We start from the raw sequence: 53,812 nt of genomic DNA on the forward strand, positions 1-53,812 counted from the left end.
TTGCGTTTTTCCAAGCTCAGGCTGACCGGCTTTAAAAGTTTTGTAGACCCGACCGATCTGGTTATCTCGGATGGTCTAACTGGCGTTGTCGGTCCAAATGGCTGTGGGAAATCGAACTTGCTGGAAGCGCTGCGTTGGGTGATGGGGGAGAACCGTCCCAAATCAATGCGTGGCGGCGGTATGGAAGACGTTATCTTCGCTGGCGCAAATTCCCGTGGCGCCCGAAACTTTGCCGAAGTCAGTTTGCAGATTGATAACACGGAACGCTTAGCTCCTTCGGGGTTCAACGAAAGTGACAATCTAGAGATTGTCCGTCGTATCACCCGCGATGTTGGCAGTGCCTATAAAGCTAATACCAAGGATGTTCGGGCCCGCGATGTTCAGATGCTGTTTGCGGATGCCTCGACCGGGGCGCATAGTCCTGCGCTGGTCAGTCAGGGGCAGATTGCAGTTTTGATCAGTGCCAAACCCAAGGCAAGGCGTCGGATCCTGGAGGAGGCGGCAGGGATCTCGGGTTTGTATCAGCGCCGTCATGAGGCTGAGCTGAAGCTGAAAGGCACTGAGGCGAATTTACTGCGGGTTGATGATGTGATTGAGCAGCTGGCCGCGCAGCTGGCGCAACTGGCGCGTCAGGCGCGCCAAGCTCAGAGATATCGCACAATCGGAGAGCAGTTGCGGCGGGCCGAAGGCATGCTGCTGTACCGCCGTTGGCGTGAGGCTGACGATGCACGTTTGGCCGCCGAAGAGGTAGAGCGTTTGCGCGTCAGTGAAGCCGCCAAGGGGGAGGCGATGTCGCGTCTTTCGTCCGAACAGCGCGGCAAGGCAGAGGAACAGCTACCACCACTGCGCGAGGAAGAGGCGGTGGCGGCCGCGATCCTGCAGCGGTTGGTTGTGCAACGCGATGCATTGGGCGCGCAAGAAGCGCAGGCCCGACAGGCGATTGAGACCCTGACCAACAGAGTTTTGCAGCTGGGCCGTGATATCGACCGAGAAAGCGGTTTGAACCGGGATGCTGGTGAAACCATTGAGCAGCTTGAGTGGGAAGCTCGGGAGTTGTCAAAAGCGGGTGACGGTCACGATGAACGGCTAAGCGAGGCCGCCGATCTGTCCCGTGATGCGGCTGGCATCTTGCAGGGACACGAAGACCATCTTGCACAGTTGACTGAAGATGTCGCGCGACTGGCTGCGCGGCATCAATCCGCACAGCGCTTGGTCGAAGATCACAACCGTACACTGACGCGGGCCATGGGGGAGGGCGATCAGGCACGTAATGCTGTGAACGAGGCAAAAGTGGCTCTAACACAGGCGGAAACGGTGTTTGAGAGTGCCATTGAGGCCGAAGAAGAAACTCGGGAGGCAGCAGAGCTCGCCGAAGAAGCACTGGCTGTTGCGGATGAGATGCGCAACGAAACGCAGGCCCGCGAGTCCGATGCCAGGGCAGGGCGGTCAGAGGCCGAAGGGGAGTTGGGTGCGCTACGGGCTGAGGTCACGGCATTGGCCAAGCTGGTTGAACGCGACACTGCTGAGGGTGGTCAGGTCCTGGACGAGTTGCAGGTCGAACCCGGGTATGAAAAGGCACTGGGTGCGGCCTTGGCAGACGACCTGCGGGTGCCGAGGGTTGCGGCGGACGGGCCATCGGGCTGGGTGGATTTGCCGGCTTATGAGCGTGACGTTCCGATGCCAGAAGGGGCAATGCCTTTGGCGCGACATGTTTCCGGACCTGACGCACTGGGTCGGCGGATAGCACAGATTGGATTGGTGGACGGTGATACCGGGCCACGGCTGCAGGGACAGTTGCAGCCCGGACAACGGTTGGTGTCACTGGAAGGCGACCTGTGGCGGTGGGATGGATTCCGGGCCTGGGCTGAGGATGCCCCAAGCGCAGCGGCATTGCGGTTGGAGCAATTGAACCGGCTGGAGGCGCTGAAGCAAGAGATGGAACGCGTTGGTGCCCGGGCCGAGGGCGCGCGAGCGGCACATGAGGTGTTGATGCGCAAGCTGGAGCAGGTGACCCAGGCTGACCAGGATGCCCGCCAGGCCCGCCGCGCGGCTGACCAGCGGGTCGCAGATAGTGCAAGGCTGCTTAGCCGCGCAGAGGCCAACCGAAATCTGGCTGAAGGTAAGTTGGAAACCCTGGGGATCGCAGTCACGCGCCACGATGAGGATGCCACCACCGCGCAGGCACAATTGTCGGAGGCCGAGACAGCCTTGGCTGCGCTGGGTGATCTGGAAACCGCGCGGAGTGGTGTTGAGGATATCAAACAATCGGTTGAAGCGGCGCGCGTCACCATGCTGTCGCATCGCTCAACCCATGATGAGCTGCGCCGAGAGGGTGAAGCGCGCACCAAACGGGCGCAACAGGTGACCAAAGAGGTCAGCGGCTGGAAACATCGGTTGGACAGTGCAGAACGGCGAATTACAGAATTGGCCGAACGTCGAGAGGCCTCTCAGGAAGAGCTGGAAGAGGCCAACGCGGTCCCGTTTGAAATTGCCGAAACGCGTGAAGAGTTGAACGAGTCGATTGAAGAAGCAGAGGTCCGTAAAAGCGACGCGAGCGACGCTCTGATCGCTGCAGAGGCTGTGTTGCGCGAGGCGGTGCACACGGAACGTGAGGCGGAGAGGCTGGCGTCAGAAGCGCGCGAGGCCCGTGCCCGTGCAGAGGCCCTGTGTGAGGCCGCCCGTGAAACTGTTGCCCACGCGAGTGAGCGCATTGCTGAAGACCAACAACTGACCCCCCATCAATTGTTGAACCAGCTGGAAGCCGACCCCGAGACGATGCCAGAAGCCGAAGTTCTGGAAGTTGAGGTAAACCGCCACAAACGCCAGCGTGATGCACTGGGTGCGGTCAACCTGCGTGCCGAAGAAGATGCCCGCGACGTTGAGGAGGAGCATAACACGCTGGTCAGCGAAAAATCGGATCTGGAAGAGGCGGTAAAGACTCTACGCAACGGGATTGCCAGCCTAAACCGCGAAGGTCGCGAACGGCTGCTGACCGCGTTTGAGCAAGTCAACGGTAGCTTCTCATCGCTGTTCAGGCACCTGTTTGGTGGGGGGGAGGCCAGTCTGGTGATGGTCGAAAGTGACGATCCGCTGGACGCAGGACTAGAGATCATGTGTCAGCCCCCAGGCAAGAAATTGTCGACCCTGTCACTGCTGTCTGGTGGCGAGCAGACTCTCACGGCACTGGCGCTGATCTTTGCTGTGTTTCTGGCCAACCCGGCGCCTATCTGCGTGCTGGACGAAGTTGATGCGCCATTGGATGACGCCAACGTCACGCGGTTCTGTGATCTGCTGGATGAAATGTGTCGCCAGACCGACACCCGGTTTTTGATCATCACCCACCACGCGGTAACAATGGCCCGTATGGACCGGTTGTTTGGTGTCACGATGCAGGAACAAGGCGTCAGCCAGCTGGTCTCGGTTGATTTGAAAAAGGCCGAGGCTATGGTGGCCTGAGCTGTATCGGCTCTTGTGATGCTGGCGCCAGTTATTTTAATGTGAATGTCTAAAGAAAAAAGGGAATACCAATGAATTTTATTGCCAAGATCGCGGCCGCAGCCGTTTTATCGCTGCCGTCAATGGCATCAGCACAGATGTTGGTGGCGTCAGATCCTGACAGCCTGGTGCAGTTTTTTGTTGAAGAAGGCGCAGACGTTGAAAGCACAGTGGACAACACTGGCGATCCGATGCTGGAAGTTGATTACTACGGTACCGACTTCACATTGTACTTTTACGGATGCACCAACAATTCCGATTGCAAATCGATCCAGTTCTTTTCGGGGTACCAAACTGAAGGCAGCGTACGCAAAGCCAAGATCAACGAGTGGAACGCCAATAACCGTTTTGCCCGTGGTTATATCTCCGAAGGTGGATCGGCCCGGATTGAGCATGATCTCTACTTGGGAAACACCGGTGTGACTGCGGATGATTTTGCGGCATTGACCAGCAAATGGTCGAAAGCCCAGGGTGACTTTGAAGAGTTCATCGACTGGTGATCAATGTGAGCGGGGGGTAGGCCCCCGCCGCACTTACGTTCTAAAGCTTGCCTAGGAGTGCTGGAGTTGGCCAAGCGTCAGCAGGCAGCCCAAGACGGAGCTGTTCTGCTTGCACAGCAATGCGTGTTTTAGAGCCTAATATTCCGTCAACTTTCCCCACATCATGTCCGCGCGCCTGCAGCTTTTGTTGAAGCTGTTTCATTTGTTTGCCACTGAGTCCCTGATCTGCGTTGCCCGCGTTATAGATATTGGCACCTTCCAGTCGGGTGGCGAAATAGGCCGCTGTCAGCACGTAGGTGAAGCTCTGGTTCCATTCGAAATAGACGTCGAAGTTTGGGTAGGCCAAAAAGGCTGGTCCTTTGTGCCCTTGGGGCAATAACAAAGAGGCCTGCATCGACCCACTGGCAAGAGATCCTGAACGGGGTTTGACGCCCATATCGGCCCAATTAGAGACTGAATATTTCTGTGATGGTCCCGTTTTCGATAGGTCTAGCCCGTTGGGAATCGTCACTTCCTGCAGCCAGGGCTGGCCCGGCTGCCAGCCTAGGTTTGACAGCATTTTTGCGCCTGACATCAGCGCATCCTGAGGCGATGTTTTCAGGCTGACCTTGCCATCGCCGTCTCCGTCTACACCGTTTTCGAGAATGTCGCGTGGCAACATCTGCACCATGCCAATCTCACCTGCCCAGGCACCAGTGGTGCGTTTGGGATCGAAGTTGCCCGTTTCGTATAGTTCAAGCGCGGCAAAGATCTGCGGACGGAACAACTCGGGACGCCGACAGTCATGGGCTAGCGTTACCAGCGAGTTCAGGGTGTTAAAGTCGCCCTGAAAGGACCCGTAATCCGTTTCAAAGGCCCAGAATGCCAGCAGCACGCCGCGGTTGATGCCATAGGTGGCCTCGATACGATCAAATGTGGCGTCGTGTTTCTTGGCCATAGAACGCCCGCGATCAACACGGTTCTGCGAGATCAAATGACGGGTGAATTCAATAAAGGGTTTCTGAAACACGCCCTGAGCACGGTCGGCCCGCAGTACCTTGGGATCGTGCTTCACACTGTTAAAGAATGCCTTGGTGGTGGCACTGCTGTGGCCCGCTGCAACGGCCTCTTTTTTCAGGTCTTTGACAAACCCGGAAAAACTGCCGCCACATTGTGCAAAGGCTGTGGCGGGTAAAAGGCTGGCAACAAGGGCAAGGGGTAATAAACGCATGATAGGGCAATCCACAATGAAACTGATGGCCCTTGTTAGCTAGAACATAAGGGCAAGGGCAACCGTCATGGCCAGTGCAAGCCCCCAAACCTGCCAGAGTTTGCCGGTGCAGGCATCGATATCATGTGACCCAATACCCTTTTGCGCTGTGCCATTGACCCAGGGGAAGTCCTGCATCTGCCCATCGTAAGAACGCGGACCAGCCAGCGCCAAACCCAGAGCGCGGGACATGGCTGCTTCGGGCCAACCTGCATTGGGGGAGCGGTGCCGACCGGCGTCGGTCACGATGGGTTGCCAATTGCGCAACTGGCCACTGCTGAGGGCGATCAGCAGACATGTCAGGCGGGCGGGGATCAGGTTGAGCAGATCATCCAGCCGCGCGGCAGCCTTGCCGAACTCTTCGTAGCGGTCGTTGCGATAGCCAATCATGCTGTCGGCGGTGTTGACCATCTTGTAGACCAGCAACCCCGGCAGCCCGGCAATCAGAAACCAAAATGCGGGGGCGATGACACCGTCCGAGAAATTTTCAGCACCACTTTCGATGGCAGAGCGCGCCACCTGAGGGCCCGTCATACCAGCGGTATCACGACTGACAATCATTGCTACAGCGGTGCGGCCACCGTCTAGGGACTGACGCAGGCCCGTCGCAACAGCCCCTACGTGTTCCACCAAGGATCGCTGAGCAATCAGAATGGCGGCAATAATGATCTCAACAATGGGGCCAAACTGCGAAAGCATAGAACCCAGGGCGAGGGCCAGTGTGAGCAGTATCAAAACCAACACAGCGCCTTTCACACGACGATGACGGCCCATATTTAGGCTCTGATCAAGGGCTTTTACCAGTTTTCCCATCAAAACTGCTGGGTGAGGCACACGCGACCAAAGCCACTTTGGCTCACCAAACACCGCATCCAGCAACAGGGCTGCGACAAGCAGGGTTGCGGTATTCACAACGCGGCCTCAATCCGGTCCCAGCCATCTGCTGGTGGCAGGCCAAGACGTAGGAAGGTTTTCGAATAGGGGAAGATGCGGCTAAGGATATGAGCGCGACCAAGCTTTGTATGCCAGGCGGTGGCATCATCCACCTCGTAGAGCCGGAACAAGGATGTGCCGCCGACCAGATGGCCACCACGGGCCAAGACCAGCGCATCCAGCCGAGCGCTATCCTTTGCCAGCCGGGCGCGGGTTGCAGTGGCCCAGTTCTGATCCTGTAAGGCCTGGGCGCCAATTTCCAAGGCGGGTCCCGAGACGGCCCAGGGGCCCTGCCAAGTCGACAGGCGAGAGATCAGATCAGGGTGACCAATTGCAAATCCTAGTCGCAAACCGGCCAATCCCCAAAACTTGCCAAAGCTTTTCAGCACCACAACGCCCGGGCGATCCGCTAGCGATATTAGGCTCTGTTCCGGGCAAATATCGCAAAAGCTCTCGTCGATGACTGTCAGTGGCGCGGTGGTATCTTGCTCTGTCCAGAGCCGACCATCGGGATTGTTGGGGTGGACCAACACCCGAGCCTGGGCCGGACCTTGGTCCGCAACCTGCCATCCATGAGCGCGAAACCCGGCCGCATGTTCGTTATAGGTCGGAGGGGTGATCTGAACGGTCTGTGGCGCTGCCAGCGCTGGCACTGTTGCGATCAGGGCGGATGCTCCGGGGGCGGGAAGGATTGCTGCGGTTTTGGGAACCTTCCAGAAAGATCGCGCTGATTCGATCAGTTTCTGGTTGGCGTTGTGATCTGGCAGGCAGGCCCAAACCTCGGGTTGCAAAGCGGCTATGGGGAAAATTTCGGGATTGATCCCCGTAGATAAATCCAGCCAGTCGGAACGGCTACCGCCGAACTGCGCCATAGCAGCATCTAACCCCCCGCCGTGATCGCGTTGTGAGGAGGATATTTCATTGAGAGTGAGGGGCATTCAGCACCTATTGAATAAGGATGTAGGTCCAGACATCACAAGAATGGCTAGATGCATATGAAGTAAGACTATTGTGTAAGCAACAGTGCTTGGTGATACGCGAGAAATTTGCTAAGGAGTTTCGGGAAATTCAGTGGCGTTGGGGAGTGGCACCGTTTTTGTAAGAGTGCCCGGTTTGTGTATGAATGTTTTGATTGTTGAAAGCAGCCCAGACTTGGGGTTGCTCTGGAAGAAGCATCTGGAAAGACAAGGGGCCGAGGTTGCTTTGGTAGACAGCCAGGAGGCAGCTATTCTAGCCCTTTATGCTGGTGGTTTTGATATCATTGTGCTGGATCTGGTCATCGAAGAAGGTAGTGCTTTGGCCATTGCGGATTTTGCCAGCTACCGCCGCCCGGATGCGAAGGTGATTTTTGTCACCAACACCAGTTTCTTTTCGGATGGCTCCATATTTGCCCATAGTCCCAACGCATGTGCCTATGTGCAAAGTGAGACGCCGCCAGAAGATCTGGCGGCGATGGTCGAGCATTATGCGGCCATGCGATAGCTCGCAGGCCGTATACTAGCCTCTCCCGTGTGGTGCGTACCAATCCAGAACAGGATTGGTGGGAATGATCCGGGACGGATTGATACTGTCGTGACTGTAGTGGTAGTGGCGGACAATGTGCTGCATACCCACCGTCTCTGCTACGCCGGGCCATTGGTATAGCTCGCGGGTATAGGCCCAGAGGTTGGGGTAATCGATCAAACGTTTCCGGTTACATTTGAAATGCAGGTGATAGACGGAATCGAACCGTACCAAGGTGGTGAACAGCCGCCAGTCTGCCTCGGTCACTTTTTCCCCCAGCAGATACCGATGTTGCGATAGAAGATCCTCTAGCCACTCTAACGTGTCAAAAAGCGGCTCTATTGCGGCGTTATAGGCCTCTTGTGTGGTGGCAAACCCACATTTGTAAACGCCGTTATTCAGGCTGCTGTAGATCCGTGCATTCACCGCCTCGATGGGTTCGCGCATTTCCTGTGGCCAATAGTCATCGGTATTGCCGGTCAGGTCATTAAAGGCCGAGTTGAACATACGGATGATTTCAGAGCTTTCGTTCGACACAATAGTCTTGCGCTGTTTGTCCCACAGGATTGGAACGGTGACGCGGCCGGTGAAATCTGGGACGGCTTGGGTGTAGATCTGATGGGCGTGGGTCAGACCGAACAGATCGTCACCGGTCGCGCCGTGTTCGTCTTTTTCAAACGTCCAGCCTTCGTCCAACATATCAGGGTGGACCACCGAAACACTGATGTGATCCTGCAGTGATTTGAGTGCGCGAAAAATCAGGGTTCGGTGGGCCCAGGGGCAGGCCAGAGAGACATATAGGTGGTACCGGCCGCTTTCGGCTTTGAACCCATCCTGGCCGGATATGCCGGCGCTGCCGTCTGCGGTGATCCAATTGCGGAACTTTGCGTCGGCACGTTTGAATGCTCCGCCAGTGGAATCTGTATCATACCATTGGTCGTGCCATTTTCCGTCAATCAACAGGCCCATTTGGCTGCTCCTAAAAAGTTTCTGTAGCAAAGATAGGGCGTATTTTTCGGCACGCCTATTGGCAGCCACGCGCAACTCCTCTGCGCCGGTGCACAGGCGCTGTTGCATTGTTGCGCCAGCTTTTAGATTCGGATCTGACAAGAGGTATTTCAAAAAAAGTTCACTTGATTTTATCTTTTGTAGAGGCACCCTTAGAGTCAGCAAAGCAGAGGTTAGCCAGATGTCGACATACCTACCTAAAGAAGTTCAGGATGGATTGGATGCGGCGCGATTGGCCGCTTTAAAAAAGTCGAGCCGCCTACGGGTTTTGGTCGATGATGAGGTCTATCGGGTGTTACGCATGTGGAAGGACGGATTTGCCGTCGAAGAGGGAATCACGCCCAAACTGCGCGGGCTTGTTGATCTTTATGACGGTACAAATCACCTGTATCAGTGCCTGATTATCGCCGCCGAGGCCGAGGCGGGTGAGATGTGTTATGAGTTCAAGCGCTCGACCGTCGCGGCGGATAAGGCACCGCTGGATTTCTACCGTGCGCCAGATGCGCCGGTGGCGCTGTTGGCAAGCGACGCGATGTAGTCAAATCGCTGTCCTGCACAAAAAAGGCCCCAAGCGAGGGGCCTTTTCTATTTGTGGGATATTCTGCGAATTATTGCAGATCCGAAAACGCGTGGCGCATACGCTCGCAGGCTTCGACCACACGGCTACGTTGGGTGGCCAGATTGAAGCGTTGGAAGGTTTCGCCACCCGTGCCAAAGCTGGGGCCTTGGGACACTGCGATCTTGGCGACGTCGCGGATGCGGGCTGCAACTTCGTCGTGGGTCATGCCGGTGCCGGAAAAATCGACCCAAGCCAGATAAGTGGATTGCAGCGGCAGCGATTTCAGGCCGGGAATGGCATTTATGGCCTGATCAAAGATCTGCCGGTTGCCTTCGAGATGGGCAAGCTGCGCATCCACCCATTTCGCACCTTCCGGAGAATATGCGGCTGTGATCATGTTGATTGCCAGGCTGCCGGCACCATAGTCCAGCGTATTCAAGCGGTGCTTCATCGCGGCGCGCAGGGTATCATCGGGAATGATCATGTTGCCTGTGCGCTGGCCTGCAATGTTGAACGTTTTGGAGGATGCGGTGAGGGTGACGGTGCGGTCGCGGGCCTCGGGCGCAGCTATATCCATCGGCACGAATGTGCTGCCGGCGTAAACCAGATCGTGGTGGATTTCGTCAGCAACCAGAATCAGATCATTGCGTTTTGCAAACTCGGCGACCGAGCGCAGTTCTTCGGGCGTCCAGACACGGCCCGAAGGGTTCTGCGGCGAACACCACAGCAGTAGTTTTTCACTGCCTGTCAAACGGCTTTGCGCATCGTCGAGGTCCAGAAAATAGGTATCACCCTCACGTTTGAGAGGACACTCTGTCAGCTTACGTCCGGTCTTGGCAATTTTGTGCGCAAACTCATGGTAGACGGGTGTAAATGTCACCACGCCATCATCTGGTTCGCTCCAGACATCCAGTGACAAGGCGATGGCGTTGCCCAGTCCTTGTGAGGTGAGGATCCAATCCTGCTCTATCTCCCAGTTGTGACGAGTCTTCATCCACCATTGAACGGCGGCCAGATAGTCAGGGTGATCCCAGGAATAGCCAAAGACCCCATGATCGGCGGCTTTGCGAATGGCATCGATGACGCAGGGGGCAGTCGCATAGTCAGAATCGGCGGTCCACATTGCCAAGCCGTCTTTGGGGGAAACATCGTATAGGGTTTCCATCTTGTCCCATTTGGAACTGTTGGTGCCACGGCGGTCAATAGGGTCGTCAAAACTCATCCGGAATCTCCTCATGTTTGGGCTTGAAGCTACTGTGAAATGCGGGACGTGCAAGGGGGGCGTTGCGGTGGCTGGGGCAATGGCCTAAATCGGGGGCATGAAACGTAACATTCTGATCCATCCCGACCCTCGCCTGAAGAAGGTTTGTGCCCCAGTGACTGATATCACTGATGATCTGCGCAAGCTGGCTGATGACATGCTGGAAACCATGTATGACGCGCCGGGCATTGGCCTAGCAGCGCCGCAGATTGGTATTATGGACCGGATAATCGCGCTGGACTGTGTCAAAGAAGAGGGTGAAACGCCGCGTCCACTGGTGATGTTCAACCCGGTTATCGTGGCTTCGTCGGATGAAACCAATGTGTACGAGGAAGGCTGCCTGTCGATCCCCGAGCAATACGGTGAGGTGACCCGGCCCAAGGTGGTAGATGTTGAATGGATGGACCGCGATGGCAATGCGCAGCGCGAGACGTTCGATGATCTGTGGGCGACCTGTGTGCAGCACGAGATAGATCACCTTCAGGGCAAGCTGTTCATTGACTATCTAAAGCCGCTGCGCCGTCAGATGATCACCCGGAAAATGCAAAAGCTGAAACGTGAGCTGGCCCGCAAGTGAGCGTATTGCCGATTCTGATCTGGCCGGACGCCCGCCTGTTGCAGCGCTGTGAGACTGTGCAGGGTGAGGATCTGGATGATCTGATCGCTGACATGTTCGAGACCATGTATGTAGCGCAGGGGCGTGGGCTGGCCGCACCGCAAATCGGCGTGATGAAGCGGCTGTTTGTGATGGACTGCACCTGGAAAGAAGGCACGAAGTCCCCCATGGCGATGATCAACCCGACAATCATGGCCGCCGAACGGATTCCGGTTGTTTTGGAAGAGGGTTGTTTGTCGATCCCTGGTATTCTGGTGCCTGTTGAGCGCCCCAAGGCCGTAACAGTTCAGTGGACTGCGCCCGAGGGGGATATCCACATGGCCGACTTTGACGGATTCGAAGCTCGCTGCATTCAGCATGAGTTTGATCACCTGAATGGCATGGTAACATTTGACCATTTGACGGCGACAGAGCGCACCAAGGCCGAGACCGACTTTCTGGAGAGACACACATGACAACCCGTACCTGCCTGCCGTGGCCAGACAAGCGCCTGCGCACCATCGCGGAAGAGGTGACTGAAATTACTGATGAGATCCGCGCGATTTGGGTGGACATGGTGGATACCATGGAAGCGATGCCTGGGGTCGGGCTGGGAGCGCCTCAAATCGGCGTGATGCTGCGGCTGGCGGTGGTTGATGGGTCACGCGAGCGGGGCAAGGCGGTGAAGATGGCCAATCCCGAGGTGTTGCATGCTTCGATTGAATTGCGTGAGCATGACGAGGCCAGTCCCAACCTGCCGGGGGTGTCAGCCAAGATCAAACGCCCGCGTGCGGTGACGGTCCGATTTATGGATGAAACCGGGCAGATAAATCGGCGCGATTTTGTCGGTGTCGAGGCAACCAGCGTGCAGCATCAAATCGATCATCTGAACGGCAAGATGTATTTTGATCATCTGAGCAAGGTCAAACGTGACATGTTGTTGCGTAAAGCCAAGAAACTGAACGGCTGAGTGCTGGCAAAGCATGGTGCGTGCCAGCACGCACCCTACACAAGGGGCAAAACGATGCGCGTCATATTCATGGGTACGCCCGATTTTTCGGTTCCTGTGCTGGAGGCTCTGGTGGATGCTGGGCACGAGGTTGCAGCCGTCTATTGCCAGCCGCCGCGCCCGGCGGGACGGGGCAAGAAGGACCGGCCAACGCCTGTGCATGCCCGCGCGGTTGAGCTGGGGCTAGAGGTACGTCATCCAGTATCCTTGAAAACGTCCGAGGCGCAGGAAGAGTTTGCCGCGTTGAAGGCCGATATCGCGGTGGTGGTGGCCTACGGGCTGATCCTGCCGCAAGTCATTCTGGATGCGCCGACCAAGGGGTGCCTGAATATTCACGCCAGCTTGTTGCCGCGTTGGCGTGGGGCGGCGCCTATTCACCGGGCGATCATGGCGGGGGACGCCGAAACCGGGATTTGCATCATGCAGATGGAGGCCGGGTTGGACACTGGGCCCGTGCTGCTGCGTGAAGGCACAGCCATTGGCGAAGAGGAAACCACCGCGCAGCTGCATGACCGGTTGTCAGAGATGGGGGCGTCGTTGATTGTGACTGCGCTACGGCATCTCGATGGGCTCTCTCCGGATGTGCAGCCTGACGAGGGCGTCACCTATGCCAGTAAGATCGACAAGGCTGAGGCGCGCATCGACTGGAACCGTCCTGCGGTTGAAGTGGATCGGCAGATCCGCGGGCTGTCACCATTTCCCGGTGCCTGGAGTGAGCTGAACGGTCAACGGGTCAAGGTGCTGGCCTCAAAACTGGCCGAAGGGCAGGGTGAACCCGGTGAAGTGTTGGCAGAAAACCTCACCATTGCCTGTGGTTCGGGGGCTGTTGAACTGCTGCGCTTGCAACGGGCGGGCAAGGGCGCGCAGGATCGCGAGATATTCCTGCGCGGTTTCCCAATGAAGCCGGGCGATAGTTTTTAAGCGGAGAGCCTGCATGTATTTGACCTTGATGGGCACCGTGGTGATTGCTGGGATCGTCGGCTATGTTGCTGAACGATCTGGGTTCACCAGCAACGGGTATATACCGTCGATCATCATCTGCGTTGGCGGCGCGTTCCTGTTTTATTTCGTGCGACTGATGTTTGGCATTGGTTTTCATGCGGCAGGCTGGAATGCCATTGTGTCGTCTATTGGGGCGCTGATTATCGTGCCCTTTCACTGGAAGAGGTGACGAAGATGCCCATTATTGCCCTGATTATCATCGGAGCCGCTGCCGGATTTCTGGCAACGCGGTTGATGCGGATTGACGCAAGTATTGTGACCACTGTGGCGATCGGCATGGCTGGTGCACTGATTGGCGGTTTGGTTCTGCGGTTTCTGTTGACGGTTATGGGGATAATGGCCGGGTTTGTTGGTGCGGTGCTGGGGGCGCTGTTGCTGATCTGGCTGTGGCAGACCTATCTTCAGAAATAGCAACTTAGGGCGCACTCGACCTATCGGCCGGGCAAAAGATGGACGCTTTAGATTTTTCCTAGTTGCGGGGCGGGCGGCTTTTGTAGACGGGCAGGTGCCATCCGAACAGGATCGATCCAGCCCGGAGCGCCCAGCAAACAATGGCACACGCGAGCAGGGCGGTGAGGTCGTGAAGGCCATGATCCTCGGCGATGCCGAGGGATTCGATACTCACAGCGGTCATGGCGCCTGCCATGGCGCAAGTCATATAGAGTTCGCCCTGTTTCAAAACCAAGGGAACCTCGTTGCAAACCACATCACGCATCAACCCGCCGAGCGATCCGGTGGCCATGCCCATCAGCACTACAATGACCGGTGATTTGTCCAGTGCAAGGGCTGCGCCGGTTCCGGCGGAAACAGCAATGGCGAGGGCAAAGCTGTCCAGCCAAATTAGTAGTGTCTGGCGGCTTTCAACACGGTGAGCCGTAAAAAAGACCAGAACCGCGGCACCCGAGGCCAATAAGATGTAGGTTGGTTCGCCGACCCAGAAAATGGGGTGCCGGTCCAACAGCAGATCCCGGATGGTGCCGCCGCCGACAGCCGTTAAGCAGGCGACAAAGGCAAAGCCGACGATATCCAGCTGGGCGCGACTGGCCACCAGTGCCCCTGTCAGGGCAAAGACCAGAACTGAGGCGTAATCCAAAAGGGTCAGGAAACTCATACGTTGACCCTAGCCACTGTCACGACCTGGATTTCTTGGGTTTGAATGGCTCCATGCCAGCGCGGGCCAGCTCATCCGCGCGTTCGTTTTCTTCGTGACCGGCGTGACCCTTGATCCACTTCCATGTCACCTGATGGCGTACCTGCGCCTCGTCAATGCGTTGCCACAGGTCGACGTTTTTAACGGGCTTTCTGGCCGAGGTTTTCCAGCCGTTCTTTTTCCAGCCAAAAATCCACTGGGTGACGCCATTTTTTACGTAGGCAGAGTCGGTTACCACGGTCAGGGTCGAGGGGCGGCTGAGGCTTTCCAGCGCGTTGATCGCCGCCAGAAGTTCCATCCGGTTGTTGGTGGTGTCGGACTCGCCGCCTTTCAGCTCCCGCTCTTTGACAATCTTGCCGTCATCATCAAGGGCGCGCAACAGCACGCCCCAGCCACCGGGACCGGGATTACCGGAGCAAGCTCCGTCGGTATATGCATATAGTTCAGACATGTGCGGTCATTACTACGAAGGTATCGTCACTGCCAGCCAATCCTTTGCCATTCCCAACGCGGGAGCGGGTAACCTTGAAACCGGCCTCGGTAAGGAGTGTGCGCAACTCATCCTCGCCGTAATAGGCATAAAAGCGACCAAGGTGATCGCGGTTTTCACCGGAGCCAATTTTCATACCGATAGAAAAGGTGCCGCCGGGGCGCAAAGCACGGTGGATGCGTTTTAAATGGCGCGGAAAATCAGCGCGAGACGCGTGCAACAGGCTGAAGTTGGCCCATACACCATCATATTGATTTTCGGCATCCAAGTCCTCGAAGGTGGCGAGTTTTGCATCTAATCCGTAATTGGCCTTGGCGAGGTCTACCATTTCAGGAGAGGCGTCAGTGGCTTCTACGGTCAGGCCTTCGTCGCGGAGGCGGGCGGCCCATTGACCGGGGCCACATCCAAGGTCAAGGACATGACCGCCATTGGGAACACCAGACAGAAAGGCGGACAGGTCTGCATCCTGATCCGCATTTTTGGTCTGAGCGAAGCGGTCTGCATATTCGTCTGCCGCTTCGGCATAGACCGCCATAGTTTCCTGATCGGTCATGTATACTCCAGTTAAAGAGGGTCTCAGGCGCGTTCAACGGCAAGGCGTGCGGCCAGACCGGCAAAGATGGCGGCAAAGCCTCGGTTCAGCCACGCCAGCACCCGTTCTGACCCGAGCACATAGTCGCGGGCGGTGGCGGCGAAAAGACCGTAGAGCACGAAGATCACAAACGTCAGCCCCATGAAGACCGAACCTAGCAGGGTCATCTCCAGAGTGGCGGATGCGGGGTTTCCACTGAGAAAGGGCGGCAGCAGGGCCAGAAAGAAGATCGACAGTTTGGGGTTCAGGATATTGATCAGAGCGCCGCGCTGGGCGATTTTCAGGCCGGGTTGGGTGGTGGTTTTTGATGTGATCGCCAATGCACCACCGGATTTCATAGCCTGCCAGGCAAGATAGAGCAGGTACAGCACGCCTGCAATTTTGACGATCTGAAACATCAGGGCTGAACTGTGCAAGACGGCTGCAAGACCAAGAGTGGCAGCGGCCAGATGCGGAAGGATACCAACCGTACAGCCCAATGCGGCCCAGAATGCGGCCTGGCGCCCCTGACCCAACCCGAGTGCAAGCGTGTAAATCACGCCGGTTCCGGGGGCGAGTACAACAACAAAAGCGGTTAGTAGGAAATGTAGGGAAATCATCAAGCGGCTCCGGGTATCAGTAATGGGTGAGCCAAGGCCTAGCACGGCGTTGGCGTTCTGTCACAGGCTTGAAAATGGTTGGGGCTGAACCTAGGCTGGCTGGCGCAACACGCGGGGGACCTTGAATTCGATATCCTCGACAGCTGTTTCCACCACTTCGACTGTCACGTTATAGCGGCTGCGGAAAGCATCGATAACTTCGTTTACCAGCAATTCCGGGGCTGATGCGCCGGCGGTGATGGCGACACTGCGGATACCCTCGAGGGCGCGCCAGTCGATATTAGTGGCACGTTGCACCAGCTGCGCGTATTTGCAGCCAGCCTTGGCGCCAACCTCGACCAGACGGCGCGAGTTCGAGGAATTGGGCGCGCCAACAACCAGCAGGGCGTCGCTCTTGGGGGCTACCGACTTTACCGCGTGCTGGCGGTTGGTGGTGGCATAACAGATGTCTTCTTTGTGGGGGCCAATGATGGCTGGAAACCGGTCGTGTAAGGCGGCCACGATGTCCTTGGTGTCGTCGACCGACAGTGTGGTCTGGGTGACATAGGCCAATTGGGCCGGATCGCGTACGGCAACTGTGGCCACGTCTTCGACGGTTTCCACCAAGAGCACTTCACCGCTGGGCAGTTGCCCCATGGTTCCAATGGTTTCGGGGTGGCCCTTGTGACCGATCATGATCATTTGCAAACCGGCATCTGCGTGGCGCTGGGCTTCGATGTGAACCTTGGAAACCAACGGGCAGGTGGCATCGACATAGACCATCTGACGGCGGCTGGCTTCGGCGGGAACCGACTTGGGTACGCCATGAGCCGAAAAGATCACAGGCCGGTCATCTGGGCAGTCTTCCAGCTCTTCGACAAATACCGCGCCTTTTTCACGCAGCCCATCAACAACAAATTTGTTGTGAACGATTTCGTGACGCACATAGACGGGCGCCCCCCATTTCTGGATCGCCATTTCAACGATCTTGATCGCACGGTCGACCCCGGCGCAGAAACCGCGCGGTGCGGCCAGATACAAAGTTAGTGGGGGCATTGTCATTGGCGTCTCCTTGCTGTGCAGAGGTAAGGCTTTCGTGCGCTCAGGTCCATAGGGGCTGGTGCTCACGGTGATGTGACTAGAGCTTCCTGTGGGGGAAGGCTGCAGAGGAGGTGAAAAAGTGACCGGAGGATCGTCGATGAAGTTTTTTGGGAGCAGTGTGGCCCTAGGTGTGGCCGTGCTGGGAGCAGTGCTGTGGAGCCAGGGCACCGTGGGCAATGCTGCGGGGGTGTTTCCGTATCAAGATGATGCGGCCGTAGCGCGGGGAGAGGTGATTTATCAGGACAATTGCGCCAGTTGCCATGGTGATCAGTTGCAGGGAGAGGCCAATTGGCGCGAACGAGATGAAGAGGGATACCTGCCGGCCCCTCCACACAACGCCAGTGGTCACACATGGCACCATGCGGACCAGCAGCTGCTAACCATAACCAGAAAAGGCACAGCGGCACTGGTTGGTAATGGGTATCGCAGCCGGATGGAAGGGTACGAGGATGTGTTGAGCGAGGCGGATCTGCTGGCGGTTTTTGCCTACATCAAGAGCACCTGGCCTGCTGAGGTTATCGCCCGTCACAATGAGATCAATAAGCAGGTGGAAAACTGAGTTTTAGCGGCGTCAATAAGGTGCACAGAGTGGCATCCATTCAGCGTCGTCTGCCTGCCCAAACAAAAAACAAGCGCCGGATTAATGCCCGGCGCCTGTTGAAATCTTAAATCGGGTCAATAGGCCCGTGTCATTTGCCTGCAAAGGCCACGTTGCGCGCTTCATCCGGGACTTCACGCGGCGGGCGACCAATTACATCTTTGAGCTCTTCGAGTTCAATGAAGTTGTCGGCCTGGCGGCGCAAGTCGTCCGAAATCATTGGTGGCTGGCTACGGATAGTCGAGACAACTGATACGCGGACACCCTGTCGCTGCAAGCTGGCAACCAGCGGCCGGAAATCCCCATCCCCGGAAAACAGCACAATGTGATCCACGCGCGGCGCCAGTTCCATAGCGTCCACAGCGAGTTCGATATCCATGTTGCCCTTAACCTTACGGCGGCCCATGCTATCGGTGTATTCCTTGGCGGGTTTTGTCACCATGGTAAAGCCATTGTAGTGGAGCCAGTCCACCAGAGGCCGAATGGGCGAGTATTCATCGTTCTCAAGCAGCGCCGTATAGTAGAACGCACGCAGCATTTTGCCGCGGCGCATGAATTCCTGACGCAATAACTTATAGTCGATATCAAATCCCAGCGCCTTGGCAGCAGCATAAAGATTTGAACCATCGATGAACAGCGCAAGCCGTTCGTCCTTATAAAACATAATATGTCCTTCCGGTATATTCTGCCCGCGCGGTGTGTTCCGTGAGTGAATGCTAAAATTGCGCGAAACAGGTAGATCTAATGTAAGTTATTTGTCATGTCCTGCAAGTGTATCAAATATATGAAATGGGGTCAAAAATGACCGAATTCCGGTCAAATGCGCTTATTGCTTTAGGGGGGAACCTTCCAACCTGCGCTGGAATGCCGCATCAGACATTGGTCGCAGCTGTTTGCGCGCTTTCAAAGTACGACCTGAGGTTGCGAGCGGTGTCACGATTCTTTCACACGCCGTGTTTTCCGGCGGGGGCGGGGCCTGATTATGTCAACGCAGTGATAGAGATCAGCAGTGATCTGTCCGCCGAAGGATTGCTAACCGTATTGCATGAGGTGGAGGCGCAATTCGCACGCGTGCGGGAACAGCGTTGGGGCATGCGAACGCTGGATTTGGATCTTATTGCGTTTTCTGGCCAGATTATGCCGGACCGTGAAACCTATGCACGGTGGCTGGAACTGCCGTTAGCCGAGCAGATGCGTGAATCTCCTGATCAGCTGATATTGCCGCACCCAAGGCTCCAGGACAGGGGCTTTGTGCTCGTCCCCCTGTGCGACATCGCCCCGGATTGGGTGCATCCGGTACTTGGTCTGTCAGCGCGTGAAATGCTCGCGGGCCTACCCAACGAGGCAGTTGTAGAGGTGCAGCCACTCTGATGTGGCAAAAGAGACGTATTCAACGCTTGTCAAGACAAAGATTCGGGCTTACACACCACCGTTCTGGATCCTTACTCATTTGGAGAGTCGCTGATGGCCCGCGTAACGGTTGAAGACTGTGTTGATAAAGTTCCCAACCGCTTTGAGCTGGTGATGCTGGCAGCCCACCGCGCCCGCGAGATCGCGGCAGGTGCGCCGATCACTGTTGAGCGTGACAATGACAAAAATCCTGTCGTGTCGCTGCGTGAAATCGCAGATGAAACACAAAGCGCTGATTCGCTGCGTGAACGTCTGATCGAGAGCAACCAGACCCAGATCGAAGTCGATGAGCCCGAAGAAGATTCGATGGCTCTGTTGATGGGCGGCGAGGCTGATAAGCCTGCTGACGATGACATGTCCGAAGAAAAACTTCTTCGTGCGCTGATGGAAGCCCAAGGACAGGGCTGAGCCGCACATTTAACTGAGGCTGCGGACCGGAAATGATATCACCTGAAGATCTGATTGCGCTGGTCCGCAACTACAATCCCAAGACCAACGAAGAGCGGCTCGCCGAAGCATATGCCTATGGCGAAGAGATGCACACGGGGCAATTCCGGCATTCGGGCGAACCTTATTTCACCCATCCAGTTGCCGTTGCTGCAATCCTGACCGAACAGCGCCTGGATGATGCCACCATCATCACCGCGCTGCTGCATGACACCATCGAAGATACCAAGGCCAACTACGAAGAGGTCTCGGAGCGGTTTGGAAACGAAGTTGCTGAGCTGGTCGATGGTGTGACCAAGCTGACCAATCTGCAGCTGTCCAGCCGGGAAACCAAACAGGCTGAGAATTTTCGCAAGCTGTTCATGGCGATGTCCAAGGATTTGCGGGTTATCTTGGTCAAGCTGGCAGACCGCTTGCACAACATGCGTACGATCAAGGCGATGCGTCCGGACAAGCAGGCCCAAAAAGCCCGCGAGACCATGGATATCTATGCGCCCTTGGCCGGTCGCATGGGGATGCAGTGGATGCGCGAAGAGCTGGAGGATCTGGCGTTTCGCGTTCTGAATCCTGAAGGCCGCCAGTCGATCATCCGTCGCTTTATCACGCTGCAGCGCGAAACCGGGGATGTGATTCACCGGATCACCGGAGATATGCGTAGCGAATTGGAAAAAGCTGGCATTGAGGCCGAAGTGTTTGGTCGCGCTAAGAAGCCCTATTCAATCTGGCGCAAGATGCAGGAAAAGGATCAGGGGTTTTCGCGGCTGTCCGATATCTATGGGTTCCGCATTATTACAGCCACTGAAGAAGACAGCTATCGCACGCTGGGGGCTATCCACCAGCGCTGGCGGGCGGTGCCGGGACGGTTCAAAGATTATATCAGCCAGCCCAAATCCAACGGCTACCGGTCAATCCACACCACAGTGTCGGGGCGCGACGGCAAGCGGGTTGAGGTGCAGATCCGCACCCGGCAGATGCACGACGTTGCGGAAACCGGCGTGGCGGCACATTGGTCATACCGCGACGGTGTGCGCACACAAAACCCGTTTGCGGTAGATCCGGCCAAGTGGATTGCCTCACTCACCGAACAGTTCGACGCTGAAGAAGACCACGACGAGTTCCTCGAAGCGGTCAAGCTGGAGATGTATTCGGATCAGGTGTTCTGCTTTACGCCCAAGGGGGATGTGATCAAGCTGCCCAAAGGGGCGACGCCGATTGACTACGCCTATGCGATCCACACCCGTATCGGCCATGCCTGTGTCGGGGCCAAAGTGGATGCGATTCGGGTGCCGTTGTGGACACGGTTGCGCAATGGTCAGTCGGTAGACATCATCACCGCCGAAGGACAAACGCCGCAGATCAGCTGGTTGGAGATTGCCACAACAGGTAAAGCCCGCACGGCCATCCGCCGTGCCCTGCGCGACGCGGACCGTGAGCGGTTTGTGAAGCTTGGGCGCGAACTTGCGCGATCAGCGTTTGAGCATGTTGGCCGCAAATCCACTGACAAGGCGCTGGAAACGGCTGCGCGTGCGTTGCGATTGGGGAATGCGCATGAGTTGTTGGCGCGCCTTGGGTCAGCCGAAATAACCGGGCACGATGTTGTGCAAGCAGTTTATCCGGATCTGATTCCGGACAGAAGCGATGAAATCTCTCCGCGTCGTGCGGTGATCGGCCTTGAACCCGGGCAAAGTTTTGAACGTGCGACCTGTTGTCAGCCGTTACCAGGTGAACGCATCATTGGGATTACCTACCGTGGTCGCGGTGTTGTGGTCCACGCTGCGGATTGTGACCATCTGAGCAATTATGAAGACCAGCCAGAGCGCTGGGTCGACGTCCATTGGCACGATGGGACACACCCTGCGGTGTACGGCGTCACCCTGGGACTGACCATTGGCAATGATGCTGGGGTGCTGGGACGAATTTGCACATTGATTGGTGAGAAAAAGGCCAATATTTCAGACCTTGAATTTGTAGATCGGAAACCAGACTTTTACCGTCTGGTGATAAACGTCGAATTGCGGGATGTAGAGCAGCTGCACTCGTTGATATTAATGCTGGAAGCTGAAAGTGATGTTGCAGCCGTTGAGCGCATCCGCGATCAAGTGGTGACGCATAGCGCCAGGCTGTAAGGCAGCAGAAGATGTGGCCTTACATTGGCCGAAATTAGGAAGGACGCAATCGTTGGTATTCAGGCGCCGGGACCGACGTTCGCCGTTACGTGCGATTGTGGATTTCATCTGGCCGCGTGGCGGCTGGGGGCGGGCGTTTCTGTATGTAAAACACCGGGTGCGCCGTTTGCCTGATTCGCCTGAGCGGATTGCCCGAGGCATTGCTGCCGGGGTATTCACCTCGTTTACCCCGTTCTATGGATTGCATTTTATTGTCGCAGCCCTGGTTGCGCGGTTGTTCAACGGCAACATCCTCGCCGCTCTTAGCGGTACCTTCTTTGGCAACCCACTGACCTATGTACCTATTGGGGTCGCGTCGTTGCAAACTGGCCATTGGTTGTTGGGCACCGAGTTCGACACGGAAGTGGACCACTCGCTGATTGGCAAGTTTTTTGGTGTCAGCAAAGATGTCTGGGATAACCTGCTGGCGTTGATTTCAGACCGCGAGGCAGACTGGCATGGGTTGCAGCTGTTCTATAACGAGGTGTTCCTGCCCTATATGATTGGCAGCGTGATTCCGGGCGTGATTGCCGCGGTGATTTGCTACTATCTCAGCGTACCACTGATCCGTGTTTATCAGCAGCGTCGTCGTTCAAAAATCAAAGCAAAGTTCCAAGCGATCAAGGCCCGTGCGCATCTAAAAAGTGATGCCTCTGTGCCCGCTAGCATGGCCAAAGCCCCGCTGCGCAAGGCGCAGTAAAATTTAGCAGTTTGCTCTTTTAGCTCTGATGTCTAATGTCGGAGAAAATGGGCTTATTAGGACTTGCAATTATGGCTGAAACTTCTTTGCGACTGGGTCTCAACATCGATCATGTTGCAACGCTGCGCAACGCACGCGGTGGTACGAATCCTGATCCCGTGCGGGCTGCGAAGCTTGCAGAAGAAGCTGGTGTCGACGGCATCACTGCGCACCTGCGTGAAGATCGCCGCCATATGGTTGATGCAGACATTGAAAACCTGATGCAGACACTTACGGTGCCTTTGAATTTTGAAATGGCTGCCACGGATGAGATGCAGAAGATTGCGCTGCGCCATAAGCCCCACGCGGTCTGCATCGTTCCTGAAAAGCGCGAAGAACGCACCACCGAGGGCGGGTTGGAAGTGGCGCGTGAGCAGAACAAGTTGAGCGACTTTATCGCGCCGTTGCGCGAGGCCGGTAGCCGGATATCGCTTTTTGTTGCCGCTGATATGAAGCAGGTCGAAGCCGCGCACCGGGTTGGTGCTGATATCATCGAATTGCACGTAGGGGCTTACTGCGATGCCCATGCCGAAGGTGATTTCAAACTACGTGACGCCGAGTTTGAGAGCCTGCGTGACATGTCTACCTACGCGCATTCCCTTGGGCTGGAGGTGCATGCTGGCCACGGGCTGACTTATGACTGCGTTAAGCCGATTGCGGCCTTTCCCGAGGTGCGAGAGTTGAACATTGGTCACTTCCTGATTGGTGAGGCGGTGTTTCGTGGTTTGACCCCTGCGGTTCAGGAAATGCGCCGCCTGATGGATGAGGCGCGGCAGTGATCTTGCTCAGCTAGCAGAGACTAACATTTGGTATCACGTATATCCCGCAGCTTTGGCGGTCGTCAGCTCATACACGTCTCTTCTGAATGCGCTGACTGGAGCGATGTACTTAGGAATATGTAGATGAAGAAAATTAGCTTACTTCGCTATTCAATGTGGCTCTTCGGCTGGCGGATGCTTTTGCCAGTTGTATTTATTGCGATTATGATGGCCATAAACGTGGATCTGTCCTCTTCGGTAACGTCCATTCTACCGACGATGATGGCTGCGATGTTCATGGGGCAACGATTTGCAAGAGATAGTGGGCAGACTGTTCCGGCCAATGATGTTCGTCGTTTTGCACTCAGGGCCACTCTGATTGGTGTCGTAGTCGAGGTTGTTGCATCGGCATTCTGGGGAGTACTGTTGGTCGGGCCTGAGTTTTTTCATGTTATCGCCTCTGTGTACTTGGGGGGCAGCATGGTTCCGATGATCGGTATTACCGTCTTCTTGGTTGCTGTTATGTACTTTGGGAATAGGTTCTTTGTTTCTATGGGAGCAAAAAACGAACTGAAAGCTGCTGCTAAACGTGCGCAGGCGCAACGGTAAACGGATTACATGATCCTTGGTATCGGAACAGATCTAGCAAACATTGAACGGATCCAGCGGACGCTGGACCGGTTTGGTGACCGATTTAAGAATCGGGTGTTCACCACTATTGAGCAACAAAAAGCCGAGCGCCGCATGGATGTGGCGGGAACCTACGCAAAACGCTGGGCCGCCAAAGAGGCCTGTTCCAAAGCACTGGGCACTGGCCTGCGTATGGGAATTGCCTGGAAGGACATGGCGGTCAGCAATCTGCGAACAGGGCAGCCGGTGATGCATGTTACTGGCTGGGCTGCCAAGCGGTTGCAGGAGATGACACCGCCGGGTCACGAGGCTGTGATCCATGTGACTTTGACCGACGATCACCCCTGGGCACAGGCTTTTGTGGTGATTGAAGCGCGGGCGATTGCCAGTACCATAGCTGAATAGGCCAGCCATGCTTGACTTACCCCGTGTCGGGCCGCATGTAGCCTCGGACCTTTTTCAGAACCGGAGAGCCTGATGGCGACCAAAGCCCAAGCCGGAAATTCGATCATTGAGACGATCAAAACCATTGTTTATGCGCTGTTGATCGCCGGTGTTTTCCGCACCCTGTTTTTCCAGCCGTTCTGGATCCCATCAGGGTCGATGAAGGAAACCCTGTTGATCGGGGATTTTCTGTTCGTCAACAAGATGGCCTATGGCTATTCCTACGCCTCTTGCCCAAGTGTAAAACTCGGTGTTGTTGGTATTGATATCGATGCGGAAGATATCTGTGGGTTCATGGATGGTGACAACACCCGCTTGTTTGGCGGCACGCCCGAGCGCGGAGACGTGGCAGTGTTTCGCCACCCAGTAAACAATACCGACTTTATCAAACGGCTGATTGGCCTGCCCGGCGACAAAATTCAGGTCAAAGATGGCGTGTTGTTCATCAACGATCAGGCTGTTGCCCTAAAGGACGCTGGCGATTTTGAGGAAGTGATGGAGCGTCAAGGACCGCAGGGCCGCTTCCCAAGATGTGAAAACAATTCGGCAGTGGGCGAAGGCGGGATCTGCAAAAAGTCGCGCCAGATCGCAACTCTGCCAAATGGTGTTGAGCACGCGATTATCAACATCGGCGATCAGTCGACGGATCACACGGGTGTTTATCTGGTTCCCGAAGGGCACTATTTCTTTATGGGTGACAACCGTGACAACTCTACCGACAGCCGGGTTCCGCAGAATGCAGGCGGTGTAGGTTTTGTCCCTTATGAAAACCTGATCGGCCGAGCAGACCGCATTATGTTCTCATCTGCCGGACGGTCTATGTTGTTCTTCTGGACTTGGCGCAGTGATCGTTTCTTCAAGGGGATCACGTGAAACTGTCCAAAGAAATGCGCGCTTTCCAGGAGCGGATCGGACATCAGTTTGCCCGGCCTGAACTGCTGGTGCGCGCGCTGACCCACGCCTCAATTTCCTCCCCCACACGCAGCGACAATCAGCGGCTTGAATTTCTGGGTGACCGGGTGCTGGGGCTGGTGATGGCAACGGCATTGCTGGAAGACGACAAATCCGCATCCGAGGGCCAGCTGGCGCCGCGTTTCAATGCGATGGTGCGCAAAGAGGCCTGCGCGGATGTGGCGCGCGAAATCGAACTTGGCGAAGTGTTGAAGCTGGGCCGATCCGAAATGATGTCGGGTGGACGGCGCAAACTGGCGTTGTTGGGCGACGCGATGGAAGCGGTGATTGCCGCTGTCTACAAAGACGCCGGGTTTGAAGCGGCACAGGCGATGATCCTGCGGTTGTGGGCCAGCCGAATTAATGATGTTGAGGTAGACGCACGCGACTCCAAGACGTCCCTACAGGAGCTGGTACAGGCAAAAGGCCAAAAACCACCCTCATATGTGTTAGTATCCCGCACCGGACCAGATCATCAGCCGGTGTTTACAATTTCAGTCCGGTTGGATGACGGCGCCGAGGCGCAGGCCACCGCAGGATCAAAACGACAGGCCGAACAGGCTGCAGCCACAGCGCTGCTAAGCAAACTGGAGCAAAAACAATGACAACTCGTGCCGGATTCGTGGCCCTGATCGGTGAACCGAACGCGGGCAAGTCGACGCTGCTAAACCGTATGGTCGGGGCCAAGGTCTCGATTGTGACCCACAAGGTGCAGACCACCCGTGCCCGTATTCGTGGTGTGGCGATGGATGGCCAGAACCAGATCGTGTTTGTAGACACTCCGGGCCTGTTTGCGCCACGCCGCCGGCTGGACCGCGCGATGGTTGCGGCTGCCTGGGGTGGCGCTGCGGATGCCGATGTGATTGTGCTGATGGTTGAAGCCCACCGGGGTATCACCGAGGGCGTTGAGAAGATTTTGGAAGGTCTGGCCGAGATTGGCGAGGGTCGCACCGTGACACTGGCCATCAACAAGATCGACAAGGTTCCAACCGAAAAGTTGCTGGGGCTGTCGCAGGATTTGAACGAACGTTACGGCTTTGCTGAAACCTTTATGATTTCGGCCGAACGTGGACATGGGGTCGAAGATCTGCGGAGTTGGCTGGGTGCGAAGCTGCCCGAAGGTCCGTGGCTGTATCCCGAAGATCAGATTGCCGATCTGCCACTGCGGATGATCGCTGCTGAAATGACCCGCGAAAAGTTGACACTTCGGCTGCATCAGGAATTGCCCTACCAGATGACGGTTGAAACCGAAGGCTGGGAAGATCGCAAGGATGGCTCGGTCAAAATTGATCAGGTGGTCTATGTCGTTCGTGATGGTCACAAAGGCATCGTGTTGGGCAAAAATGGCGAGACGATCAAATCCATTGGTCAGGCCTCCCGAACTGAACTGACTGAGTTTCTGGACCGCAAAGTGCACTTGTTCCTACAGGTCAAAGTGCGGCCCAATTGGCAGGACGAGTCCGAGCGCTATTCTGAAATGGGGCTGGACTTCAAAGACGGCAACCAGTGACAGACAAAGGGCATTCCTGCGTTGGATTTGCCCGGTCGACAGGCCGGGCGCGCCGCAGCAAGAAACGTAATGGGCTATGACGCGTCTTACCGCTGAATTCTGGGTGCACGCCTATTTGGCGCGGCTTCGGTTTCAGGAAGTCCCAGCCTTTGTGGTCTCCCATGGCGATGACACGGCGGGTGCTGTTCTGGTTAAGCTGAACACGCTGGATGGACAGGCGATTGCATTTCAGCGTTCATTTGACTTGATGAGCGGCGAACGCAAATGGGTTGAGCTGGTCAAAGGTGACGAGCGTGATGTGGATGCTTCGGTGCAGAAGCAACTAGAATTCGACCCCGATCTATGGGTGATCGAGGTCGAAGACCGGCTAGGGCGTCATTTATTGGATGAACCGGGACTGGAGTGATTACCAGCCGTTGGTTTTGAGAGAGATGTCATGGCCTGTGGCGGACGGGGCTCCACCCGCAAATTCACGCACCTTGCCCGCAAAGGTTTTGAAATAGCCCTGTGACTGTACATGAGCCAGTGTTTCAGCACTGTCCCAGCGTCCCCAGTGAAAGCGGGTTTCTTTGTCGTCAGCAACAGCAACCTGATAGTTGAACTTGTCTGCTGCAGCCGGATCGTCGTTGATGGCATCGATGAAGTCGTTCATGGCTGCTTGCCAAGCATCTTCTTCGCCGCTGTATTTGTAAGTGATGGTGATACCACGCATGTTGGACCCTTCTATTTAACTAAAATGTTAAATAGAGATAGGCAGTAAAAAGTAGCCTTCAAGAGGTATCTTGCGAATTGTTGGTGCTTGCGATCTTTTGGCGAAGTAACGTTGACCAACCTGCGGAGGACAGCCAGTGGAATGGCGTGATCATGGTATATTGCTAAGCCTGCGACGCCATGGTGAAAGCTCGGCAATTATTGATGTATTTACCGAAGAACACGGCCGTCACGCAGGTGTGGTGCGTGGTGGTACCAGTCGCAAGCAGGCACCGGTTCTACAGCCCGGTGCTCAGTTGGATGTGACTTGGCGTGCGCGGTTAGAGGATCATTTGGGGCACTATCAGGCGGAACCCTTGCGTAGCCGTGCGGCAGCGGCGCTATCTGGGCGGTTGGCGCTGGCGGGGTTGAATGCTGTAACCGGGTTGTTGTCGTTCTGCCTCCCTGAACGCGAACCCCACAGCAACCTTTATACCAGATCGGAGCAGTTGCTGGATCTGCTGGATCAGGAGGAGCTGTGGCCGCTGGCCTATCTGCGCTGGGAGTTGGCGCTGCTAGAGGACATGGGATTTGGGTTGGACCTGTCCGCCTGCGCGGTGACAGGGGCCACCCGTGGTTTGATTTATGTTTCTCCGAAGTCTGGGCGGGCTGTATCAGCCAAGGGCGCAGGGGATTGGGCGGACCGGTTGTTGCCCCTGCCGCCTGTTCTGCTGGGAGAGGGCGAGGCAACAGACGCGGAAATTGCGCAGGGGTTGCGGACCACTGGTTTCTTCCTTGAGGCCCGCCTTGCGCCCTCGTTGGGGCGACACCCACTGCCTGAGGCGCGCGGGCGGTTTGTGGATGCGTTTACTCGGCGGCTCTGAACACCAGCTCACGGCCTGCGTCGTTGCTAAGGATCAGCGTCCCGCCAGACACCTCGGACAAAGTCATGGTTTGAAGGGCTTGAAGAAAGCGACCTTCTGCGGCCAGATCGCCACAGCTCATACGGGTCACGCTTAGCTTTTGGGCGTCAAGCCAGGGATAAGGCGCATCTTGCACGGCGCTGTAGCTGTTGCACGGGGCGGACCCGCTGATAACGCCCGTTTCAGGAAACTGCAGGCTCGCCGCTGCGTTGAACGGCAGGCCATCCATTTCAGCAAGATACCAGGTTACATCAGCAGCCCCATAGGCGGCTATGGTTTCATCGCCCCGGCAGGCTGCAAGTCCAAGCCCAATCAGGCTGATGAGTCCAAGGGGGATGGGAATACGCATGGGCGTAGATTAGGCAAGATTAGTCTGCATTCAAGCCGGGTCGGGAAATTGAGTTAGAATTAGGTCGACCAAATGGACCAGAGCGTTGGAAGGCTGGCCCTGAACACTTGGCAGATCATCCAGACCAATCAGCGCGGCGTATATGAGACGGGCGTAGGGCTTTGGCGGTACCCCAGCTTCTGCGAGCAGGGTCTCGAGATACTCCAATCGCCGGAAATCTACACGATCAACAGTGTCGCGCACCAGTGGGGCCGCGCGAGCCCAGGCCCGAATGGCGCTTTCTGCGGGTTGGTTTGGGTCAAGCTCTGTTGGTTTTTCTTGGGCGAGGCGGGCCAGCATCCGTAACCGATCTCGCGGATCGGGAAGGGGGGCCAGAGCATCTATAACGTCAGTGACCGCGCGTTGCTCCCACAGCGCCATCATTGCTGCGTGGAAGCTGGGAACATCTGTGAAGTGCCAATAGAACGACCCCTTCGAGCTGCCAATCCGGCGGGCCAAGACTTCGGCCTTAAGGGCCACGGGGCCCAGTTCGGCCAGTGCATTGAAACCGGCGAAGATCCAGTCAGATTGAGAGAGGCGTGGTTTGGACATGGTAAAACCATACGCTTACGTATGGACTCTGGCAAGTCGATATGCAATCCATACGCAAGCGTATGGAATCGGAGAACGCAAATGCAGATTAATCGTAGTTATGCCGTCGCAGCCACTTTGATGGGGCTGACTGTTGGGCTTCATGTCTTTGGTGGAGGGCCGGAAATTCATGACCCGATCCGCGCCAGCGCCATGCCAGACGTGGTGCGGGCAGTTGGCTCGGTGTTATGGCACGCGGTGACCTGGATTTTAATCTTGATGGCTGTAGCGCTAGCCTGGATCAGCTACCGTCAAAATTCAGCGCTATTCGTGATGGTCATTGCCATTCAGGCGGGTTTTGCAGCGTTGTTTCTGTTTTATGGTTGGACGCTATTGGGAACAGTATGGGAGATGGGGCAGTGGACCATTTTTAGTGTCATTCCTGCCGTGATGCTTTTGGGGCACTGGCAAGAGAGGCGCAGCGTATAGGGGGGCATCACTACTGTGGTGTCTTTTCCACTGAACGGATGAGATCGGCGACCCTGTTGCCGATCGCGGTGCTGGCTTTGATAGAAGGGTGGATCATGTCCAGCGCGTGGTAGGATCTATCGCCATGTGGAACCAGATCATCCAACGACAGGAAGTGTATTCCACTGTCCAGCTCGGCGGCGCGAGAGATGCGTTGTTCCAGAATATTGCCTTCGTCGCGGCAGTGCTCGATCGGTGATCCTACTCCGGGGCTTCGAAGGTAGCCGATATAGATGACCTGTGCGCCGGTTTTGCGCAGATCCGTCAACATGCTCGGAATGGCACCTTCGCTCCCGTTCTTTGAAACCAGTCTGTCCAACCTTCGGTCACAGGCAAAGCAGCCACAGCCCAGCCAAAGATCATTGCCGCCGCCGGTGACAAGAATCCAGTCCCAATTCCCGGCGCGGTATTGCTTGTGTATGTTGAGGCCTGCACTGCCGGACACCGGCAGCTTGTAAATGATATGTGCCGCCGACACCGAGCGGTCCATAACAGGCTCGTCCAGCGCCTTGGCCACCGAATCAGGGATCGATTGAGCGCTGATATTGTTCCATGCCATCAGCGAATCGCCAATTGCCAGAATGCGCGGGGCCTGATCACCTGGCGCAGATGCAGCACAGCCAGTCAGCAACGCGAGAACGGCAAAGAGGCGGATAACAAAAGTCATGAGGTCTTTTAGCGGGAATGAGGCGCTGTGAGAACAGGTTTGAGTAGAAACAGTCTCTTTCCTGGCCAGAAAATTATGAGGTAACAAAAAAAGCCCGGCGCAAAGGCCGGGCAGATTGGGGAGATCCCCGGGGAGTATCTCGGGAGTTAGGCGAGAAGACGGCGCGCGATAACCTGTGCCTGAATTTCGGCGGCCCCTTCAAAGATGTTGAGAATTCGGGCGTCACAGAGCACACGAGAAATTTTGTATTCCAGCGCAAACCCGTTGCCGCCGTGGATCTGCAAGCCGTTGTCAGCGGCGGCCCATGCAACGCGAGCACCAAGTAATTTGGCCATGCCTGCCTCTAGATCACAACGATGACCGTGGTCCTTTTCCCAAGCTGAAAAATAGGTCAACTGGCGGGCGACCATGATTTCAACGGCCATCATCGCCAGTTTTCCAGAGACGCGGGGGAAATTGATCAATGACTTGCCAAACTGTTTGCGGTCCACAGCATATTGCATGCTGATATCCAGCGCCGATTGGGCCACACCGATGGCACGGGCGGCAGTCTGGATGCGGGCGGATTCAAAGGTTTCCATCAGCTGTTTAAAGCCTTTGCCTTCTTCGCCACCCAGCAGGTTTTCACCTTTGACCTGAAAGCCGTCAAAGCCCAGTTCGTATTCCTTCATGCCGCGATAGCCCAAGACTTCAATTTCGCCACCGGTCATGCCTTCGGTTGGGAAGGGGTTCTCTTCGGATCCTGGGGTCTTTTCCGCCAAGAACATCGAAAGCCCGCGGTGGTCGGTGCTGTCCGGGTTTGTACGGGCCAACAGGGTCATCACATGGGTGCGGGCGGCATGGGTGATCCAGGTCTTGTTGCCAGTAATGGTATAGTCCCCAGCTTCACCCTTAATCGCGCGGGTGCGCAACGATCCCAGGTCAGATCCAGTGTTTGGTTCGGTGAACACAGCCGTGGGCAGGATTTCTCCGCTTGAGATCTTAGGCAGCCAATTGGCTTTTTGCTCGTCCGTGCCGCCGCAAATGATCAGCTCAGCCGCGATTTCACTACGGGTGCCAAGACTGCCAACACCGATATAGCCGCGCGAGAGTTCTTCGGAGACCACCACCATTGATGCCTTAGACAGGCCAAGCCCGCCGTATTCTTCTGGGATGGTCAAACCAAAGACGCCCATTTCGGCCAGCTCTTCGATGATTTCCATCGGGATCAATTCATCCTTGAGGTGCCAATCATGGGCATGAGGTTCGACCCGTTCGCTGGCAAAGCGGCGGAACTGCTCGCGGATCATTTCCAATTCGTCGTCGAGACCGGTGGCACCAGTTGTCAGGTTGGCAGCCTGTTCTTGCATCAGCTCGACGAGCCGGGTCCGGGCTGCTTGGGTGTTGCCACCCTGTGTTAGCGTCATGATCGCGGGCTCCATCAACGCACGCATGTCGTCTTGGCTCAGCCCCATATCCTGCAGGCGCACCACTTCGCCCTGATTCATCTGAATGCCGCCGTAGATCTGCCAGAGGTATTCACCAAAGGCGATTTGGTGGAGCAGTTGTTCGACTTCGCCAAATTTACCTTCGCTCTGAAGCTTCTCTGCCCATTTTTGCATTTGCTGCAGGCTTTGGTGATAGGTCGCCAGCCAGGACAATCCATGCGCTGCGGTCTGGTTCTCTTCGATCAACCGCCCGGACACACGCCCGTTTTCGCTGACCATGTTGCGCACTGCGATCCGGGCGGCTTCGAACACTTTTTCAACAGGAGGAAGTGCCGCGGCGGTTTGCGTAAGCAGGTCGGAAATAAGGGTCGAGGTCATGTGCAGGTCCTGTCCGTACTGGGCGATCAAACGCAAATTGGGTGTTGTCGTCGGTGGTAATCATTTTGCAACTGCAGCGCAACAAAAATGCGCTGCACTGCGGCATTTTGGAGTAATATTGCGTTTGAAATTTGAGGATGCGGCTTTTTCCAGATGTGATAGAGGAGGTCTATGGAGACATTATTTCTGCTGATTTCCCCCCTTCAACTGGTCGCTGCCGTTGGTGTTGCTTTGCTTGCCGGCGTGATCAAGGGCATGGTTGGCTTTGGTATGCCGATGATCTTGATCTCAGGGCTTAGTATGTTCCTTAGCCCCGAACTGGCGCTGGCAGGATTGATCCTTGCGACAGTCGCCAGCAACGGAATTCAGGCACTACGGCAGGGTTGGGTTGCTGCGTGGCGCTCGGTTCAGCGGTTTCGGGTGTTCTTGCTGGTTGGCCTGGTGTTTCTGGTGTCCAGTGCGCAGTTGGTTCGGATCTTGCCGGCACAGGTTTTGCTGTTGGTTCTGGGGGTGCCCATTACGGTGTTCGCTTTCCTGCAGCTAACTGGGTTTCGGTTTCACTTGCAAAAGCCATCAACTAGAATCGAGGCAGCGGTGGGTGCATTTGCCGGTTTTATCGGTGGGTTGTCCGGCGTTTGGGGGCCGCCGACTGTGGCCTACCTGACAGCATTGGATACGCCCAAGGGGGAACACATTCGGGTTCAGGGTGTGATCTATGGTCTGGGTGCAGTGGCCTTGCTCGTGGCGCATACGGGATCCGGCGTTTTGCGGGCGGAAACCCTGCCGCTGTCGTTGGCGTTGTTACCTCCGGCGATGTTGGGCATGTGGGTAGGCGTGCGTTGGCATGACAGCATTGATCAGGCAACTTTCCGCAAGGCGACTCTGGTTGTACTGGCCGTCGCAGGGTTGAACCTGGTGCGGCGCGGTGTGTTTGGATGAAGCTGTCGGGATGTTGAAATCGGTTTCAGCTGAACGTTTGGCAATTGGTTCAATTGCCGTGTCGCTGTTGGTGTTGGGGCTCAAACTCTTGGCCTGGTGGGTGACTGGGTCTGTGGCCCTGTATTCGGACGCACTGGAATCGCTGGTCAATGTCGGCGGTGCTGCGCTGGCATTGGTTGCGGTCTGGTACGCCCAGCTGCCGGCCGACAGTGGCCACCCCTATGGGCATCACAAGGCCGAGTATTTTTCTGCTGTGGCAGAGGGTATCATGATTGTGGTGGCCGCGCTGTTGATCGTTCATCAGGCGTTGGAGGTCTTGTGGGCGCCGGACCTAAGTGACCTTGGCCCGCTCGGCCTCGTGGTGAATGGCGCCGCGATGCTGATCAATCTGGGCTGGGCAAGGGTTTTGATTGTCTGGGCACGCAGGAATCACTCTCCAGCGCTGGCGGCAAGTGGTCGCCATCTTATGAGTGATGTCTGGACCTCGGTTGGGGTGCTTGGTGGGCTGATTGTGGCCTTATTGACTGGTTGGGCCGTTCTAGATCCCGTTCTGGCAATCATTGTGGCGCTGAATATTCTGAGGGAAGGCGTCATCGTTATTAGCTCATCTGTTGGCGGGTTGATGGATTCGGCCGCTGAACCGGGCGAGCAGAAGCAAATTGAAACGATCATCCACAAGGCGGCCAATGGTGCGCTTCAGATCCATGACATTCGTACCCGACGTGCGGGGCAGGCGCTGTTTGTGGAGTTTCACATGGTGGTGTCCGCTGCGATGACTGTAGCGGCATCACACGAGATCTGCGACCGGATCGAAGCAGCGTTGCAGGCGGAGATTTCTGGAATTCACGCCACGATCCATGTCGAACCAGACAACAAACTGGAACCAGTTGGCATAAACCCTAGTTAATAGAACTTCCCATGTGTTTTCGTCCTGGCCGCGGATGTCGCGGCCAGAGTGGATGGTAAAAGGTTCTGGGGTGGAGAAATGGATAAAGTTCAAAAGGGACAATGTTTTTGCGGCGCCGTTGCAATTGAAGTGACGGGAGACCCCGAGGCTATGGGGTATTGTCATTGTGCGTCATGCCGGTCGTGGTCTGCAGGTCCAGTCAATGCGTTTACTCTGTGGAAGCCAGACGCTGTCGCTGTGACCCACGGGGAACAGCACCTGACCACATTTGAGAAAACAGAGAGCAGCCAACGCCAGTTCTGCAGTTTATGCGGGGGGCATGTGATGACCGGTCACAAGGGCTTTGGCTTGGTTGATGTCTATGCGGCCACGATACCAACGCAAAAGTTTGAGCCGGGCGTACATGTAAATTATGCTGAAACGGTTTTACCCATCAAAGACGGATTGCCCAAGATGCGCGATTTTCCTGCTGAACTGGGCGGTAGCGGAGACTTGATGCCAGAGTAGCTACTGGCCCCCGAAACGCAAAAGGCCCCGGAAATACGGGGCCTTTTGACGTGCTTCAGCGGTATCAGCTGATTGCGGCAGCTTTTACGTCGTCGTCGATGTAGGGCAGGTACTGGGTGAAATTGTCCGAGAACATTTGCACCAGCTTGGCGGCCTGCGTGTCATAGGCGGCCTGATCGTCCCAGGTCCGGCGCGGGTCCAGCAGAACCTCGGCCACACCGGGTACAGAAACCGGGACATCAAAGCCAAAGTTGCTGTCCTTGCGGAATTCGACCTCAGCCAAGGATCCGTCCAGCGCAGCGCTCAACAAGGCACGGGTGGCGCGGATTGGCATACGCGAACCGATGCCATAAGCACCGCCAGTCCAGCCGGTGTTGACCAGCCAGCATGTAGCGCCATGCTGGGCGATCTTTTCGCGCAGCAGGTTGCCATAGGCTTCGGGACGGCGTGGCATGAAGGGGGCACCAAAGCAGGTAGAGAATGTTGGCTCTGGTTCAGTCACACCACGTTCGGTGCCAGCCACCTTGGAGGTAAAGCCGGACAGGAAGTGATACATGGCCTGCGCTGGTGTCAGACGGGCAATCGGGGGCAGCACACCAAAGGCATCACAGGTTAGCATGATGATATTCTTGGGGTGACCGCCCATCGCGGTTTTTGACGCGTTGGCGATATACTCCAACGGGTAAGCGCAACGCATGTTGGCTGTCAGGCTGTCGTCCTCGAAATCCAGTTCCTTGGTTTCTTCGTCGAACACCATGTTTTCAATCACGGTGCCAAACTTGGAAGTGGTGGCGTAGATTTCGGGCTCAGCTTCAGGGTTTAGGCTGATGGTCTTGGCATAGCAGCCCCCTTCGAAGTTGAAGGTGCCGTTGTCGGACCAGCCGTGTTCGTCATCCCCAATCAAGGTGCGTTCTGGATCTGCTGACAGCGTGGTCTTGCCGGTGCCGGACAGGCCAAAGAACACGGCGGAATCAACCGGGTTGCCAGTGGCGTGGTTGGCCGAGCAGTGCATCGGCATGATGCCTTTTTCGGGCAGCAGGTAGTTCAGCAGGGTGAAAACGGACTTTTTGTTTTCTCCAGCATATTCGGTGCCGCCGATCAGGATCAGTTTGCGATCGAAATTCATCGCAATCACAGTTTCACTGCGACAGTTGTGTTTGGCCGGGTCCGCCTGAAAACTTGGGCAGTTGATAACGGTGAAGTCCGACACAAATTCATTTAGGTCTTCGCGGTCGGGGCGACGCAGCAGATGGCGGATAAACAAGTTGTGCCAGGCCAGCTCGGTCACCATACGGACATTGATCGAATGGGCGGGGTCTGCGCCACCAACCAGATCCTGTACGAAATAGTCGCGACCTTTCATGTGCTCCAGCATGTCGGCATATAGCGCGTCAAAGCCTTCGGGCGACATTGCGGCGTTGTTGTCCCACCAAATGGTGTCTTCGACACTTGCGGTTTTCACCACATGTTTGTCCTTGGGCGAGCGACCGGTAAACTTACCCGTGGTGACCAAAAAGGCGCCACCTTTGCCCAGGGTGCCTTCGCCGCGCTTTAGCGCCGCCTCGACCAATGCAGGCTCCATGAAGTTGTAATAGACATGTCCCAGACCCTCGATGCCCTGATCTTCGAGGCGGAATTGCGGGTTAACCCGTCCTAATGTCATATGTTCTTTCTCCTATGGCGGCGCGGGCGTCACTGGAGAACGCATCGTGCCGTGGGGCAATGGAAACGGCAAAGGGCCGATGGCGGTGTCCTTAACATGTTGGTTTGGGGCGTGAACAGGACGGTTTGGCGCAGTTAGCGCCATCAAGCCAATGTTTACGCAACCATTGCTTTTTAGGCAGGTGGCTGGGCGTTGTTCAGGGGATCCTAAGATATTTTTGTCTCAATTAAGACGCAAGATTGCCTCGATTCGTTAATGGGGATTGATTCGGACAGGCAGAACAGCGATGAATAGGGCAAAAAAGCAGGCAGTTCAGAGCAGATTAGGGGCACACAGATGTCAAAGATTGCATTGGTTGACGATGACAGGAATATCCTGACTTCCGTCTCGATGACCCTCGAAGCCGAAGGTTTTGAGGTTGAAACATACAACGATGGACAGGCCGCGTTAGACGCGTTCAATAAGAAACTGCCGGATATGGCCGTGTTGGATATCAAAATGCCCCGTATGGACGGTATGGATCTGCTACAGCGGCTGCGGCAGAAATCACAGATGCCTGTGATCTTCCTGACCTCCAAGGATGATGAAATTGACGAGGTTCTTGGCCTGCGTATGGGCGCTGACGATTACGTCAAGAAGCCATTCTCGCAACGCTTGCTGGTCGAACGCATTCGTGCGCTGCTACGACGCCAAGAGGCGATCAAAGGGGATGCTGAAGGCGACACACCTGTAGCAGAGACCAAGGTGATGGAGCGCGGTGAACTGCGCATGGACCCATTGCGCCATTCGGTCAGCTGGAAGGGCAAGGATGTTTCGCTGACTGTAACCGAATTTTTGCTGCTGCAGGCTCTGGCGCAACGTCCCGGGTTCGTCAAAAGTCGTGACCAGCTGATGGATGTCGCCTATGATGACCAAGTCTATGTGGACGATCGGACTATCGATAGCCATATCAAGCGGTTGCGCAAAAAGATGCGAAGTGCTGATGCAGATTTTTCAGCAATTGAGACGCTGTATGGTATCGGATACCGGTATAACGAAGACTAAGCGACCTCTAATGGTCTTGGTGGAAGGGCGCTAATGCGCGACACGGGTATGACACAGAACCAGCACGATGGTGATGTAGTTCTGGGCGACGATTGGGTCGCTCCGGAACACACTGTTGCGCAGGAAATGCAGGCCAAGCGGGCCCGCCGCAGGCTGTTTTCCTTAAAGGGATCACCGCTTACACGTAAAATCATTACCTTTAATCTGGTTGCGCTGTTCATCCTGGTATTGGGTGTTCTCTATCTGGATTCCTCACGTCAAAGTCTGGTTTTGCAACGGGCCGGTGCCCTAGTTGGTGAAGCCCGTTTGATCGCTGATGTGTTTGAGGCCCAACTCTCGGCGACTGATACCGAAAGCCTGTCCGCAGGCGATGGCATTGATACAGACAATACTCTGGCAGGGCTAAGCCTGCGCTCTGGGGTCGAAGTTTATGTTTTCGATGCTGCTGAAAATCTGATTGGCCAAACCAAGGGTGACTCGGTCAACGAGGCGCTGGAAGATCACTTGAATGGCGGTCAAACGGGAACGACCTTGATCAGTGATGGGTTGTTGGCGCTGTGGTCTGTCTTGGAGCGTATTCTGCCGTCCGGTCCTGCGGCTGAACATGACACTCTGGTAAGTCAGCTGAGCAGCATGGTTCCCCGCACTTTGTCTGATGGGACCAAGATCGAATCCATTGTTGATACTGCCGGTGGTACTGTGTTCACTGCTGTGACACCCATTTTGCGGCAAGGTCAGCCGATTGGGGTGGTTGCAGTGGCATCCCCGACGGGTGAAATCGATGCTTTTGTTCGCAACGAGCGAGAGCGTGTTTTTCAGATGTTTGTTGTTGCTTTGCTGGTTTCCGTTGGCCTTTCGCTGGTGCTGGCGTCAACCATCGCCAACCCATTGGCCGATCTGGCTGAAGCCGCCGAGCTTGGCCGCGATCGTGATTCTCGCAAAGTCCAGCCGGGTCGCATTCGTATCCCGGATCTCTCTGCCCGCCCGGATGAAATCGGTCGCCTTAGTCGGGCACTTCGCGGCATGGTCAAAGCCTTGTATAGCCGCATCGATAGCAATGAGCAGTTCGCTGCAGATGTTGCGCATGAAATTAAGAACCCTCTTGCCAGCTTGCAATCGGCGGTTGGCACAATGCGGATTGTCAAACGTGACGACCAACGCGAAAAACTATTGGAAGTGATCGAACATGACGTGCGGCGTTTGGATCGGCTGGTCAGTGATATTTCCAATGCTTCTCGACTGGATGCCGAGTTGGTGAAGGAAGAAGAAGAAAACTTCGATCTGCTGGTTATGCTGGGCAATCTGAACCAATACTTGGGCGAAGATGCACGCGGCAAAGGGATCGACTATATAACGGATCTGGCCGAGGGTCCGATTATGATCACTGGGCTTGAAGCACGGTTGGCGCAGGTTTTTGTCAACCTGATCACCAATGCGATTTCCTTCTGTGACGAAGGCGATGCAATTCGGGTCTGGGCACGACGCCGGGCAAATCGTGTGCTTGTTGTAGTTGAGGACACCGGTCCGGGCATTCCGGATCAAGCGCTTAGCAAGATCTTCAAGCGGTTCTACTCACAACGACCAGAAGAACATTTCGGCAATAATTCAGGTCTTGGCTTGGCGATTTCCAAACAAATTGTCGAAGCACATGGCGGCGTGGTTTGGGCCGAGAATATTCGCCCAACTGAAATGGACCTCACTTCGGAACCTCTGGGTGCTCGGTTTGTTGTTGGATTGCCGGTCTAGGACGTGAATGTGGGCGACGGACAAGATCTGTGCCTGCATGCATCCTGTGTCACGCTGAATGGCCGTGGCTTGCTGATTCGCGGTGAATCCGGCAGCGGAAAGTCGACACTTGCGTTGGCGTTGATCGCGTTGGGTGCGACACTGGTTGCGGATGATAAAGTGTTGCTGTCGGTAGAGCATGAAGAGTTAATCGCTCGGTCGCCCTCGGTGCTTGCTGGATTGATAGAGGCGCGAGGTTTGGGGTTGCTGCAAGCTGAGTATTGTCAGCAGTCTGCGATTTGTGCGGTGATCGATATGGACAGTACAGAGCAAGATCGGTTGCCTGTCTCTCTCAATACCGAAATTCTGGGTCAGACAGTGACACTGTTGCGCAGGTTTGATGCTGCCCATTTAGCACCGGCTCTGCTACAATATTTGAAGTGTGGACGGCGGGATCCAGATGCAGGAACGTAATGAAACTTTGATGCCTTTGGTATTGGTGACAGGTCCATCTGGTGCGGGGCGGTCCAGTGCTATCAATGTGCTTGAAGATCTTGGCTTTGAGGCAATTGATAATCTGCCACTAAGGTTATTGCCGCGTCTTGTGATCAGTGAAGAAGTAAAGTCGCCAATCGCACTGGGGCTGGATAGTCGCAACCGAGATTTTTCAACTGAATCGTTGTTGGATCTGATCGCTGTGTTGGAAGGATATCAACACGCGCAACTCACTGTTTTGTATTTGGATGCACGGCCGGAAGTGCTGCTGCGTCGATATTCCGAAACCCGACGTCGGCACCCTCTCGCTCCGGCTGAAACGCCCGAGATCGGTGTGAAACGGGAGCTTGACCTGATGCGGCCAATCAGCGAGCGAGCGGACTTGTTACTCGATACTTCAGATTTGAATGTGCATCAGCTGAAGGCTGAGATCGAACATTGGTTTGCCCCCGGTGGACGGTCGCTTGCGCTCTCAATTCAAAGTTTTTCCTACAAACGTGGCATCCCGCACAGTGTTGATATGGTATTTGATTGCCGATTCCTGACGAACCCCTATTGGCAAGAGAAACTACGCAGTCTGAATGGGCGCGATTCGGCTGTGCAGGCACATGTGATGAATGATCCGCGGTATGCTGAATTCTTCGATCGGGTGCTGGGGCTGACGAGAATGTTGTTGCCTGCGTATCGCGAAGAAGGCAAATCGCACCTGTCGATTGCCTTTGGTTGCACCGGAGGACAACATCGATCAGTGACTTTGGCAGAAACTCTGGCCAAAGCCCTTGCAGAAGATGGCCAGCAGGTGTCAATTAGACATCGCGAGCTGCAAGGCCAGCAGTAGAACGGAGAGGCCGGATTGATCGGGATTGTGATAGTTGCGCATGGCGGGTTGGCTAGGGAGTACCTGGCCGCTGTGGAGCATGTTGTCGGTGAGCAACCGTCTCTGAAAGCTATTTCCATCGGTCCCGATGACGATCGGGATGCCAAACAGCAAGAGATCTGTACAGCGGCAAATACGGTGGACAGCGGAGCTGGTGTGGTCGTGGTCACTGACCTGTTTGGTGGTTCACCCTCGAACCTTAGCTTGCGGGCCTGCGCCCCGAACAATCGCCGGATTCTGTATGGCGCAAACTTGCCGTTGCTGATTAAGCTAGCGAAATCCCGGCATCTGCCTGTGGCGGATGCCGTGCGCCAGGCAATGGAAGCCGGCAAAAAGTATATTAATTCGCAAAATATCAGCCCCGAAGGGGAGCAATCGATTTAGATGACGCAAAAAACACTTAAAATTGTGAACGAGAAAGGGCTGCACGCCCGCGCTTCGGCCAGGCTGGTTGAGGTGGTTGAAGGGTTCGATGCCAGTGCTGAGGTGTCGCGTGATGGATTGTCAGCCTCTGGTGACAGCATCATGGGGCTTTTGATGTTGGCAGCCTCAAAAGGAACGACTATTGACGTCGAGACTTCAGGACCAGACAGCGATGCATTGGCACATGCTCTGGAGACTTTGGTGGCTGACAAGTTTGGCGAAGGTTTCTGAGCCCAGGCCGAGTTATAGAAGAACAGGAATACGATAGTGGCGGACACCGCTCAGGATAGGGACAGCGACCGCACTACCAAAGCGGAGCAACAGGTCGGCGAGGTCTATGACCGTCGCGCATTGACCTATGCCAACTCCTTTGATGACCGCTGGACGTCGCTTGCCATCCGATGCATCGAATGGCTGACTGGCAAATTTACCATTCTCCGTATGGTCAAAAAGTTTGAAAAACAAAACGCAGAGTTTCGTGGGCAGAAATTCTGGCGCGGTGCACTGAACATTATGGGGATTGAGCTACAAACCCCTGCAGAACAGCTGCGCAACATTCCAACGGATGGTCCTGTGGTGGTGGTTGCCAATCATCCGCACGGTATGGTCGATGGAATGATTTTTGCTGATCTGGTGGGGCGGGTGCGCCAAGACTATCGCATCCTGACCCGTTCGGTTTTGACCGGGCTGGATGAAGCCGCCACCTCATTCATGATTCCGGTTCCGTTTCCGCATGACCCGGACGTGCAGAGCAAGATGGTCGAAATGCGCGCCAAGGCGATGGCACATTTGAAAGAGGGTGGCGTTGTGGCGCTGTTTCCCTCTGGCGTGGTGATGTCATCCGAGAGCTGGTTTGGTCCCGCGCAAGAAGCTGAGTGGAATGTGTTCACTGCTCAGCTGATCCGACGATCAGGCGCGCGCGTTGTACCAATATTTTTTCCTGGCAGTAATTCCCGTGCCTATCAGATTGCCAACAGAATTTCGGCAATACTGCGTCAGGGGCTCTTGCTGCATGAGATTGTTCGATCCTGCCACAAGCCGCAGGCCCCCGTGGTCGGTGAGCTGCTAAGTGACGAGCAAATGGAACGCTTAAGCAGCGATCCTCGCGGCTTTATGGCATGGTTGCGGCAGCATACCTTGTCTTTGGGTGATAAAGACTGAAGTTGTCTTGATCGTGATTTGATTCAAGACAACGCGCAGATTGCTAGATCTCTGATCATTGAAACTCTGGAGCCTTGCTGCTCCAGAGTGTTTTTTGAATTTGGTTCTATGAGCCTAGCGGGTGGGGACGGGTGTCTCGCCGCGGTAGTCATAAAACCCACGCTGGGTCTTGCGCCCAAGCCAGCCGGCCTCAACATATTTTGTAAGCAGCGGACAGGGGCGGTACTTGGTATCTGCCAATCCGTCGTGCAAAACGTTCATAATTGCCAGGCAGGTGTCCAGGCCAATAAAGTCAGCCAGCTCCAGTGGTCCCATCGGGTGATTGGCGCCAAGCTTCATGGACAGATCAATTGACTGGACCGAACCAACGCCTTCGTAGAGGGTATAGACCGCCTCGTTGATCATCGGCATCAAAATGCGATTGACGATAAAAGCAGGGAAATCTTCTGCACTTGCGGCGGTTTTGCCAAGCCGTTCAACTACAGCATGACAGGCCGCATAAGTGTCCTGGTCGGTGGCGATACCGCGAATCAGCTCTACAAGCTGCATCACTGGAACCGGGTTCATGAAGTGAAAGCCCATAAATCGTTCGGGTCGGTCAGTCCGAGACGCAAGCCGGGTGATCGAAATCGACGAAGTGTTCGAGGTCAAAATCGTATGTGGCTGTAGATGTGGCAACAATTCGTCAAAAATTGCTTGCTTGACGGTTTCACGCTCGGTGGCCGCTTCGATTACCAAATCGGTCTTGCCGACATCGGCCAGCGTTAGCGTAGATGTGATCCGAGCCATTGCTGTGCTCATCGCATCGGAGGTAATCTTTTCCTTGCTCACCTGACGTGCCAGGTTCTTTTCGATCGCAACAATTGCGTTGTCCAGCGCTTCTTGGCTAACATCGTTTAGCACAACATCATAGCCAGCCAGAGCCATCACATGCGCAATTCCATTGCCCATCTGTCCTGCACCGATGATGCCGATTTTTTGAATGATCATGGCTTTGGCCTTTCGGGTTGCCTGCGGCCAGACCATACCGATGGGGCCGTGCCGGTTACAAGTCAGATCGCACCGTATTTAAGCAAATTTTCACATTAGCTTTTTGGAAAGGGACTCGGTTCAAAGTGATCCACGGGTGAAAATTTGGTGGGTAGTATGAGCTACGAACAGACAGGCGCAATGGCGCTTTTGGATGAGCCGTGCCGCTATGGCACGTCGAAATTATTGGTACGAGGGCCGCGTCGGGATCTGGATTCGCCATATTTGGCGTTTATGGGTGGAACCGAAGTTTATGGCCGATATGTTAAACAACCTTTTGCTGCCCAGTTGGAAGAGACGCTAGGGCAAACCTGCGTTAATCTGGGCAGCGTGAACGCCGGTCTTGACAGTTTCGTGCAGGACGAGGCGCTGATGTCATTGGCGCGTGACGCGGAAATGACTGTGTTGCAGGTCTTGGGGGCGCAAAACCTTTCTAACAGGTTGTACAGGGTCCACCCCAGACGCAATGATCGTTTTCTGCAAGCGAGCGAAACGCTAAGCAAACTGTACAGCGAGGTGGATTTTACCGACTACCATTTCAACAAACACTTGCTGACGGGATTGGAAGCCTGTTCGGCTGAGCGTTTTGAGGCAGTACGCGCAGAATTACAGACTGCCTGGGTTAAGCGAATGAGCAGCATGATTGAAACGCTGGAAGGCCGCGTTGTACTACTCTGGTTGCGCTATGACCTAGGGCAGGGTGTTGATGGCGGCGTTGCGTTGGGACAAGAACCAGCTTTGGTTGACCGGCCAATGGTTGATGCGCTGCGCTCAATGGTGAAAGACGTGATTGAAGTGCCGGTGCAAACCGCAGGTGGGGCCGACGACATCGATGGAATGGTGCTTGGCCAAATGGATCTTCCGACAGCGGGGCATATGATTGGCCCGATGGAGCATATGCGCATAGCCAATGCTGCGTCGGATGGGCTACGCCGGGCTTTGGCTGCGGACTAACGCGGTTAAAACATTGACCAATACAACAATGGCCCGCTGTTCAATCAGCGGGCCATTGGTTTTTTGGGGTAGGGTGCGTGCTGGCACGCACCTTTGGGGCAGTTAGCCCAGTTTTTCGGTCAATTCCGGAACCGCCTGGAACAGGTCAGCCACCAGACCAAAATCAGCGACCTGGAAAATAGGTGCTTCTTCGTCTTTGTTGATGGCGACGATGATCTTGGAGTCCTTCATGCCTGCCAGGTGCTGGATCGCACCTGAGATGCCAACTGCGACATAGAGGTCCGGTGCTACCACCTTGCCTGTCTGACCCACTTGCCAGTCATTTGGTGCATAACCAGAATCAACCGCAGCACGCGAGGCACCAACCGCGGCGCCTAGCTTGTCGGCCAGGGCTTCGATCAGTTTGAAGTCATCCTCTGACCCAACACCACGACCACCGGATACAACCACACCAGCCGAGGTCAGCTCGGGGCGGTCGCTTGCGGCGACCTTATCTTCAACCCACTCGGACAGGCCAGGGTTTTCAGCGGCACCAATGGTTTCAACCGAGGCAGAACCGCCATCGCCAGCTGCATCAAAGGTTGATGTCCGGAAGGAAATAACCTTTTTGGCATCAGATGATTTGACGGTCTGAATGGCGTTACCCGCATAGATCGGGCGCTCGAATGTGTTGCCATCGACAACACCTGAAACATCCGACAGCACCATCACATCCAGCAGGGCCGCGACGCGCGGCAGCACGTTTTTGGCATCAGTCGTGGCCGGAGCAACGATGTGCTCGTAGTCGCCAGCCAAACCGGCGATCAGCGCCGCAGTGGGTTCCGCCAGGCGGTGGCCCAGCGATGCATCTTCGGCAACCAGAACTTTGGCCACACCAGCGATTTTTGCAGCTTCGTCGCCAGCAGCAGCGGCGGCAGCGCCAGCGCAGAGCACGGTAATATCACCGAGTGAACCGGCTGCGGTCACAGCTTTGGCAGTGGCATCCAGCGCCAACGCGCCGTCGGTCACTTCAGCAAGGAGAAGAACAGCCATTACACAGCCCCCGCTTCTTTGAGTTTCTCAACCAGTTCGTCAACCGAACCCACGATGATACCAGCGGCGCGGGCATCTGGTTCAGTGGTCGATACAATTTCCAGACGCGGGGTGACATCAACGCCGTAATCTTCGGCGGTTTTGGCATCCAGCGGCTTTTTCTTGGCCTTCATGATGTTTGGAAGGCTCGCATAACGCGGCTCGTTCAGGCGCAGGTCAACCGTAACAATGGCGGGCATCGCAACTTTGATAGTCTGCAAGCCGCCGTCTACTTCGCGAGTCACAACAGCGCTATCACCGTCAATGTCCAGCTCAGAGGCAAAAGTACCCTGCGACCAGCCCAGCAGAGCCGACAGCATCTGACCAGTGGCGTTCATGTCGTTGTCGATCGCCTGCTTGCCGGCCAAAACCAGCCCGGGCTGCTCTTCTTCAACAATCTTGGCAAGGATCTTAGCGACAGCCAGTGGCTCGATGTCGGTTTGCACGTCGTCTGCAGCAACAACCAAAATGGCGCGATCTGCACCCATGGCTAGTGCAGTGCGCAGGGTTTCCTGAGCCTGTTTAACACCGATCGAGACCGCAATAATCTCGTCTGCCTTCCCAGCCTCTTTTAGGCGGATGGCCTCTTCGACGGCAATCTCGTCAAATGGGTTCATCGACATTTTAACATTGGCGAGATCGACACCGCTTCCGTCCGCTTTCACACGAACCTTCACGTTGTAATCAATCACGCGTTTGACAGGCACAAGTACCTTCATTTGGCGTCTCTCCTTAACAAACGGCAAGTCGGCGGGCGACTCCCCTTCATGCTTATGCGGTGTTGATACCGGCTGTATTGCCAGCATAACAGGGCAAAATCGTCACGTTTTCTATCACCGACGTCGCGTTTGGTGGTTTGGATCAACATCTTTGCAAGAATGTTGCGCATCGGAAATCTTTGATCGGCGGTCTCTGGCTACCGGTTCGCTCCGGGAACCCACAGCACATCGTCTGCTCCGTTGTCGTTTGCCACGCGCGCAGCAACAAAAAACCAATCGGATAAACGGTTCAGATACTTCACCGCAGCTGAATTGATCTCTTCACTGCTGGCCAAGTCGGTAGCCAGACGCTCGGCACGTCTTGCCACCGTGCGACAGACATGGAGATGTGCAGAGAGTGCGGATCCGCCGGGCAGTACAAAGCTGCGCAAGGGGCTCAGGTCCTTGTTCATCGCATCGATTTCGGTTTCCAACCGGTCAACCTGTGCGGTCACCATGCGGAGCGGCGGGTACTCTGCCTTGGCATCCTGGTCCATTTCCGGGCGACATAGATCAGCGCCCAGATCGAACAGATCATTCTGGATGCGCATCAAAGCGGTATCCATTTCATTGTCGGCCTGCAAACGTGCAACCCCGACAAAGGCGTTCAGCTCGTCCGATGTACCATAGGCGTTTACGCGGGCCGCGTGTTTAGCGACGCGCTCTCCGTTGCCAAGCGCTGTATCCCCTTTGTCGCCAGTGCGGGTGTAAATCTTGTTCAGAACCACCATGGTTATTGGCCTCCCTGGCCTTTCAAATAGGCATAGGCAAGGATCAAAAGCACCGCAATGAACTGAAGCAGAATGCGCAGTCGCATCATCTTGTTGCTGTACTTGGCGTTGAACTCGCCACCTTTGCCGTATCCGGCAATTCCGATGATTAACACCAAAACGACCGAAATGATTGCTGCAACAACCAGATAAAAGAGTGGATCAGCCATTATACCCTCGTAGTCCGTTAATCTCCTAATCTTGGTCTAGCCTGCGTGTAGATGGAAAGCGACCGGGTTTTTTAGCGCAGCCGCGCCAGAATGCGATCGGTGGCACGGGTGGTGAGGATACGTCTTAGAAAGCCGCCAATATGAGTTGGAGTTGTGACGTAATACCGCGGGCGCGGGCGGCGCGATTCGCAGGCATGAATCAGTTTTGCCGTCACGGCGGAAGCAGGCAATTCAAAGGTGTCGGGCCCATCGCTGTGATACAGGCGCTTTAACAGGCTGCTTTCGTATTGCGTACGCAGAGCTGAATTTTTCCAATCAACAAAGCGTTCAAAATGTGGGATGGAATTCACCCGAATTTTTGATGTCACCGGGCCGGGTTCGATCAATACCACTTTGATGCCGCTGTCACGCAGCTCAAGCCGGAGGGTGTCGGCCATACCTTCAATGGCGTATTTGGTTGCGACATAGGCGCCTCGCCAAGGAAACGCGACAAGCCCCAGAATCGACGAGTTTTGCACGATGCGGCCGTGTCCCTGTTGCCGCATCACGGGAATCACTTGTCGGGTTAATTCGTGCCAACCAAAGAAGTTGGCTTCGAAAATGGCCCTCAGACCATCAGTTGGCAGATCCTCAACCGCGCCGGGCAAACCGTGCGCTCCGTTGTTGAACAGCGCGTCCAGTGCACCACCAGTGGAGGACAAAACGTCTTGCAAGCCAGCTGTGATGGTTTCTGGCTGGGTATAATCGATCAAAGGGCTGTCAAAGCCCTCGGCTCGCATTCGGTCACAGTCGCGTTGCTGGCGGCAGGATGCAAATACGGTCCAGCCGCGATCCCGCATGCCACGTGCGGCATCCAAGCCAATCCCAGAGGAACAGCCAGTAATCAGAATGGTTTTTTGCATCATGTCTCGTTGCTCAGGGTCGCCGGGGTCGTTGTTTTGCCCCGTTTATGGACGCTACTTGCTGATCAAGGAAGCTGCAATCCATCCGACCTGTTCGCTGTCGACGACTCGCAGCTTTAACCAGCCAGTGCCGTTGTCATCGATGACCGCTACAGATGCGTTGCGGTTGAGTTGCGTGACGACGGGGTAAACGGTGCCAGGCCCGTCCCGCATATTGACACGTGTTGCGGTTACAATGCGCAGGTCTTCCGTGGTTTCAGCGGGGGGCTCAAGTGGGATAAAAACGGTTGGCTCAACCTCGTCGGAGGCCAGAGGCATCAACCCACCATCAAGTGACGCCAGTTGCAATCCGGGAGACGTAGGCTGAAGTCCGTTGGTACCCAGTTCTATCTTAAACGCGTCGCCAACAGCCGCAATTTGAGCCAGGGCGATTTCGGACCGTAAGTTGGGATCGGCAACAGGGCGATCGGGTAAAGCGCGGGCTTCTCGATTTGTACGAGTTTGCAGGACAGGGCGGCGCACGGGTGTTGTGACCAGAGAAGCTGCCGTCACCTGGGGTTTGGCAGCAGGCTCAATCTTAGCAACCGCAATGGGATCTGGCTTTATTGGCGGCACAAAATCGCGGCCACCGCTCAACTCGTAGAACGACCAACCCATGAACAAAAACGATACCATTACAAAGCGCGACATGGCGCTATCCCCCGACAATTGTGGACATGAGAAAATTGCTAAATGAATGCTATGTACAAAAGCTCTGACTGCAGAATGTCAGGGTTCTAATACTAGTGCAGATCAGCGATAAGAATATAGGGGAGATACTGCACGTTTCTCCCCCAATTGTTGCCCGTTGATCCACAAAGGTCCGATAAAGCAGGAATTTCACGCCAGCCGCTTTACCAACTTGGGCCGGGCAAGTATCACCAATGTATGACCGATTTGGTAGACCACACCGATGTGCCGTCCTCTCCTGAAGGGGGCGAGATCCTGGAACCGCTGCGCCGAGCGATTGGCGAGCGCTATCTGACCTATGCGCTAAGCACTATCATGCACCGTGCGCTGCCGGATGCGCGCGACGGGCTAAAGCCTGTGCATCGACGAATCCTCTATGCGATGAGTCGCCTCAGGTTGACCTCATCCGGTGGGTTTCTGAAGTCTGCCAAGATTTCAGGCGATACCATGGGGGATTTCCACCCTCATGGGGATGCTGCGATCTATGACGCGATGGCGCGTTTGGCGCAGGACTTCAACGTCCGCTATCCGCTGGTTGATGGTCAAGGTAACTTTGGCAATATCGACGGCGATAACCCGGCCGCATCGCGTTACACCGAGGCGCGGATGACCTTTATCGCCGAGGCGATGCTGGAAGGTCTGTCTGAAAATGCGGTGGATTTTCGCGATAACTACGACGGTCGACTGACTGAACCGGCTGTTTTGCCGGCGACTTTCCCCAATATTCTCGCCAACGGATCGTCAGGCATTGCAGTGGGCATGGCGACCAATATCCCGCCGCATAATATCGCCGAACTGATCGACGCCTGCCTGCACCTGATTAAAACTCCGGATGCGCGCGACGATACGCTGCTGAACCATGTGCCTGGGCCAGATTTTCCAACTGGCGGTATCATCGTCGAGCCTCCAGAAAACATTGCCCAAGCCTATCGCACTGGCCGTGGGTCGTTCCGGTTGCGCTGTAAATACGAAGTTGAGGATCTGGGGCGCGGTCAATGGCAGATCGTGGTCACCGAGATCCCGTATCAGGTACAGAAATCCAAGCTGATCGAAAAAATCGCTGAGCTGATCCAAACCAAGAAAGTGCCGATTCTTGGCGATATCCGCGACGAATCAGCCGAAGACATCCGGGTGGTGCTGGAACCGCGGTCCAAGAACGTCGATCCCGAAGTGCTGATGAACATGATGTACCGCAGCTCAGATCTTGAGGTGCGGTTCTCACTCAACATGAACGTGTTGATCGATGGGGTCACCCCCAAGGTTTGTTCTATGAAAGAGGTGCTGCGCGCCTTTTTGGATCATCGGCGTGATGTGTTGCAACGTCGGTCACGACACCGAATGGACAAGATCGATCACCGGTTAGAGGTCTTGGCAGGCTTTATCATTGCCTTCCTCAATCTTGATCGGGTCATCGAAATCATCCGTTATGATGATGATCCCAAAGCAGCGCTGATGCGCGAAAATTGGGACCTGGATCACCCGCGTGCGCTGACCGAAGCAGAATATGTCTCGCCAGTGTACGGTAAGGGTGAGCTGACCGAGGTGCAGGCCGAGGCGATTCTGAACATGCGGTTGCGTTCGTTGCGCCGTCTGGAAGAAATCGAATTGGTTCGTGAGCGTGATGCACTACGTGAGGAACGCGCTGAGCTGGTAGAGCTGCTGGGGTCAGAAGAGCTGCAGTGGTCTCGTATTTCGGCGCAGCTGAAAGAGACCAAGAAACAGTTCGGGAAAAATTATGAAGGTGGCGCCCGCCGCACTATGTTTGCCGAAGCTGGCGAGGTCGAAGAAGTCCCGCTCGAGGCAATGATCGACCGTGAACCTATAACGGTGGTGTGCAGTCAAATGGGCTGGATCCGGGCAATGACCGGCCATATCGATCTGAATCGTGAACTCAAATTCAAAGACGGTGATGGCCCGCGGTTTGTCTTTCATGCTGAAACCACCGACCGGTTATTGGCCTTTGGCAGTAATGGTCGCTTCTACACCATCAGTGCCGCCAACCTGCCAGGTGGGCGGGGCATGGGGGAACCGCTGCGACTAATTGTTGACCTGCCCAACGAAGTTGAACTCGTCGAGCTGTTCATTCACCAGCCCGAGGGCAAGCTGCTGGTTGCCTCATCCGTTGGCAATGGCTTCATCTGTGCCGAAAAAGAAATTGTCGCCCAGACGCGTAGTGGCAAGCAGGTACTGAATGTCAAAGGTGATGATCGAGCCAAAATCTGTGTGCCGGTGATCGGCGATCACGTTGCTGTAGTGTCCGAAAACGGAAAATTCCTGGTGTTCTCTGTTGAAGAAATGCCTGATTTGAACCGTGGCAAAGGTGTGCGCTTGCAAAAGTACAATATGGCGCGCGGCAAACAGGGGTCTCTGGAGTTGGACGGTGGGTTGAGTGATGTCACCACGTTTGATTGGGACAGTGGCCTGACCTGGGAAATGGGTGGGGGTAAAACCCGCCATGAGCAGGACCTTAGCCAGTGGCTGGGGAAACGTGCCGGAGTTGGCAAGCGTCCGCCTTATGGCTTTCCGCGGTCGTACAAATTCGACTGAAATTAGGCTGAAACCTGTGACCCCAGTGCCACCTGTGCTGGGGGAGATGCCTCTTATGCTTTACCAGACACATAGTAGCAGTCTATCTGGTCAGAACTTTTTCTGAAAAGAGACCCAATTATGATCCGACTTATTGCTTTTCTGGCGTCCCTTTCGCTGCTGACCGCCTGTGGTGAAACCTTAATGGATGAGGCGCAGGAGGATCTGGGCACGTTCAAAATGCGCGTTGGCTATATCTATACTGACAAGGCATTACAGTGGCCGCTGTCACGTAATGCCGAAGCTTCGGATTGGAATGCAGATTTGCAGAATGCTCTTGATACGCGGTTGCGGCGCTACGAGGGCACGCAGGAATATGATGTAGCGATCACACTAGAAGGTTTCATGTTGGCGCCTCCGGGTGTTCCTATTGTACTAAACCCCAAAAGCGTCGCCGTGGTGAATGTCTTTGTGTATGATGTTGCGGGCCAGGAATACTTGGCCAAGAAGCATCAAATGGAAATATTTGAAAGCACAACCGGTGAAAGCGTTATTCTTGGCTCTGGTCATACGCGGACTAAGGAAGAACAGATTGCCGGCCTCTCCCTGAACATCGTTGATGCCGTTGAAGAGTGGATCGCCGAGCAACATCTGGAAAGTGGCTGGTTTGATGAACGCGTAGAGAACGTGGAAGAAGACCCGGCAGCTCCCAGCTAAGCACCGGTCAAACAACTGTCATCAAAGTTTCAATTACGATCTGCTTGATTTCTGTGCGCAAAGGCAATATGTCGCGCGCGATAATGATCCGGGTCGGTTGTCGATCCTCCTACTAAAAGGGCGCCTAGATTATGGCTAAGGAAAAGTTCGAACGTACCAAACCACACGTCAACATCGGCACCATCGGCCACGTTGACCACGGCAAAACCACGCTGACCGCAGCGATCACCAAGTACTTTGGTGACTTCCAGGCCTACGACCAGATCGATGGCGCACCGGAAGAAAAAGCCCGTGGTATCACCATCTCGACCGCCCACGTTGAGTATGAAACCGAGACCCGTCACTACGCTCACGTTGACTGCCCAGGTCACGCTGACTACGTGAAAAACATGATCACTGGTGCGGCTCAGATGGACGGCGCTATCTTGGTTGTTAACGCTGCTGACGGCCCAATGCCGCAGACACGTGAGCACATCCTGCTGGGTCGCCAGGTTGGCATCCCGTACATGGTTGTCTACATGAACAAAGTTGACCAGGTTGACGACGAAGAGCTGCTGGAACTGGTGGAAATGGAAATCCGCGAGCTGCTGTCTTCTTACGAATACCCTGGCGACGACATTCCTGTGATTCCTGGTTCGGCTCTGGCCGCTATGGAAGAGCGTGACGACAACATCGGTAAAGACTCGATTGTTGCTCTGATGGCTGCGGTTGACGACTATATCCCAACACCAGAGCGTGCTGTTGACCAGCCGTTCCTGATGCCTGTGGAAGACGTGTTCTCGATCTCCGGTCGTGGTACCGTTGTGACTGGCCGTATTGAGCGTGGCGTGATCAACGTTGGCGACGAAATCGAAATCGTTGGTATCCGCGACACCAAGAAAACCACCTGTACCGGTGTTGAAATGTTCCGCAAGCTGCTGGATCGCGGTGAAGCTGGCGACAACGTTGGCGCATTGCTGCGCGGTGTTGACCGTGACGGCGTTGAGCGTGGCCAGGTTCTGTGTGCACCTAAGTCGGTGAACCCACACACGAAGTTCGAAGCTGAGTCCTATATCCTGACCAAAGAAGAAGGTGGTCGTCACACCCCATTCTTCGCCAACTACCGTCCACAGTTCTACTTCCGGACAACAGACGTCACTGGTACCGTTGTTCTGCCCGAGGGCACAGAAATGGTGATGCCAGGCGACAACCTGAAGTTCAACGTTGAGCTGATCGCACCAATCGCGATGGAAACCGGCCTCCGCTTCGCGATCCGCGAAGGCGGCCGCACCGTTGGTGCTGGCGTTGTGTCAAAAATCGTCGAGTAATCATAGCTTTGCTGTGAGGGCGACAGGGGCTTTTGCCTAGGCAAAAGCTCCCGAAAGCCACACCGATGAGAAGATAAAGAAGGGCTGCCTAACGGCGGCCCTTTTTGCATTTTAAGTTGTTTGGCTTTCCTTTGAAAAATTTTCGATGCAGTCTATTGGCCATGAACAAAGCAGATAGCGCCAGAAAGCCATATCCAGATTTGACATGGTTGTTACGGACATTTGCCCAACCGGCAGATGTACAATTTGATCTCTATTGCAGCTTTACTGGTGTGGCGGACGATTTGGCCTCGGATTTCGAAACTGCCATTTTACATAAAGGCGACGGGTTTCTTGATCGCAATCCTGACATCAAGGCATTTGACAAACTACTGGAAAAACACTTTGGCCAACCTGAGTACTGGACAGAAGAGGCGTTGAAGCACGATCCTTTTTGGGAACAGCTTCGTATCGAAGCTGCTGCGATTTTGGGAATGCGCAGGATTTCGAAATCGCCTCCAGACCCTTTAAACATAACTTTTGTTCAGGCGGATGAAGAGGCTGATGGTGCGTTGGCAACACTGAAAGCACTGGCTAGAAAAATGCTCAGCAGATAAATCCGCGCTCTCCAAATTGACGCTTTGGCCCGCTCTTATCAATTCCTACCGCCTCTGGTTCAACTGGCCATTCCACGCATCGTTTGCTCCGATGCCTCATCAAGCGGCACCATCAGTTCGATTTCCAGCCCTTCGATTAACGCGTCCTGACAGGAGGCAAGCTTGCCCAATAGCGAGCTGAGCTGCATCACAGGCCCTTCTGGGAGTGCGATGCGGATTGGCAGGAAAATTGGGATTTCACCAAGTTCGCCCAAATGCTGTTCCATACCGGCAAAGCGGCCTTGGGACTGGGCGGTCTGCAACACTTGTGCGATGCGCGGGCTGTGGGCAGCG

64 protein-coding genes (1 of these 64 only partly in view) are annotated in these 53,812 nt (G+C 55.4%); 39 read left to right on the plus strand and 25 right to left on the minus strand.

Going from position 1 to position 53,812, the window contains the following annotated elements; genetic code table 11:
- Together FEE96_RS14495 and FEE96_RS14500 are read left to right on the plus strand one after the other, a co-directional pair.
- Complete coding sequence (locus FEE96_RS14495) at positions 1-3,456, plus strand: chromosome segregation SMC family protein (protein ID WP_138163841.1); 3,456 nt, start codon at positions 1-3, stop codon at positions 3,454-3,456.
- A 71-nt stretch (positions 3,457-3,527) separates the two neighbouring features.
- Positions 3,528-3,995, plus strand: coding sequence for a YbjN domain-containing protein (locus tag FEE96_RS14500; protein WP_138163842.1), 468 nt, complete (start codon positions 3,528-3,530; stop codon positions 3,993-3,995).
- 40 nt (positions 3,996-4,035) lie between these two features.
- Here FEE96_RS14500 and FEE96_RS14505 read toward each other — a convergent pair whose 3' ends face one another.
- The 3 genes from FEE96_RS14505 to FEE96_RS14515 are packed head-to-tail and all read right to left on the minus strand — an operon-like array spanning position 4,036 to position 7,115.
- Positions 4,036-5,205: a lytic murein transglycosylase gene (locus tag FEE96_RS14505; protein WP_138163843.1), complete on the minus strand. Its 1,170-nt coding sequence runs from the start codon at positions 5,203-5,205 to the stop codon at positions 4,036-4,038.
- A 39-nt stretch (positions 5,206-5,244) separates the two neighbouring features.
- Positions 5,245-6,156 carry an adenosylcobinamide-phosphate synthase CbiB gene (gene cbiB, locus FEE96_RS14510; protein WP_138163844.1) on the minus strand — a complete coding sequence of 304 codons (912 nt, stop codon included), beginning with the start codon at positions 6,154-6,156 and terminating at the stop codon, positions 5,245-5,247.
- Entirely contained in the window at positions 6,153-7,115 is a 963-nt protein-coding gene (locus FEE96_RS14515; protein WP_138163845.1) for a threonine-phosphate decarboxylase, read from the minus strand. The genes cbiB and FEE96_RS14515 overlap by 4 nt, the downstream gene beginning before the upstream one ends.
- Before the next feature lie 181 nt (positions 7,116-7,296).
- Here FEE96_RS14515 and FEE96_RS14520 point away from each other — a divergent pair, with 181 nt between their 5' ends.
- Complete coding sequence (locus FEE96_RS14520; RefSeq protein WP_138163846.1) at positions 7,297-7,659, plus strand: response regulator transcription factor; 363 nt, start codon at positions 7,297-7,299, stop codon at positions 7,657-7,659.
- Positions 7,660-7,674: 15 nt separating this feature from the next.
- On the opposite strand, the gene FEE96_RS14525 is transcribed toward FEE96_RS14520, so the two are convergent.
- Positions 7,675-8,649, minus strand: a complete 975-nt coding sequence (locus FEE96_RS14525) for a glutathione S-transferase family protein (RefSeq protein ID WP_138163847.1) — start codon at positions 8,647-8,649, stop codon at positions 7,675-7,677.
- Between the two features lie 220 nt (positions 8,650-8,869).
- Between FEE96_RS14525 and FEE96_RS14530 the strand changes: the two genes are divergently transcribed.
- Entirely contained in the window at positions 8,870-9,226 is a 357-nt protein-coding gene (locus FEE96_RS14530; protein ID WP_138163848.1) for a hypothetical protein, read from the plus strand.
- Positions 9,227-9,296: 70 nt separating this feature from the next.
- On the opposite strand, the gene FEE96_RS14535 is transcribed toward FEE96_RS14530, so the two are convergent.
- A complete protein-coding gene (locus FEE96_RS14535; protein ID WP_138163849.1) occupies positions 9,297-10,469 on the minus strand; it encodes a MalY/PatB family protein in 1,173 nt (390 codons plus the stop codon).
- Positions 10,470-10,566: 97 nt separating this feature from the next.
- Here FEE96_RS14535 and def (FEE96_RS14540) point away from each other — a divergent pair, with 97 nt between their 5' ends.
- Genes def (FEE96_RS14540) through FEE96_RS14565 form a run of 6 tightly spaced genes read left to right on the plus strand, consistent with a single transcriptional unit; the run spans position 10,567 to position 13,525 of the window.
- Complete coding sequence (def, locus tag FEE96_RS14540) at positions 10,567-11,085, plus strand: peptide deformylase (protein WP_138163850.1); 519 nt, start codon at positions 10,567-10,569, stop codon at positions 11,083-11,085.
- The gene (gene def, locus FEE96_RS14545; RefSeq protein ID WP_138163851.1) at positions 11,082-11,579 is read left to right on the plus strand and encodes a peptide deformylase; all 498 of its coding nucleotides are present in this window, start codon (positions 11,082-11,084) and stop codon (positions 11,577-11,579) included. The genes def (FEE96_RS14540) and def (FEE96_RS14545) overlap by 4 nt, the downstream gene beginning before the upstream one ends.
- Complete coding sequence (def, locus tag FEE96_RS14550; RefSeq protein ID WP_138163852.1) at positions 11,576-12,073, plus strand: peptide deformylase; 498 nt, start codon at positions 11,576-11,578, stop codon at positions 12,071-12,073. Before def (FEE96_RS14545) ends, def (FEE96_RS14550) begins: the two co-directional genes overlap by 4 nt.
- A 54-nt stretch (positions 12,074-12,127) precedes the next feature.
- On the plus strand, positions 12,128-13,033 hold the full coding sequence (fmt, locus tag FEE96_RS14555) for a methionyl-tRNA formyltransferase (protein WP_138163853.1): 906 nt from the start codon (positions 12,128-12,130) through the stop codon (positions 13,031-13,033).
- A 13-nt stretch (positions 13,034-13,046) separates the two neighbouring features.
- Positions 13,047-13,283: a hypothetical protein gene (locus FEE96_RS14560; protein WP_138163854.1), complete on the plus strand. Its 237-nt coding sequence runs from the start codon at positions 13,047-13,049 to the stop codon at positions 13,281-13,283.
- Between the two features lie 5 nt (positions 13,284-13,288).
- Complete coding sequence (locus tag FEE96_RS14565) at positions 13,289-13,525, plus strand: GlsB/YeaQ/YmgE family stress response membrane protein (protein WP_138163855.1); 237 nt, start codon at positions 13,289-13,291, stop codon at positions 13,523-13,525.
- A 58-nt stretch (positions 13,526-13,583) separates the two neighbouring features.
- Here the strand turns inward: FEE96_RS14565 and FEE96_RS14570 are convergent, their stop codons facing one another.
- From FEE96_RS14570 to ispH, 5 genes are all read right to left on the minus strand, one after another.
- Entirely contained in the window at positions 13,584-14,225 is a 642-nt protein-coding gene (locus tag FEE96_RS14570; protein WP_138163856.1) for a trimeric intracellular cation channel family protein, read from the minus strand.
- A gap of 19 nt (positions 14,226-14,244) precedes the next feature.
- The gene (gene rnhA, locus FEE96_RS14575; protein WP_138163857.1) at positions 14,245-14,715 is read right to left on the minus strand and encodes a ribonuclease HI; all 471 of its coding nucleotides are present in this window, start codon (positions 14,713-14,715) and stop codon (positions 14,245-14,247) included.
- Positions 14,708-15,307: a class I SAM-dependent DNA methyltransferase gene (locus tag FEE96_RS14580; protein ID WP_138163858.1), complete on the minus strand. Its 600-nt coding sequence runs from the start codon at positions 15,305-15,307 to the stop codon at positions 14,708-14,710. Before FEE96_RS14580 ends, rnhA begins: the two co-directional genes overlap by 8 nt.
- Before the next feature lie 23 nt (positions 15,308-15,330).
- Positions 15,331-15,945: a LysE family translocator gene (locus FEE96_RS14585; RefSeq protein ID WP_138163859.1), complete on the minus strand. Its 615-nt coding sequence runs from the start codon at positions 15,943-15,945 to the stop codon at positions 15,331-15,333.
- Between the two features lie 90 nt (positions 15,946-16,035).
- Positions 16,036-16,986, minus strand: coding sequence for a 4-hydroxy-3-methylbut-2-enyl diphosphate reductase (ispH, locus tag FEE96_RS14590; RefSeq protein ID WP_138163860.1), 951 nt, complete (start codon positions 16,984-16,986; stop codon positions 16,036-16,038).
- A 136-nt stretch (positions 16,987-17,122) separates the two neighbouring features.
- Between ispH and FEE96_RS14595 the strand changes: the two genes are divergently transcribed.
- The gene (locus FEE96_RS14595) at positions 17,123-17,584 is read left to right on the plus strand and encodes a c-type cytochrome (RefSeq protein ID WP_138163861.1); all 462 of its coding nucleotides are present in this window, start codon (positions 17,123-17,125) and stop codon (positions 17,582-17,584) included.
- Between the two features lie 130 nt (positions 17,585-17,714).
- Here the strand turns inward: FEE96_RS14595 and FEE96_RS14600 are convergent, their stop codons facing one another.
- Positions 17,715-18,287, minus strand: a complete 573-nt coding sequence (locus FEE96_RS14600) for a LabA-like NYN domain-containing protein (RefSeq protein ID WP_138163862.1) — start codon at positions 18,285-18,287, stop codon at positions 17,715-17,717.
- Between the two features lie 137 nt (positions 18,288-18,424).
- Between FEE96_RS14600 and folK the strand changes: the two genes are divergently transcribed.
- The 11 genes from folK to FEE96_RS14655 all read left to right on the plus strand — a co-directional run bounded on the left by folK (position 18,425) and on the right by FEE96_RS14655 (position 27,083).
- Positions 18,425-18,994: a 2-amino-4-hydroxy-6-hydroxymethyldihydropteridine diphosphokinase gene (gene folK, locus FEE96_RS14605; protein WP_138163863.1), complete on the plus strand. Its 570-nt coding sequence runs from the start codon at positions 18,425-18,427 to the stop codon at positions 18,992-18,994.
- 93 nt (positions 18,995-19,087) lie between these two features.
- Positions 19,088-19,441: a DNA-directed RNA polymerase subunit omega gene (gene rpoZ / locus FEE96_RS14610; RefSeq protein WP_138163864.1), complete on the plus strand. Its 354-nt coding sequence runs from the start codon at positions 19,088-19,090 to the stop codon at positions 19,439-19,441.
- Between the two features lie 32 nt (positions 19,442-19,473).
- Entirely contained in the window at positions 19,474-21,606 is a 2,133-nt protein-coding gene (locus FEE96_RS14615; protein ID WP_138163865.1) for a RelA/SpoT family protein, read from the plus strand.
- 52 nt (positions 21,607-21,658) lie between these two features.
- Positions 21,659-22,345: a DUF2062 domain-containing protein gene (locus FEE96_RS14620; protein WP_138163866.1), complete on the plus strand. Its 687-nt coding sequence runs from the start codon at positions 21,659-21,661 to the stop codon at positions 22,343-22,345.
- Positions 22,346-22,416: 71 nt separating this feature from the next.
- Positions 22,417-23,163 carry a pyridoxine 5'-phosphate synthase gene (locus FEE96_RS14625; protein WP_138163867.1) on the plus strand — a complete coding sequence of 249 codons (747 nt, stop codon included), beginning with the start codon at positions 22,417-22,419 and terminating at the stop codon, positions 23,161-23,163.
- A 123-nt stretch (positions 23,164-23,286) separates the two neighbouring features.
- Positions 23,287-23,751 (plus strand): ABZJ_00895 family protein, encoded by a 465-nt coding sequence (locus tag FEE96_RS14630; RefSeq protein ID WP_138163868.1) that lies wholly within the window; start codon positions 23,287-23,289, stop codon positions 23,749-23,751.
- A gap of 9 nt (positions 23,752-23,760) precedes the next feature.
- Positions 23,761-24,177, plus strand: coding sequence for a holo-ACP synthase (gene acpS, locus FEE96_RS14635; RefSeq protein WP_138163869.1), 417 nt, complete (start codon positions 23,761-23,763; stop codon positions 24,175-24,177).
- A gap of 72 nt (positions 24,178-24,249) precedes the next feature.
- Complete coding sequence (gene lepB, locus FEE96_RS14640; RefSeq protein ID WP_138163870.1) at positions 24,250-25,089, plus strand: signal peptidase I; 840 nt, start codon at positions 24,250-24,252, stop codon at positions 25,087-25,089.
- Entirely contained in the window at positions 25,086-25,772 is a 687-nt protein-coding gene (gene rnc / locus FEE96_RS14645) for a ribonuclease III (protein WP_138163871.1), read from the plus strand. The genes lepB and rnc overlap by 4 nt, the downstream gene beginning before the upstream one ends.
- Positions 25,769-26,677: a GTPase Era gene (gene era, locus FEE96_RS14650; protein ID WP_138163872.1), complete on the plus strand. Its 909-nt coding sequence runs from the start codon at positions 25,769-25,771 to the stop codon at positions 26,675-26,677. Before rnc ends, era begins: the two co-directional genes overlap by 4 nt.
- 76 nt (positions 26,678-26,753) lie before the next feature.
- Entirely contained in the window at positions 26,754-27,083 is a 330-nt protein-coding gene (locus FEE96_RS14655; protein WP_138163873.1) for a DUF1491 family protein, read from the plus strand.
- Here the strand turns inward: FEE96_RS14655 and FEE96_RS14660 are convergent, their stop codons facing one another.
- Entirely contained in the window at positions 27,084-27,389 is a 306-nt protein-coding gene (locus FEE96_RS14660) for a hypothetical protein (protein ID WP_138163874.1), read from the minus strand.
- 136 nt (positions 27,390-27,525) lie between these two features.
- Here FEE96_RS14660 and recO point away from each other — a divergent pair, with 136 nt between their 5' ends.
- Positions 27,526-28,251 (plus strand): DNA repair protein RecO, encoded by a 726-nt coding sequence (gene recO / locus FEE96_RS14665; protein ID WP_138163875.1) that lies wholly within the window; start codon positions 27,526-27,528, stop codon positions 28,249-28,251.
- On the opposite strand, the gene FEE96_RS14670 is transcribed toward recO, so the two are convergent.
- Both FEE96_RS14670 and FEE96_RS14675 read right to left on the minus strand, forming a co-directional pair.
- Positions 28,235-28,639: an META domain-containing protein gene (locus FEE96_RS14670; RefSeq protein ID WP_138163876.1), complete on the minus strand. Its 405-nt coding sequence runs from the start codon at positions 28,637-28,639 to the stop codon at positions 28,235-28,237. The genes recO and FEE96_RS14670 overlap by 17 nt on opposite strands.
- A gap of 30 nt (positions 28,640-28,669) precedes the next feature.
- A complete protein-coding gene (locus tag FEE96_RS14675; protein WP_138163877.1) occupies positions 28,670-29,230 on the minus strand; it encodes a TetR/AcrR family transcriptional regulator in 561 nt (186 codons plus the stop codon).
- Positions 29,231-29,311: 81 nt separating this feature from the next.
- Between FEE96_RS14675 and FEE96_RS14680 the strand changes: the two genes are divergently transcribed.
- Positions 29,312-29,698, plus strand: a complete 387-nt coding sequence (locus FEE96_RS14680; protein WP_138163878.1) for a hypothetical protein — start codon at positions 29,312-29,314, stop codon at positions 29,696-29,698.
- A 10-nt stretch (positions 29,699-29,708) separates the two neighbouring features.
- Here the strand turns inward: FEE96_RS14680 and FEE96_RS14685 are convergent, their stop codons facing one another.
- A complete protein-coding gene (locus tag FEE96_RS14685) occupies positions 29,709-30,404 on the minus strand; it encodes an SGNH/GDSL hydrolase family protein (protein ID WP_138163879.1) in 696 nt (231 codons plus the stop codon).
- Between the two features lie 146 nt (positions 30,405-30,550).
- The gene (locus FEE96_RS14690) at positions 30,551-32,236 is read right to left on the minus strand and encodes an acyl-CoA dehydrogenase family protein (RefSeq protein ID WP_138164026.1); all 1,686 of its coding nucleotides are present in this window, start codon (positions 32,234-32,236) and stop codon (positions 30,551-30,553) included.
- A 144-nt stretch (positions 32,237-32,380) separates the two neighbouring features.
- Between FEE96_RS14690 and FEE96_RS14695 the strand changes: the two genes are divergently transcribed.
- The 3 genes from FEE96_RS14695 (at position 32,381) to FEE96_RS14705 (ending at position 34,562) form a co-directional block, all read left to right on the plus strand.
- Complete coding sequence (locus FEE96_RS14695) at positions 32,381-33,148, plus strand: sulfite exporter TauE/SafE family protein (RefSeq protein WP_138163880.1); 768 nt, start codon at positions 32,381-32,383, stop codon at positions 33,146-33,148.
- Between the two features lie 10 nt (positions 33,149-33,158).
- A complete protein-coding gene (locus FEE96_RS14700; protein ID WP_138164027.1) occupies positions 33,159-34,055 on the plus strand; it encodes a cation diffusion facilitator family transporter in 897 nt (298 codons plus the stop codon).
- Positions 34,056-34,133: 78 nt separating this feature from the next.
- Positions 34,134-34,562: a GFA family protein gene (locus tag FEE96_RS14705; RefSeq protein ID WP_138163881.1), complete on the plus strand. Its 429-nt coding sequence runs from the start codon at positions 34,134-34,136 to the stop codon at positions 34,560-34,562.
- A gap of 64 nt (positions 34,563-34,626) precedes the next feature.
- Here the strand turns inward: FEE96_RS14705 and FEE96_RS14710 are convergent, their stop codons facing one another.
- Positions 34,627-36,225: a phosphoenolpyruvate carboxykinase gene (locus tag FEE96_RS14710; protein WP_138163882.1), complete on the minus strand. Its 1,599-nt coding sequence runs from the start codon at positions 36,223-36,225 to the stop codon at positions 34,627-34,629.
- 336 nt (positions 36,226-36,561) lie between these two features.
- On the opposite strand from FEE96_RS14710, the gene FEE96_RS14715 reads away from it, so the two are divergent.
- From FEE96_RS14715 to FEE96_RS14745, 7 genes are read left to right on the plus strand one after another with little or no spacing between them, the layout of a single operon-like run.
- Positions 36,562-37,269 carry a response regulator transcription factor gene (locus tag FEE96_RS14715; protein WP_138163883.1) on the plus strand — a complete coding sequence of 236 codons (708 nt, stop codon included), beginning with the start codon at positions 36,562-36,564 and terminating at the stop codon, positions 37,267-37,269.
- Between the two features lie 33 nt (positions 37,270-37,302).
- On the plus strand, positions 37,303-39,015 hold the full coding sequence (locus tag FEE96_RS14720; protein WP_138163884.1) for a sensor histidine kinase: 1,713 nt from the start codon (positions 37,303-37,305) through the stop codon (positions 39,013-39,015).
- A gap of 9 nt (positions 39,016-39,024) precedes the next feature.
- Entirely contained in the window at positions 39,025-39,468 is a 444-nt protein-coding gene (locus FEE96_RS14725; protein WP_138163885.1) for an HPr kinase/phosphorylase, read from the plus strand.
- A complete protein-coding gene (gene rapZ, locus FEE96_RS14730) occupies positions 39,455-40,327 on the plus strand; it encodes an RNase adapter RapZ (RefSeq protein ID WP_138163886.1) in 873 nt (290 codons plus the stop codon). Before FEE96_RS14725 ends, rapZ begins: the two co-directional genes overlap by 14 nt.
- 15 nt (positions 40,328-40,342) lie before the next feature.
- Positions 40,343-40,750 (plus strand): PTS sugar transporter subunit IIA, encoded by a 408-nt coding sequence (locus tag FEE96_RS14735; RefSeq protein WP_138163887.1) that lies wholly within the window; start codon positions 40,343-40,345, stop codon positions 40,748-40,750.
- A complete protein-coding gene (locus FEE96_RS14740; RefSeq protein WP_138163888.1) occupies positions 40,751-41,020 on the plus strand; it encodes an HPr family phosphocarrier protein in 270 nt (89 codons plus the stop codon).
- Between the two features lie 36 nt (positions 41,021-41,056).
- Complete coding sequence (locus tag FEE96_RS14745; RefSeq protein WP_138163889.1) at positions 41,057-41,950, plus strand: lysophospholipid acyltransferase family protein; 894 nt, start codon at positions 41,057-41,059, stop codon at positions 41,948-41,950.
- A 114-nt stretch (positions 41,951-42,064) separates the two neighbouring features.
- Here the strand turns inward: FEE96_RS14745 and FEE96_RS14750 are convergent, their stop codons facing one another.
- Positions 42,065-42,940 carry a 3-hydroxybutyryl-CoA dehydrogenase gene (locus FEE96_RS14750; protein WP_138163890.1) on the minus strand — a complete coding sequence of 292 codons (876 nt, stop codon included), beginning with the start codon at positions 42,938-42,940 and terminating at the stop codon, positions 42,065-42,067.
- Between the two features lie 156 nt (positions 42,941-43,096).
- Between FEE96_RS14750 and FEE96_RS14755 the strand changes: the two genes are divergently transcribed.
- A complete protein-coding gene (locus FEE96_RS14755; RefSeq protein WP_138163891.1) occupies positions 43,097-43,933 on the plus strand; it encodes a DUF6473 family protein in 837 nt (278 codons plus the stop codon).
- Between the two features lie 102 nt (positions 43,934-44,035).
- On the opposite strand, the gene FEE96_RS14760 is transcribed toward FEE96_RS14755, so the two are convergent.
- The 6 genes from FEE96_RS14760 to FEE96_RS14785 all read right to left on the minus strand — a co-directional run bounded on the left by FEE96_RS14760 (position 44,036) and on the right by FEE96_RS14785 (position 48,294).
- Complete coding sequence (locus FEE96_RS14760) at positions 44,036-44,965, minus strand: electron transfer flavoprotein subunit alpha/FixB family protein (protein ID WP_138163892.1); 930 nt, start codon at positions 44,963-44,965, stop codon at positions 44,036-44,038.
- Positions 44,965-45,723 carry an electron transfer flavoprotein subunit beta/FixA family protein gene (locus FEE96_RS14765; RefSeq protein WP_138163893.1) on the minus strand — a complete coding sequence of 253 codons (759 nt, stop codon included), beginning with the start codon at positions 45,721-45,723 and terminating at the stop codon, positions 44,965-44,967. Before FEE96_RS14765 ends, FEE96_RS14760 begins: the two co-directional genes overlap by 1 nt.
- Before the next feature lie 197 nt (positions 45,724-45,920).
- Complete coding sequence (locus FEE96_RS14770) at positions 45,921-46,493, minus strand: cob(I)yrinic acid a,c-diamide adenosyltransferase (protein WP_138163894.1); 573 nt, start codon at positions 46,491-46,493, stop codon at positions 45,921-45,923.
- Between the two features lie 2 nt (positions 46,494-46,495).
- A complete protein-coding gene (locus FEE96_RS14775; RefSeq protein ID WP_138163895.1) occupies positions 46,496-46,702 on the minus strand; it encodes a twin transmembrane helix small protein in 207 nt (68 codons plus the stop codon).
- A 71-nt stretch (positions 46,703-46,773) separates the two neighbouring features.
- The gene (locus FEE96_RS14780) at positions 46,774-47,604 is read right to left on the minus strand and encodes an SDR family NAD(P)-dependent oxidoreductase (RefSeq protein WP_138163896.1); all 831 of its coding nucleotides are present in this window, start codon (positions 47,602-47,604) and stop codon (positions 46,774-46,776) included.
- 54 nt (positions 47,605-47,658) lie between these two features.
- Positions 47,659-48,294, minus strand: a complete 636-nt coding sequence (locus FEE96_RS14785) for an SH3 domain-containing protein (protein WP_138163897.1) — start codon at positions 48,292-48,294, stop codon at positions 47,659-47,661.
- Positions 48,295-48,531: 237 nt separating this feature from the next.
- Here FEE96_RS14785 and parC point away from each other — a divergent pair, with 237 nt between their 5' ends.
- From parC to FEE96_RS14805, 4 genes are all read left to right on the plus strand, one after another.
- Positions 48,532-50,880, plus strand: a complete 2,349-nt coding sequence (gene parC, locus FEE96_RS14790; RefSeq protein WP_138163898.1) for a DNA topoisomerase IV subunit A — start codon at positions 48,532-48,534, stop codon at positions 50,878-50,880.
- Between the two features lie 120 nt (positions 50,881-51,000).
- Positions 51,001-51,576 carry a hypothetical protein gene (locus FEE96_RS14795; RefSeq protein WP_138163899.1) on the plus strand — a complete coding sequence of 192 codons (576 nt, stop codon included), beginning with the start codon at positions 51,001-51,003 and terminating at the stop codon, positions 51,574-51,576.
- Positions 51,577-51,707: 131 nt separating this feature from the next.
- Positions 51,708-52,883 (plus strand): elongation factor Tu, encoded by a 1,176-nt coding sequence (gene tuf, locus FEE96_RS14800; protein WP_138163900.1) that lies wholly within the window; start codon positions 51,708-51,710, stop codon positions 52,881-52,883.
- A 161-nt stretch (positions 52,884-53,044) separates the two neighbouring features.
- Positions 53,045-53,479: a hypothetical protein gene (locus FEE96_RS14805; RefSeq protein WP_138163901.1), complete on the plus strand. Its 435-nt coding sequence runs from the start codon at positions 53,045-53,047 to the stop codon at positions 53,477-53,479.
- Positions 53,480-53,538: 59 nt separating this feature from the next.
- Here FEE96_RS14805 and FEE96_RS14810 read toward each other — a convergent pair whose 3' ends face one another.
- A protein-coding gene (locus FEE96_RS14810) for a helix-turn-helix domain-containing protein (RefSeq protein ID WP_138163902.1) crosses the window boundary here: on the minus strand, positions 53,539-53,812 show its 3' end. It continues 500 nt past the right edge of the window; 274 of the gene's 774 nt are visible here — the last part of the coding sequence; its start codon lies beyond the right edge, outside the window; its stop codon occupies positions 53,539-53,541.

It is taken from the genome of Parasedimentitalea maritima (genome assembly GCF_005771405.1).
Taxonomy (GTDB): Bacteria; Pseudomonadota; Alphaproteobacteria; order Rhodobacterales; family Rhodobacteraceae; genus Parasedimentitalea; species Parasedimentitalea maritima.

Bases quoted from the DNA above. Each gene is read 5' to 3' on its own strand.
- FEE96_RS14500 (WP_138163842.1), top strand. From the start codon at position 3,528: ATGAATTTTATTGCCAAGATCGCGGCCGCAGCCGTTTTATCGCTGCCG.
- FEE96_RS14785 (WP_138163897.1), bottom strand. From the start codon at position 48,294: ATGTCGCGCTTTGTAATGGTATCGTTTTTGTTCATGGGTTGGTCGTTC.
- FEE96_RS14670 (WP_138163876.1), bottom strand. From the start codon at position 28,639: ATGCGTATTCCCATCCCCCTTGGACTCATCAGCCTGATTGGGCTTGGA.
- FEE96_RS14780 (WP_138163896.1), bottom strand. From the start codon at position 47,604: ATGCAAAAAACCATTCTGATTACTGGCTGTTCCTCTGGGATTGGCTTG.
- rpoZ (WP_138163864.1), top strand. From the start codon at position 19,088: ATGGCCCGCGTAACGGTTGAAGACTGTGTTGATAAAGTTCCCAACCGC.
- FEE96_RS14680 (WP_138163878.1), top strand. From the start codon at position 29,312: ATGCAGATTAATCGTAGTTATGCCGTCGCAGCCACTTTGATGGGGCTG.
- FEE96_RS14560 (WP_138163854.1), top strand. From the start codon at position 13,047: ATGTATTTGACCTTGATGGGCACCGTGGTGATTGCTGGGATCGTCGGC.
- acpS (WP_138163869.1), top strand. From the start codon at position 23,761: ATGATCCTTGGTATCGGAACAGATCTAGCAAACATTGAACGGATCCAG.
- parC (WP_138163898.1), top strand. From the start codon at position 48,532: ATGACCGATTTGGTAGACCACACCGATGTGCCGTCCTCTCCTGAAGGG.
- FEE96_RS14625 (WP_138163867.1), top strand. From the start codon at position 22,417: ATGGCTGAAACTTCTTTGCGACTGGGTCTCAACATCGATCATGTTGCA.
- FEE96_RS14570 (WP_138163856.1), bottom strand. From the start codon at position 14,225: ATGAGTTTCCTGACCCTTTTGGATTACGCCTCAGTTCTGGTCTTTGCC.
- def (WP_138163850.1), top strand. From the start codon at position 10,567: ATGAAACGTAACATTCTGATCCATCCCGACCCTCGCCTGAAGAAGGTT.
- FEE96_RS14565 (WP_138163855.1), top strand. From the start codon at position 13,289: ATGCCCATTATTGCCCTGATTATCATCGGAGCCGCTGCCGGATTTCTG.
- FEE96_RS14715 (WP_138163883.1), top strand. From the start codon at position 36,562: ATGTCAAAGATTGCATTGGTTGACGATGACAGGAATATCCTGACTTCC.
- FEE96_RS14660 (WP_138163874.1), bottom strand. From the start codon at position 27,389: ATGCGTGGTATCACCATCACTTACAAATACAGCGGCGAAGAAGATGCT.
- FEE96_RS14695 (WP_138163880.1), top strand. From the start codon at position 32,381: ATGGAGACATTATTTCTGCTGATTTCCCCCCTTCAACTGGTCGCTGCC.
- FEE96_RS14580 (WP_138163858.1), bottom strand. From the start codon at position 15,307: ATGACCGATCAGGAAACTATGGCGGTCTATGCCGAAGCGGCAGACGAA.
- FEE96_RS14775 (WP_138163895.1), bottom strand. From the start codon at position 46,702: ATGGCTGATCCACTCTTTTATCTGGTTGTTGCAGCAATCATTTCGGTC.
- FEE96_RS14615 (WP_138163865.1), top strand. From the start codon at position 19,474: ATGATATCACCTGAAGATCTGATTGCGCTGGTCCGCAACTACAATCCC.
- FEE96_RS14705 (WP_138163881.1), top strand. From the start codon at position 34,134: ATGGATAAAGTTCAAAAGGGACAATGTTTTTGCGGCGCCGTTGCAATT.
- rapZ (WP_138163886.1), top strand. From the start codon at position 39,455: ATGCAGGAACGTAATGAAACTTTGATGCCTTTGGTATTGGTGACAGGT.
- FEE96_RS14770 (WP_138163894.1), bottom strand. From the start codon at position 46,493: ATGGTGGTTCTGAACAAGATTTACACCCGCACTGGCGACAAAGGGGAT.
- FEE96_RS14805 (WP_138163901.1), top strand. From the start codon at position 53,045: ATGAACAAAGCAGATAGCGCCAGAAAGCCATATCCAGATTTGACATGG.
- era (WP_138163872.1), top strand. From the start codon at position 25,769: ATGACAACTCGTGCCGGATTCGTGGCCCTGATCGGTGAACCGAACGCG.
- FEE96_RS14595 (WP_138163861.1), top strand. From the start codon at position 17,123: ATGAAGTTTTTTGGGAGCAGTGTGGCCCTAGGTGTGGCCGTGCTGGGA.
- FEE96_RS14795 (WP_138163899.1), top strand. From the start codon at position 51,001: ATGATCCGACTTATTGCTTTTCTGGCGTCCCTTTCGCTGCTGACCGCC.
- FEE96_RS14750 (WP_138163890.1), bottom strand. From the start codon at position 42,940: ATGATCATTCAAAAAATCGGCATCATCGGTGCAGGACAGATGGGCAAT.
- FEE96_RS14530 (WP_138163848.1), top strand. From the start codon at position 8,870: ATGTCGACATACCTACCTAAAGAAGTTCAGGATGGATTGGATGCGGCG.
- FEE96_RS14585 (WP_138163859.1), bottom strand. From the start codon at position 15,945: ATGATTTCCCTACATTTCCTACTAACCGCTTTTGTTGTTGTACTCGCC.
- FEE96_RS14740 (WP_138163888.1), top strand. From the start codon at position 40,751: ATGACGCAAAAAACACTTAAAATTGTGAACGAGAAAGGGCTGCACGCC.
- FEE96_RS14525 (WP_138163847.1), bottom strand. From the start codon at position 8,649: ATGGGCCTGTTGATTGACGGAAAATGGCACGACCAATGGTATGATACA.
- folK (WP_138163863.1), top strand. From the start codon at position 18,425: ATGACCGAATTCCGGTCAAATGCGCTTATTGCTTTAGGGGGGAACCTT.
- FEE96_RS14685 (WP_138163879.1), bottom strand. From the start codon at position 30,404: ATGACTTTTGTTATCCGCCTCTTTGCCGTTCTCGCGTTGCTGACTGGC.
- FEE96_RS14535 (WP_138163849.1), bottom strand. From the start codon at position 10,469: ATGAGTTTTGACGACCCTATTGACCGCCGTGGCACCAACAGTTCCAAA.
- FEE96_RS14675 (WP_138163877.1), bottom strand. From the start codon at position 29,230: ATGTCCAAACCACGCCTCTCTCAATCTGACTGGATCTTCGCCGGTTTC.
- FEE96_RS14600 (WP_138163862.1), bottom strand. From the start codon at position 18,287: ATGTTTTATAAGGACGAACGGCTTGCGCTGTTCATCGATGGTTCAAAT.
- tuf (WP_138163900.1), top strand. From the start codon at position 51,708: ATGGCTAAGGAAAAGTTCGAACGTACCAAACCACACGTCAACATCGGC.
- rnhA (WP_138163857.1), bottom strand. From the start codon at position 14,715: ATGTCTGAACTATATGCATATACCGACGGAGCTTGCTCCGGTAATCCC.
- FEE96_RS14700 (WP_138164027.1), top strand. From the start codon at position 33,159: ATGTTGAAATCGGTTTCAGCTGAACGTTTGGCAATTGGTTCAATTGCC.
- FEE96_RS14630 (WP_138163868.1), top strand. From the start codon at position 23,287: ATGAAGAAAATTAGCTTACTTCGCTATTCAATGTGGCTCTTCGGCTGG.
- FEE96_RS14515 (WP_138163845.1), bottom strand. From the start codon at position 7,115: ATGCCCCTCACTCTCAATGAAATATCCTCCTCACAACGCGATCACGGC.
- FEE96_RS14505 (WP_138163843.1), bottom strand. From the start codon at position 5,205: ATGCGTTTATTACCCCTTGCCCTTGTTGCCAGCCTTTTACCCGCCACA.
- FEE96_RS14720 (WP_138163884.1), top strand. From the start codon at position 37,303: ATGCGCGACACGGGTATGACACAGAACCAGCACGATGGTGATGTAGTT.
- FEE96_RS14760 (WP_138163892.1), bottom strand. From the start codon at position 44,965: ATGGCTGTTCTTCTCCTTGCTGAAGTGACCGACGGCGCGTTGGCGCTG.
- fmt (WP_138163853.1), top strand. From the start codon at position 12,128: ATGCGCGTCATATTCATGGGTACGCCCGATTTTTCGGTTCCTGTGCTG.
- FEE96_RS14710 (WP_138163882.1), bottom strand. From the start codon at position 36,225: ATGACATTAGGACGGGTTAACCCGCAATTCCGCCTCGAAGATCAGGGC.
- def (WP_138163852.1), top strand. From the start codon at position 11,576: ATGACAACCCGTACCTGCCTGCCGTGGCCAGACAAGCGCCTGCGCACC.
- FEE96_RS14655 (WP_138163873.1), top strand. From the start codon at position 26,754: ATGACGCGTCTTACCGCTGAATTCTGGGTGCACGCCTATTTGGCGCGG.
- FEE96_RS14755 (WP_138163891.1), top strand. From the start codon at position 43,097: ATGAGCTACGAACAGACAGGCGCAATGGCGCTTTTGGATGAGCCGTGC.
- ispH (WP_138163860.1), bottom strand. From the start codon at position 16,986: ATGACAATGCCCCCACTAACTTTGTATCTGGCCGCACCGCGCGGTTTC.
- lepB (WP_138163870.1), top strand. From the start codon at position 24,250: ATGGCGACCAAAGCCCAAGCCGGAAATTCGATCATTGAGACGATCAAA.
- FEE96_RS14765 (WP_138163893.1), bottom strand. From the start codon at position 45,723: ATGAAGGTACTTGTGCCTGTCAAACGCGTGATTGATTACAACGTGAAG.
- FEE96_RS14520 (WP_138163846.1), top strand. From the start codon at position 7,297: ATGAATGTTTTGATTGTTGAAAGCAGCCCAGACTTGGGGTTGCTCTGG.